General features: G+C 38.0%; 58 protein-coding genes and 1 pseudogene (1 of these 59 cut by a window edge). 54 read left to right on the top strand and 5 right to left on the bottom strand.

What is annotated here, in order from left to right; all coding sequences use genetic code 11:
- The 5 genes from OCV60_RS05475 to OCV60_RS05455 form a co-directional block, all read left to right on the top strand.
- Positions 1 to 3302: the 3' portion of a DUF3849 domain-containing protein gene (locus OCV60_RS05475; protein ID WP_055052941.1), read on the top strand. Its footprint begins 1564 nt before the window's first position; only the last 3302 of its 4866 coding nucleotides appear in the window; its start codon lies off the left edge, out of view; the stop codon is at positions 3300 to 3302.
- Positions 3299 to 3550, top strand: coding sequence for a transposon-transfer assisting family protein (locus tag OCV60_RS05470; protein ID WP_055052940.1), 252 nt, complete (start codon positions 3299 to 3301; stop codon positions 3548 to 3550). The genes OCV60_RS05475 and OCV60_RS05470 overlap by 4 nt, the downstream gene beginning before the upstream one ends.
- Positions 3547 to 4467, top strand: coding sequence for a YodL domain-containing protein (locus OCV60_RS05465; protein ID WP_055052939.1), 921 nt, complete (start codon positions 3547 to 3549; stop codon positions 4465 to 4467). The genes OCV60_RS05470 and OCV60_RS05465 overlap by 4 nt, the downstream gene beginning before the upstream one ends.
- A gap of 118 nt (positions 4468 to 4585) precedes the next feature.
- On the top strand, positions 4586 to 6154 hold the full coding sequence (locus OCV60_RS05460; protein ID WP_055052938.1) for a hypothetical protein: 1569 nt from the start codon (positions 4586 to 4588) through the stop codon (positions 6152 to 6154).
- 21 nt (positions 6155 to 6175) lie between these two features.
- Positions 6176 to 6874, top strand: a complete 699-nt coding sequence (locus OCV60_RS05455) for an HNH endonuclease signature motif containing protein (protein ID WP_055052937.1) — start codon at positions 6176 to 6178, stop codon at positions 6872 to 6874.
- Between the two features lie 81 nt (positions 6875 to 6955).
- Here the strand turns inward: OCV60_RS05455 and OCV60_RS05450 are convergent, their stop codons facing one another.
- Together OCV60_RS05450 and OCV60_RS05445 are read right to left on the bottom strand one after the other, a co-directional pair.
- Positions 6956 to 8605, bottom strand: coding sequence for a relaxase/mobilization nuclease domain-containing protein (locus OCV60_RS05450; RefSeq protein WP_055052936.1), 1650 nt, complete (start codon positions 8603 to 8605; stop codon positions 6956 to 6958).
- On the bottom strand, positions 8592 to 8969 hold the full coding sequence (locus OCV60_RS05445) for a plasmid mobilization protein (RefSeq protein ID WP_055052935.1): 378 nt from the start codon (positions 8967 to 8969) through the stop codon (positions 8592 to 8594). Before OCV60_RS05445 ends, OCV60_RS05450 begins: the two co-directional genes overlap by 14 nt.
- Positions 8970 to 9344: 375 nt before the next feature.
- Between OCV60_RS05445 and OCV60_RS05440 the strand changes: the two genes are divergently transcribed.
- The 8 genes from OCV60_RS05440 (at position 9345) to OCV60_RS05405 (ending at position 17300) form a co-directional block, all read left to right on the top strand.
- Positions 9345 to 9605 (top strand): DUF6870 family protein, encoded by a 261-nt coding sequence (locus OCV60_RS05440; RefSeq protein WP_055052934.1) that lies wholly within the window; start codon positions 9345 to 9347, stop codon positions 9603 to 9605.
- 171 nt (positions 9606 to 9776) lie between these two features.
- Positions 9777 to 11432, top strand: coding sequence for a recombinase family protein (locus OCV60_RS05435; RefSeq protein WP_055052933.1), 1656 nt, complete (start codon positions 9777 to 9779; stop codon positions 11430 to 11432).
- A complete protein-coding gene (locus tag OCV60_RS05430) occupies positions 11420 to 12922 on the top strand; it encodes a recombinase family protein (RefSeq protein ID WP_055052932.1) in 1503 nt (500 codons plus the stop codon). Before OCV60_RS05435 ends, OCV60_RS05430 begins: the two co-directional genes overlap by 13 nt.
- Before the next feature lie 2 nt (positions 12923 to 12924).
- Entirely contained in the window at positions 12925 to 14604 is a 1680-nt protein-coding gene (locus OCV60_RS05425) for a recombinase family protein (RefSeq protein WP_167338124.1), read from the top strand.
- On the top strand, positions 14597 to 16201 hold the full coding sequence (locus OCV60_RS05420; protein WP_055052930.1) for a recombinase family protein: 1605 nt from the start codon (positions 14597 to 14599) through the stop codon (positions 16199 to 16201). The genes OCV60_RS05425 and OCV60_RS05420 overlap by 8 nt, the downstream gene beginning before the upstream one ends.
- Entirely contained in the window at positions 16198 to 16533 is a 336-nt protein-coding gene (locus OCV60_RS05415) for a DUF6050 family protein (protein ID WP_055052929.1), read from the top strand. Before OCV60_RS05420 ends, OCV60_RS05415 begins: the two co-directional genes overlap by 4 nt.
- Positions 16530 to 16964, top strand: coding sequence for a helix-turn-helix domain-containing protein (locus OCV60_RS05410; protein WP_055052928.1), 435 nt, complete (start codon positions 16530 to 16532; stop codon positions 16962 to 16964). Before OCV60_RS05415 ends, OCV60_RS05410 begins: the two co-directional genes overlap by 4 nt.
- Positions 16965 to 17030: 66 nt before the next feature.
- Positions 17031 to 17300, top strand: a complete 270-nt coding sequence (locus tag OCV60_RS05405; RefSeq protein WP_174514592.1) for a hypothetical protein — start codon at positions 17031 to 17033, stop codon at positions 17298 to 17300.
- Positions 17301 to 17427: 127 nt separating this feature from the next.
- On the opposite strand, the gene OCV60_RS13025 is transcribed toward OCV60_RS05405, so the two are convergent.
- On the bottom strand, positions 17428 to 17604 hold the full coding sequence (locus OCV60_RS13025) for a helix-turn-helix domain-containing protein (RefSeq protein ID WP_242832806.1): 177 nt from the start codon (positions 17602 to 17604) through the stop codon (positions 17428 to 17430).
- Positions 17605 to 17832: 228 nt separating this feature from the next.
- Here OCV60_RS13025 and OCV60_RS05395 point away from each other — a divergent pair, with 228 nt between their 5' ends.
- Positions 17833 to 18318: a hypothetical protein gene (locus OCV60_RS05395; protein WP_055052926.1), complete on the top strand. Its 486-nt coding sequence runs from the start codon at positions 17833 to 17835 to the stop codon at positions 18316 to 18318.
- Positions 18319 to 18410: 92 nt separating this feature from the next.
- Positions 18411 to 18788, top strand: coding sequence for an SMU1112c/YaeR family gloxylase I-like metalloprotein (gene gloA2, locus OCV60_RS05390; RefSeq protein WP_055052925.1), 378 nt, complete (start codon positions 18411 to 18413; stop codon positions 18786 to 18788).
- Positions 18789 to 18862: 74 nt separating this feature from the next.
- Here gloA2 and OCV60_RS05385 read toward each other — a convergent pair whose 3' ends face one another.
- Positions 18863 to 19483, bottom strand: coding sequence for a helix-turn-helix domain-containing protein (locus OCV60_RS05385; RefSeq protein ID WP_055052924.1), 621 nt, complete (start codon positions 19481 to 19483; stop codon positions 18863 to 18865).
- Positions 19484 to 19741: 258 nt separating this feature from the next.
- Here OCV60_RS05385 and OCV60_RS05380 point away from each other — a divergent pair, with 258 nt between their 5' ends.
- From OCV60_RS05380 to OCV60_RS05370, 3 genes are all read left to right on the top strand, one after another.
- Entirely contained in the window at positions 19742 to 20686 is a 945-nt protein-coding gene (locus OCV60_RS05380) for a ParM/StbA family protein (RefSeq protein ID WP_055052923.1), read from the top strand.
- A gap of 3 nt (positions 20687 to 20689) precedes the next feature.
- Complete coding sequence (locus tag OCV60_RS05375; RefSeq protein ID WP_055052922.1) at positions 20690 to 21043, top strand: hypothetical protein; 354 nt, start codon at positions 20690 to 20692, stop codon at positions 21041 to 21043.
- A gap of 139 nt (positions 21044 to 21182) precedes the next feature.
- Positions 21183 to 23015 (top strand): PIN domain-containing protein, encoded by a 1833-nt coding sequence (locus OCV60_RS05370; protein WP_055052921.1) that lies wholly within the window; start codon positions 21183 to 21185, stop codon positions 23013 to 23015.
- A gap of 149 nt (positions 23016 to 23164) precedes the next feature.
- Here OCV60_RS05370 and OCV60_RS13020 read toward each other — a convergent pair whose 3' ends face one another.
- Positions 23165 to 23347, bottom strand: a complete 183-nt coding sequence (locus OCV60_RS13020; RefSeq protein ID WP_207744246.1) for a helix-turn-helix domain-containing protein — start codon at positions 23345 to 23347, stop codon at positions 23165 to 23167.
- A gap of 313 nt (positions 23348 to 23660) precedes the next feature.
- Here OCV60_RS13020 and OCV60_RS05360 point away from each other — a divergent pair, with 313 nt between their 5' ends.
- The 36 genes and pseudogenes from OCV60_RS05360 to OCV60_RS05190 form a co-directional block, all read left to right on the top strand.
- The gene (locus OCV60_RS05360; protein ID WP_167338123.1) at positions 23661 to 23969 is read left to right on the top strand and encodes a helix-turn-helix domain-containing protein; all 309 of its coding nucleotides are present in this window, start codon (positions 23661 to 23663) and stop codon (positions 23967 to 23969) included.
- Positions 23970 to 24974 (top strand): AAA family ATPase, encoded by a 1005-nt coding sequence (locus OCV60_RS05355; RefSeq protein ID WP_055052919.1) that lies wholly within the window; start codon positions 23970 to 23972, stop codon positions 24972 to 24974.
- Positions 24961 to 26844: a recombinase family protein gene (locus OCV60_RS05350; protein ID WP_167338122.1), complete on the top strand. Its 1884-nt coding sequence runs from the start codon at positions 24961 to 24963 to the stop codon at positions 26842 to 26844. The genes OCV60_RS05355 and OCV60_RS05350 overlap by 14 nt, the downstream gene beginning before the upstream one ends.
- Positions 26841 to 27563: a hypothetical protein gene (locus OCV60_RS05345; protein ID WP_055052917.1), complete on the top strand. Its 723-nt coding sequence runs from the start codon at positions 26841 to 26843 to the stop codon at positions 27561 to 27563. The genes OCV60_RS05350 and OCV60_RS05345 overlap by 4 nt, the downstream gene beginning before the upstream one ends.
- Before the next feature lie 38 nt (positions 27564 to 27601).
- On the top strand, positions 27602 to 27976 hold the full coding sequence (locus OCV60_RS05340; RefSeq protein WP_055052916.1) for a hypothetical protein: 375 nt from the start codon (positions 27602 to 27604) through the stop codon (positions 27974 to 27976).
- 133 nt (positions 27977 to 28109) lie between these two features.
- Positions 28110 to 28301, top strand: a pseudogene (locus tag OCV60_RS05335) (sugar transferase); the annotation flags it as partial.
- Between the two features lie 31 nt (positions 28302 to 28332).
- Positions 28333 to 28617 (top strand): EpsG family protein, encoded by a 285-nt coding sequence (locus OCV60_RS13140; protein ID WP_416810452.1) that lies wholly within the window; start codon positions 28333 to 28335, stop codon positions 28615 to 28617.
- A gap of 11 nt (positions 28618 to 28628) precedes the next feature.
- Positions 28629 to 28943 carry a hypothetical protein gene (locus OCV60_RS05330; RefSeq protein ID WP_262529658.1) on the top strand — a complete coding sequence of 105 codons (315 nt, stop codon included), beginning with the start codon at positions 28629 to 28631 and terminating at the stop codon, positions 28941 to 28943.
- A 321-nt stretch (positions 28944 to 29264) separates the two neighbouring features.
- Positions 29265 to 29597, top strand: coding sequence for a hypothetical protein (locus OCV60_RS05325; RefSeq protein WP_021944889.1), 333 nt, complete (start codon positions 29265 to 29267; stop codon positions 29595 to 29597).
- A 6-nt stretch (positions 29598 to 29603) separates the two neighbouring features.
- The gene (locus tag OCV60_RS05320; protein ID WP_021944890.1) at positions 29604 to 29957 is read left to right on the top strand and encodes a hypothetical protein; all 354 of its coding nucleotides are present in this window, start codon (positions 29604 to 29606) and stop codon (positions 29955 to 29957) included.
- 457 nt (positions 29958 to 30414) lie between these two features.
- Complete coding sequence (locus tag OCV60_RS05315; protein WP_262529656.1) at positions 30415 to 30567, top strand: hypothetical protein; 153 nt, start codon at positions 30415 to 30417, stop codon at positions 30565 to 30567.
- Positions 30568 to 30871: 304 nt separating this feature from the next.
- A complete protein-coding gene (locus OCV60_RS05310; protein WP_021944892.1) occupies positions 30872 to 32290 on the top strand; it encodes an ATP-binding protein in 1419 nt (472 codons plus the stop codon).
- Between the two features lie 87 nt (positions 32291 to 32377).
- A complete protein-coding gene (locus OCV60_RS05305; RefSeq protein WP_262529655.1) occupies positions 32378 to 34681 on the top strand; it encodes an NUDIX hydrolase in 2304 nt (767 codons plus the stop codon).
- A 65-nt stretch (positions 34682 to 34746) separates the two neighbouring features.
- Positions 34747 to 35724 (top strand): dTDP-glucose 4,6-dehydratase, encoded by a 978-nt coding sequence (gene rfbB / locus OCV60_RS05300; protein ID WP_262529652.1) that lies wholly within the window; start codon positions 34747 to 34749, stop codon positions 35722 to 35724.
- A complete protein-coding gene (locus tag OCV60_RS05295) occupies positions 35721 to 35927 on the top strand; it encodes a hypothetical protein (protein ID WP_021944895.1) in 207 nt (68 codons plus the stop codon). Before rfbB ends, OCV60_RS05295 begins: the two co-directional genes overlap by 4 nt.
- A 156-nt stretch (positions 35928 to 36083) precedes the next feature.
- Entirely contained in the window at positions 36084 to 36962 is an 879-nt protein-coding gene (locus OCV60_RS05290; RefSeq protein WP_021944896.1) for a hypothetical protein, read from the top strand.
- 160 nt (positions 36963 to 37122) lie between these two features.
- Positions 37123 to 39174, top strand: a complete 2052-nt coding sequence (locus OCV60_RS05285; protein ID WP_021944897.1) for an ATP-binding protein — start codon at positions 37123 to 37125, stop codon at positions 39172 to 39174.
- Between the two features lie 750 nt (positions 39175 to 39924).
- Entirely contained in the window at positions 39925 to 40245 is a 321-nt protein-coding gene (locus tag OCV60_RS05280) for a helix-turn-helix domain-containing protein (protein WP_262529651.1), read from the top strand.
- 168 nt (positions 40246 to 40413) lie between these two features.
- A complete protein-coding gene (fic, locus tag OCV60_RS05275) occupies positions 40414 to 41019 on the top strand; it encodes a protein adenylyltransferase Fic (RefSeq protein WP_262529649.1) in 606 nt (201 codons plus the stop codon).
- Positions 41020 to 41044: 25 nt separating this feature from the next.
- Positions 41045 to 43126 carry a hypothetical protein gene (locus tag OCV60_RS05270; RefSeq protein WP_262529647.1) on the top strand — a complete coding sequence of 694 codons (2082 nt, stop codon included), beginning with the start codon at positions 41045 to 41047 and terminating at the stop codon, positions 43124 to 43126.
- 101 nt (positions 43127 to 43227) lie between these two features.
- Complete coding sequence (locus tag OCV60_RS05265; protein ID WP_262529645.1) at positions 43228 to 44655, top strand: MATE family efflux transporter; 1428 nt, start codon at positions 43228 to 43230, stop codon at positions 44653 to 44655.
- A 130-nt stretch (positions 44656 to 44785) separates the two neighbouring features.
- The gene (locus OCV60_RS05260) at positions 44786 to 45604 is read left to right on the top strand and encodes a hypothetical protein (RefSeq protein WP_021944771.1); all 819 of its coding nucleotides are present in this window, start codon (positions 44786 to 44788) and stop codon (positions 45602 to 45604) included.
- 156 nt (positions 45605 to 45760) lie between these two features.
- Positions 45761 to 46021, top strand: coding sequence for a hypothetical protein (locus OCV60_RS05255; protein ID WP_021944770.1), 261 nt, complete (start codon positions 45761 to 45763; stop codon positions 46019 to 46021).
- Positions 46022 to 46167: 146 nt separating this feature from the next.
- The gene (locus tag OCV60_RS05250; RefSeq protein ID WP_021944769.1) at positions 46168 to 46605 is read left to right on the top strand and encodes an RrF2 family transcriptional regulator; all 438 of its coding nucleotides are present in this window, start codon (positions 46168 to 46170) and stop codon (positions 46603 to 46605) included.
- A gap of 66 nt (positions 46606 to 46671) precedes the next feature.
- Entirely contained in the window at positions 46672 to 46863 is a 192-nt protein-coding gene (locus OCV60_RS05245; protein ID WP_262529642.1) for a hypothetical protein, read from the top strand.
- Positions 46864 to 47071: 208 nt separating this feature from the next.
- Positions 47072 to 48100, top strand: coding sequence for a stage III sporulation protein AA (gene spoIIIAA / locus OCV60_RS05240; RefSeq protein WP_416810451.1), 1029 nt, complete (start codon positions 47072 to 47074; stop codon positions 48098 to 48100).
- A gap of 18 nt (positions 48101 to 48118) precedes the next feature.
- A complete protein-coding gene (locus tag OCV60_RS05235; protein ID WP_021944767.1) occupies positions 48119 to 48646 on the top strand; it encodes a stage III sporulation protein AB in 528 nt (175 codons plus the stop codon).
- Between the two features lie 15 nt (positions 48647 to 48661).
- Positions 48662 to 48862 carry a stage III sporulation protein AC gene (gene spoIIIAC, locus OCV60_RS05230; RefSeq protein WP_008401466.1) on the top strand — a complete coding sequence of 67 codons (201 nt, stop codon included), beginning with the start codon at positions 48662 to 48664 and terminating at the stop codon, positions 48860 to 48862.
- A gap of 12 nt (positions 48863 to 48874) precedes the next feature.
- Positions 48875 to 49261, top strand: a complete 387-nt coding sequence (locus OCV60_RS05225; RefSeq protein ID WP_021944766.1) for a SpoIIIAC/SpoIIIAD family protein — start codon at positions 48875 to 48877, stop codon at positions 49259 to 49261.
- Between the two features lie 4 nt (positions 49262 to 49265).
- Complete coding sequence (locus OCV60_RS05220; RefSeq protein WP_262529640.1) at positions 49266 to 50411, top strand: stage III sporulation protein AE; 1146 nt, start codon at positions 49266 to 49268, stop codon at positions 50409 to 50411.
- Positions 50412 to 50513: 102 nt separating this feature from the next.
- Positions 50514 to 50999 (top strand): stage III sporulation protein AF, encoded by a 486-nt coding sequence (locus OCV60_RS05215; RefSeq protein WP_021944764.1) that lies wholly within the window; start codon positions 50514 to 50516, stop codon positions 50997 to 50999.
- Between the two features lie 45 nt (positions 51000 to 51044).
- Entirely contained in the window at positions 51045 to 51698 is a 654-nt protein-coding gene (locus OCV60_RS05210) for a stage III sporulation protein AG (protein ID WP_021944763.1), read from the top strand.
- Positions 51699 to 51714: 16 nt separating this feature from the next.
- The gene (locus tag OCV60_RS05205) at positions 51715 to 52452 is read left to right on the top strand and encodes a SpoIIIAH-like family protein (protein ID WP_021944762.1); all 738 of its coding nucleotides are present in this window, start codon (positions 51715 to 51717) and stop codon (positions 52450 to 52452) included.
- A 710-nt stretch (positions 52453 to 53162) separates the two neighbouring features.
- Positions 53163 to 55220 (top strand): Ig-like domain-containing protein, encoded by a 2058-nt coding sequence (locus OCV60_RS05200; RefSeq protein WP_021944761.1) that lies wholly within the window; start codon positions 53163 to 53165, stop codon positions 55218 to 55220.
- A gap of 46 nt (positions 55221 to 55266) precedes the next feature.
- Positions 55267 to 57342 (top strand): Ig-like domain-containing protein, encoded by a 2076-nt coding sequence (locus OCV60_RS05195; protein WP_262529638.1) that lies wholly within the window; start codon positions 55267 to 55269, stop codon positions 57340 to 57342.
- A gap of 20 nt (positions 57343 to 57362) precedes the next feature.
- Positions 57363 to 57671, top strand: a 309-nt coding sequence (locus OCV60_RS05190) for an Ig-like domain-containing protein (RefSeq protein WP_262529636.1), incomplete at its 3' end; no start/stop codon positions are given.

Genomic DNA, 57671 nt, shown 5'->3' with positions numbered 1-57671 from the left:
ATAAGATGGATGACCGGGACGAAGTTTTGGGACTGGTAAACCGTATGCTGACAGCGAATCGGGGTGACCGAAGTGAAGTTATGAGAAGTCTTGTGCATGAGACAGAGGCACAGATGGATAACTTTCCAGATGGAAGGATCGGTTTTACAGAAATGCACGAAGCAGGAATCCGACTGGAACACATGTATCCTCTTGAAAAAAACAGGGCAGTAGAATTGTATCGTGAAGGTGCAGAAGTTTTTATATTACATGGAAATCCAGACAATCCAGAGCAGGCAGGACAGATTCTTGCAGAAACAGAAAATGCGATCCTGGGGCATGACGGTATCTTTGGTATTACGGAAACGGAATGGGAAGTACATAAAGAAAGAGAAGCAGCGATAGCCAGACAGGAAAAACTGGAACAGGATAGTGCAGAAAAGATTGATGAAACCTTACTTCTTCATGGAGAAAGCGGTCGTTTTGCAATCTATCAGATGGATACGGGTGGAGAGCATACTTATCAGTTTATGGGGGTTGAATCGGCTCAAAAATTAGGCTATAGCATTGATGGAAAAGACTACAGGATGGTGTATGCGGCTCCATGGACACCAACGGTCACATTAGATGATATTTTTGAGAGATTTAATATCAACCGCCCAAACGATTTTCATGGACATTCCTTATCGGTAAGCGATGTCATAGTTATAAACCGGACGGCGGAAACAAAGGCTTATTATGTGGATTCTTTCGGCTTTGAGGAACTTCCGGACTTTGTACAGCAGAGAATGGAGATACTGGAAAATAATCATACCAGAGCCTATCCCCCAGTCTATAAAGGAACACTTGCTCAGGCAATGGAAGAACGGGATGTAGATGCCTATCTGGATTCCAGAAAGTTAAATATTGATTGTAAGAAAGCAATCGAGGAAGCAATCGCATTAAATTTTGATGGACTGCATTTAAAGGAAGATGCCGCAACACAGGTGCTGGAACAGTTTGGAGAAGAACGTATGACGTTTGTTATGGCAAATACGCTCCGGGAACTTTCTTATGATGGCAGATTTTCCAGACAGAACAAAGACTGGGCAGAGCATATCGAAATCCCGGAAAATATCAATCAGGGAAAGAATCTGAATCAGGATTATGTGATAGAAAGCCACCCGGCGGTGTTAGATGGATTTATTGATATGGCAAGGGCAGAGATCCGTATGCAGAAGATTGAACAGGCATTGGATGAAGAGGAAGTCACCATTACAGAAGATACCAGAGGATTTGAAGCAGATGGACATGCAGGAACCTGGCATACGGTAGATGAAAGAGAGTATGCAGGGGAGAAGTTTTTCTTCATGGAACATGATGAGTATGGCTCAGATGTGGCAGGGATTATCGTATCGGAACATGGTCAGCTTGTAGCCGAAGATCTTTGGAATGGGTATGATGCCGGAGCATTGGAAGCCATTTCAGAGTATCTGCAGGAGAAAGGAATTTCTGTGGAAGAACTTATGCCGGAACTGGAACCGGATGAACTGGCATATAAGATTGACGATAGGTATTTTGCAATCCAGAGAACAGAGGAAGGCTATGATTATACCTTTTATGCTTTGGATTACGATGAGATCGACGGTGGTGCTTATGACAATCCTGATATTTCTATGCGGCAGGCAATGGAAGATATTCTGGAAGATGAAGATATGTCCCTGGAAAATGCAGTTCTCGTTGATTATGAGGATTTGATGGCAGAAGTGGAAGAAGCAGGCGAACGACAGATGCAGCTGGCACAGTTATTAAAGAATTGTCCACCAAGTATTTTCGAGGATTATGACCGGGAAAGAGCAGTGGATACCTGTGAGGGAATTGCAATGCAGTTTACTAAGAGCAAAGGGTATCTGACTGTACAGGCTACAGAAGAAGGTTATTTTTATATTTTTTATGATTCTGACCTGCATGAAATCCATTCCAATGATTATGACGATTCCAAAGTATCTGTTCAGAAAGCTACTTATGAAATCCTGAAAAGTGAAAGAATGGATGATATGGAGTGCGTCAAAGTAGACTATAAAGAATTTGAGGCAATGACCATCCAACATTCAAAGGATTTACTACAGGCAGGTGAGCTTCGTGCGACTTCTGAGATTGGAAGAGATGAGGTTGCATTAAATGGTCTTAGCAGGGCAGAAGTGGAACGGGGTGTCTTGTATCATGCACAGGGGATTCTGGAAGAAATGGGACTGGAAAATGAAGTAGAGCTGCTTGCTGCAAGGGTGCATGGTTCCAGAAGCAGAGAGGAACTTTACAGAAATGATTCTGACCTTGATGTAGTGCTTTCTTATCGTGGCAATATCCGGGAGGATAGTTTCTTTAATGAATTAAATGCTCATGGTATAGCAATGGCAGGTATTAAGGTGGACATCAATCCTATCGCAGAAGAAAGAATCACTCTGGCAGAGTATATGAGGGAGTCCGAAGCCTATCTTGATCAGCAGGAGATCAAAAAGCTGGCAGTGGATTTAGATAATTTCAGCTATGAATATGATCCTTACGAATATAAAGATACCGTTGAGAACAGGGAAGAACAGGTAGAGAAAATCACAGAGGACATTTTGAATCAGAAAACAGGGTGTTTAAAGGACTGGCTGGTTGAAGTATCGGAAGAATCTGATATAGACAGTGATGTGCTAACTGCCCGGTTATTACTTTCCCGCCTGGAAAATGCAGAAACCCTTTCTATCTTTACCAGACAACCAGAACAGGAGCAACCAGAAGCTACGATTACTTTTTATGTAGCAGAGTGTATGGAGTTTCCGGTCATGGGAGAATACCATAATAATCTTACTCTGGAAGAAGCGATTAAGATTTATGAAAGTATTCCGGCAGATCGACTACATGGAGGCAAAGGGATTGGTTTTGACCTGCAGGACGGGGATAAAGATTATTCTGGAGAGTACGAACTGATGTGTTGGGACAGAGTAGACAGGGAACTGATAGATATGATTCCTCATTATAAGGAAAGTCCATTGGTACAGAAAGCAATCAATGATATGGAAAAGTATCTGAATGAGAAACATGGAAAAGTGCAGGAAGCGGAACAGACTGTGAAAGTGAAACAGGAAGTTCCAGAAGCACCAGTCAAGAAAGAATCCGTATCAGTAGAACCGAACCAGACGCAAAAGAAAGAGCCTGTAAAGGGCGAAAAAGGAGAACTGAAAAAATCTGTGCTGCAGTCGTTGAAAGAGTTTCAGGCAAGGGCAAAAGCACAGGAACAAAAAAATAAAGAAGCAGAAAAATCCAAAGCACATAAGAAGGGGGATGTAGAATTATGATGGATCTGGTAATGAACTTTGATACAGACGAATGTTTAGTGACCGCAATGTTTGATAAAGGCAACCGAAATGATACGATGGAAGCCATCGACAATATTATTCCATTTCTGAAAGGGGATGCGGATATGATTGGGCTTGTCTGCAATACCATAAGAAAGCTGTTCTGCATGAGCGATGAAGGCTATGAGATTTTTCTTATGGACTTGGAAGATTATAAAGCGGAATTGGAAGAGGAGGACGAGGAATGAGTACAAGTCAGTGTGCAGTATATCAGGTAAAAGAAACACCAGAGTATCGTGATGTTCGTTTCCGTTCTTATGAAAAGCTGAGAAGCGAAGGAAAGAGCGTCAGCATTGAGAACTATCAGCAGGTGTACATTGGAAGAATCCAGCCGGGGGAAACTCCGGCGGATATAAAAATACGCCTGCAGAAACAGCGACCCAAGAACTTCAAAGGTCATTCCATCGGATGCAGCGATGTTCTGGTAATTACGGATGAGGGAAAAACCACAGCTTACTATATTAATAAAGACGGATTCATTATCGTTCCAGAATTCCTCACAATCAAAAGTTCCTCTGATACCAGACTTTCCATTGATACAACCGGATATGAAATCGAAGGAAAGAAAGGGACATGGCTTGCTCAGGATTATATTTTGATGAATGAGAAGAAATGGTTCCTGATGGAGCATGAAGAGTATGGGACAAGAGCCGCTTATGTGATTCTCAGTGAAGATGGTGCAGTAGTTATGAATGATTGCTACAATGGCTTTGACGAAGAAGCAAGACGGAACATTCAGAACTTTATGCAGCAACAGGCAGCAAAAGAACAGGAACAGCAAAGACAACAGCAGGTGCAATCACAAAAGCAGCCGAATCAGACACAGCAGTCACCAGAGCAGCAGAAAAAGAAACCAGAGCTGGCAAACTGGCAGAAGGTCATGGACAACGGAGAATATCTTCGTAGTGCAGAGATGGCAGAAGAAGCCAACTACAACATGATTGATGGACTGATGAACAATACTCCAAAGAAAAAAGATAAAAATAAACCAAGAGAATCTGTACTTGCCAGACTCCGGCTCAATCAGAAGAAAGTTGCAAAACAAGGGAAGAAACAGACGCAGCAGAAAGCGATGACGGAGGATATGGAGAGAAAGAAGAAATAATTTTACTAAAACCCGTCAATATGGCGGGTTTTTTTGGAGATAGCTTTATAAAGTGAAAAAGGTATGATAAGCTTTAAGTATTAGGCACAAGTACAAGAAAAGTATATGGGGGTATTAAATGAGCGAATTTAAAATATTTTTTTCGTGGCAATCAGATTTATCAAGTAATAAGACAACAAGATTCATTGATGAGTGTTTAACTGAAGTTGAAAGTATTTTACAAAATATTGTATCCATAAAACCAGATCGAGCAACGGAAGGATTAACAGGAAGTCCAGATATTACGGAATCTATATTTTCTAAGATTGATGATGCTGATCTTTTTATTGCAGATTTGAGTATTGTAAATAAGTTTATAGTTCAGGATGGGGATGAAAATACAGAAGAAAATCGTAAATTTACACCAAACCCTAATGTATTATTAGAAACAGGATATGCGGCAAGAGCATTGAGTTGGGATAGAGTAATATGTTTATTCAATCAGCAATATGGAAATCCTAATGATTTTCCATTTGATATTGACCATAGAAGAATGACACCTTATCAATTTAAACAGTCTACAAGAGAAGATGAAAAAAAGAGAATTGTTAAAATTATTGCAGATACAGTTTTACAATTAATTGTAGCAGGAGGAGTAAAACGAAGAGGAAAAGCATATTTTGAGGTTGGGGGATATGATTTTACAAGACATATTGTGTCTAAGACAGTGTCTCCTTACAAACTAAGAGAAAGTAAATACTATCAAGAAAGCACAAAGAAAATTCTTGAAGAGTGTCAATTGTTATATGATGAAATAAAGAAAATAGAATTACCTTTAGAGGAAGATTTGAATGAAAAAACGGAAAAACTGGTAGATATGGAACATTCGTTGAAAAATATAAATTTGGGAGAAATTCCAACAAAGAAAAAGATTGTAGATGAGGAGAAAACATTTATAAAGGAATCTGTTCAAAAGTACTTATCAGAAAATACTGGAGATGATTTTTTTTATTTAGGGAATTTACAGGTTAAAGATTCTTGGGCTAATAAGCATACAGAGTATATAGGTAGTGATGATGAAAAAAGAAAACTGAAATTAATTGAAAATTTGAATTCTAATTTGTTAAAGTTGGATTTGTTGAATATATATGTAGAGACATTTGATAATATTATAATTGTACCATTGGCAATTCATAATGCATCAAACGAATTGGATAAGAATGTAACAGTGAATATACGAATAAAAGATAATGTAACAGAAACCGTCTTTCCGGGGAAAAATCTTTTTAATCCAGAATATCAATCGGAGAATGATGAAATAGGATTGGAAGGTTTTGTATATGATAGAGGTTATATAGAAAGTTTGTTAAAAATGGATGAAGACAGTTATATTTGTTATGATTCAGAAGCTTTTTACAGAGAATTTGATCCAAGTAGAATAAAAACACCGATATTTACTGGTACAGGTTTTGAAACGCCCAGATCGGATGCAATAGATTATGAGGCTGAAATTCAAACGTATGTTAAAATGCCAATTGACAAAAGCCAATATCAATGTACAGTTAAGTCCATTCGTCCAAATGAAATTATGTGGTTAGGACAAGTTCTGATGCTTAAAGCTACAGAAGAAAAAGTGATTTTGCAATATACTATTATTTCTGAAAATACAAATGGAGATCTGACTGGAGAAATAGAAGTAAATAATTAAAGAAAAATGGGGAAAGAGTAAATGAGCAGTAGACAAATACCAGCAAGAGTCGTAAAAGAATTATATGCCAAATCAGGAAATTGTTGTGCCTTTTCAGGTTGTAATGAACAGCTTTTTGAAAATGCTAATGTTGGACAAATCTGTCATATTCAAGGAGTTAATTCAGGTAGTGCAAGATATAATCCTGATTTACCAGAAGAAGTAGTAAATGGTATTGACAATTTAATTTTACTCTGTTCTAATCACCATAAATTAATAGATGAGAGAGAGGATTTATTTCCTGTTGAAAAATTATTGGAAATGAAAAAAGCACATGAAAATTTTGTCTCTCAAGCAATTTTTCAGAGTAATCGAAAAAGGTTTTTTGATAATCTACAAAGAATATTTCAAGAAAATAATTTTGATAGGATTATTTTAGAACAGGGATATGAAGCACCATTTGAAGATTCAGTTTTTGTAAACACAGACAATGGTTGTGAACAGCTTCGTAATCTGCTAAATACAAACTATGCTTTAGGATTATCAGGAGAGGAAAGAAGAGAAATATATATATTTGCTGAATCATTGGACTATGTTATGCAGGAAATTGCTATGAATTCTTATTCCAATGGAAACAGAATTGCCATTCCTAATTATAAAGAGGATGATTTTCGTATAATCAGAGAAAGACTGAAAAATTTGCATCGTGAATATGTAAAATATAGATTTGGAAATATATAATGTGACGAATGGGCAAGTCATTAGAGAGTGAACTTGCCCATTTATTATGAAACATTAAGAATTTATTCGGTTATTTTATTCTTATAAATCCTGCTCTTTCTCAATTTCCTGTCCACGTTCAGGCTTCTTTCCAAGAATCATATCAATATTGGCATCCACAGTCCGCAGTTCCCGTTCCTGGTCACGGTGGTTGTAAAAATCGGCTCGTTGTACTTCACGCAGTTCTGTGAGCCGGTCTTTTTCCTGATAGAGTGATTTCATGGAAGGAAGTTTCTGACCATTGGATTTTTCTTTCAGAACACGCAAAGCGGTTTCGTAAAGAGAGAGTTCAGCTTTATGCTCCTCATAAAATTTATTACGGTTGTGGCTTTTGCGGTATTGGGCATAGAGGTCTTTGTAGGCAAGGTACTGTCCGGTAAAATGTATTTGCTCATTTACATCTTTAAGCTGTTGTTCTGTATCCTTTAAAGATTTTCTGGCGGCACTGGTCTGATCGGATGCCTGGTCAAGTGCCGTATGGAAATCTTCAAGAGAGTTATATCCATGTTCTTGTATATAGGCAACAGTCTGAGCCATCTGTTTCAGATTGGAGAGTTTGACTTTTTGAGCATAGGCTTCACTCTGCTGTGCTTTGATACAGGTCTGTAAATCTATCACAAGTCGGAGATCTGATTTTATGAAAATGAACGGTACAGGAATATCGGAAGCATCAGGAGAAAGTGCTGTCTGCAAATTTTTCACAGTGTTTGGAACTTGTGGTTCTTCAGTTTTCATTTTCCTATCAGAGAGTGATTTTGCATTTTCCTTAAATGTCTGTAATAGAAAATCCTCTTCATATCGTGTTCCGAGATTTCGTCCAGTGATATATTTTTTTTTGCCTGGATGAAGATAGCTGTATCGGTTTCTGCTGATCTTGAAGATGATATGATATTTTTTATCGAGGATTTGTGCAAACTCTTCTGGTGACTTGGCGGTGCTTGCAGCATCATCAATAGCATCTCGGAGAAACTGTTTCTCTGTTTGATAGCGAGTCTCTTTTGGTGTGATACCATCTTCAAGCATTTTCTGGTTGAGCTTATCAAGTTTTTCCTGTCCACGACGCTGTGCCCAGTATTCTTTTTCTGTAATTTTTCTTTCAGCAGGAGAGAGCAGATCAACTTGATGCAGACCTTCTTTCTGGCACATATCCATGACATCTTGCTTTAAGTGAGCAAGGTAGGCGGTGCTTAGGTGGTGTTTATATCCGGCTTTTGATTCGCAGTCAAATTCCATATAGGGTTCTTGGGGCACGTCATATTTACGAAGGCTGTTGATCACAATATGTACATGGATATTACCACTTTCGTTGTGACCATCTGTATGTGTGCAGACTAAAGCCTGATGACCGGGAAAGTTCTTCTTTGCAAAAGTTAGTCCAAGCTGTTGTGCCCGTTCACCAGTCAGTCCACATTCCTCTTTGTCTTTTGGGTCAAAGCTGATAATGTAATGATGAGACTTTATCTCATTGAAATTTTTATTTTTATGGTAATAGCTGTTTAGTTCCTGACATTCAGATGCAAAGGTAAACGGATCACAGTTCAGACCATCCAGGTAATATTCATCTCGTAATATCATATGTCCCTTATCATCGAGGATTGGCTTTTGGGTGTATTCATTATGCTGAAAGATGAGATACCGTTCGGATTCTCCATAGTCAGCATTTTTGCTTGCGATATGTTTAATCACTGCCACGGAAATCACCTGCCATTCTCATCACTTCATATTTCATTTCATAAATATCCCGGAGAGATTTTTTTATTTCTGCTCTCATTTCTGAGGAGATAATTCCACCTTGATTAAAATATCGGGCAATCTGATTGAGGTTGCTTCCTATCTTACCCAATTCACCAATCAGTCTTTTTATTTCTGGAACATCTGCAGTGATTTCATATTTGATAATAACATTCTGGCTGTTCAAGGCATTTCGGATAAAATCAGAAACAGTCATGTTTGTTGCAGTGGCTCTTTCCAGAAGAATCTCATATTCCGTTTCATTCATACGCAGGTGAACATCTTTAGTTTTGGTAAGTGCTTCATCTTTTTTTGGTCTTGTCATTCAATGCTCCTTTCTGCATAAAGGTTCCGCATAGGAAAGAGAAAATTTTACAGCTTGCTGTGAAAACAAGTGATGAAGAATCATCACGCTGTGACCATGACAATGGGAACCAATACGCATATCTTTGATTGCGGTCGAGGGTATGGGGAAACGAAATCCCCATCAAGTTGCAAGTGGCCAGTAACCCCGGAAGGGGTTATTGTGCTACATTGCGAAACTTGCTCTAAGAGAGAATCCTTTCCCATAATCATGCGTGGGAGACATCAAAAAGACAGGTAAAAATGTAAAAAAATAAAAAAAGTGAAAATTCATCTGACATTTTGCCATCTGCCAGCTGTGATTAGTAGAAAAAGAGAGATCACAGGAGGTAGCCAGATGAAAAATATAGAAATGCCTACACTGGAAGAATTGCAGGAAATGGCAGCAGTGGACATCCGTACCGTAGATAAAAGTACGTTAGCAGAGCTGGATGATGTGGAGATTCATGAAGAATTACCGCAGGCAGAAAGGATTGCAGATTATATCAAGCAGATTAAAAATCCGTATTGCTATAAATCACATGGGGTAGTTGTGAAGATCAGCTTTGCAGGAAAATGCTCTCTGGAAGAAAGCCTGAGCAGATGTATCTCCATGTAAAAGGAAAATCGTCCAGAAAAAAATAATCGAAAAAAGAAAGAAAAAGGTATGGTAGTAATCCAGAAGTTATGTTAATATGGATGTGGGTCAAAATTTAAAAGCATTCAAGGAGCCGTGAATTTCTTGGTTTACACCGCCACAGAGCGAGTAAAGTAGGAGGTTGATGGCTTTATGTATTTCAATCAAAAGTCTATTTTAGCAGCGGATTATCTCCGGTTATCCAGAGAGGATGGAGACAAACTGGAGAGTGACAGTATCCGCAATCAAAGAAGTCTCATTAACGATTTTGTAAAACAGCACAAAGAGATCCAGCTGGTCGAGGAATATATCGACGATGGATACAGTGGAACGAACTTTGACCGTCCGGCATTCCAAAGGATGCTTGAGGATGTGAAAAGGAAGAAGATCAACTGTATCATCGTAAAAGATTTATCCAGATTAGGAAGAAACTACATTGAAACAGGAAGGTATCTGGAAAAGATCTTTCCATTTATGGGTGTACGGTTCATCGCAATCACAGACCATTATGACAGTGCTACAGGATCGGATGATGCAGATCAGATCATTGTTCCGTTTAAGAATCTTATCAATGATGCTTATTGCAGGGACATCTCAATTAAAATCCGAAGTCAGTTAGATGTGAAAAGAAAAAACGGGCAGTTTATTGGCAACTTTGCAGCCTATGGATACTTAAAAGATCCAGAAGATAAGAACCATCTTATTGTTGATGAATATGCGGCAGATATTGTACGGCTTATTTTTAATCTGAAAATAGATGGGTACAGTTCACAAAGAATAGCAGCCCAGTTAAATGAAATGGGAGTTTTGCCGCCATTGGAATATAAGAGAAGCCGGGGGATGAATTATAACAGCGGATTCCGTTCCGGTTCTGATCCTAAATGGGCAGTCACTTCCATCAACCGTATTTTGCAGAATGAACTTTACATAGGCACAATGGTTCAGGGCAAAAACCGAAAGATTAATTATAAGGTGAAGAAAAGTTCTCCTATTGCAAGAGAAAACTGGATACGAGTAGAAAATACACATGAAGCAATCATTCCAGAAGAGAGTTTTCAATATGTACAAAGTCTGTTGGAAATAGATACCCGGATCGCTCCGAAAAGAAAATCTGTTTATTTGTTTTCTGGATTTGTACGTTGTGGGGACTGTGGTGAGAACATGGTCAAGCGAAGCACAACGAAGAAAGGAAAAAAATACTGTTATTATCATTGCTCCACTTATAAGAACAAAGAGGGATGCAGTTCCCATCTGATCAGTGAAAAAATGATTTATGATGTAGTTCTGGATTCTGTAAAAAAGCAGATCGCATTATTGACCGAAGTAGAAGAAATCATCAAGAAAAATGGAATGGATACTTACAAGAAAGTGGAGAGCCGGTCTTTAGAACAGCAGTTAATGGCACTTTATGAGGAAGTGGAAAGATATAAAGACTTAAAGGCGAGATTGTATCAGGATATGGTAGACGGTATTGTCAGCAGAGAAGAGTACCATGAATATAATCAGAGATTCACAGAGAAGATGCAGAAAGCAGAAAAGGCGAAACAGGAAGCGGAAGAGAAGAAAGAAAAGTTATCTGCGGAAGAAAAACGGATGCATCCATGGATAGAGGATTTCAAAAAATATAAAAATATCCAAAGCCTTGACCGGAAAGCAGTTGTTACATTGATAGAGCAGATCATTGTATACAGCAAGGAGCAGATTGAAATTCAGTTCAAGTATAGTGACGAGATGCAGGAAATGATAGAAGCAGTGCAGATTATACGTGAGCGGCAGGAACGGAAAGGAGAATTTGTATGCGGTGCGTAAGTTATACCAGAACGACTTCCTGTAAAGAGGACGGAAAGATTCCGGCGGATATTATAAAACAGCAGGACCAGCATATACAGGAATACTTGAAAAAACAGGGATGGACATTATCTGCAAAGTATTGCGACAGAAAAAAAGATACAGAAGAGAACACAGTTTTTGAAGAACTGACAAAAGATGGGATCAACCGCAAATTTGATATGGTAGTTGTAGACAGCATTGACAGATGCGGAAGGACAATATCCTGTGCAGATGATGTCTTAGTAAAAACATTTGTCCCGGCAGGAATACATTTTGCAGTTGTACAGGACGAATTTATCAGCATTGGAAAAACGAAAGAAGAATTATATGAATATATAAAGAAAGCTAGGTATGCGGCAGTTCAGTTAAAAGGCATGAGAGAGTATGCAGTCAGAGAACAGCTGGAGGGACTTTATACCGTGCATGATGAAAAGTATGGATACATTCTTTCTGATGACCGCAGGGAATTGCTTATTGATGAAGAAGCGGCAGTTGTTGTGCGGGAGATCTTTCAGATGGTATTAGATGGTATGCCGATTGCAAATATAGTGAAAATTTTAAATGACAGTGGAATAGAATCTCCGATGGTGCATAATGCACGAGTCGGTCATAAGGTATGGCCGACATATGACAATAAATGGTTATTCTGCTCTGTAAAGAGAATCCTTAGATGCACAGCGTATGCTGGTTACTGGCAAAAGACGATCAACAAAAAAATTTGTACACTTCCTATAGCTCCTATTTTGGAAGAAGGCATGTTTGAAAAAGTGCAGGAGATTCTCGATAAGAGAAAGAAGCCAAGAAAAACAAGACCAGGTAAAAATGGATTATTTGTAAAAAAGATATTTGATGCCGAGACAGGAAGAAAAATATCACAGAGAAATTTTAAAACGGGGGAAACGGTTTTTCTTTTCGCAAGTGGGACGAATCAGCTTCCAAGAGATAAAAGTACCTACATTTCTTTTGAAACCGTGATTGCTGAAGTAAGAAAAGCCATACAAAGAGAAATGGAACTGGCAGAACAGATAAAAAAGAAACTGTCAGCCAGAGAAGCAGAATCAGAAAAATATGAATGGTTGAAGCAGTATTCACAAAGAGCGTGGACAATCTTTGAAGAGATGGAGCAAGTGGAAAAAGAGCGTATTCCATTATATCAGAACTACCAGACAGGAAAAATCAATGAAGAAGAATATCTGGTGGGAAAAGAAGAAATACGGGATCAGCTTAGTATGTATGATGGAGATTTCAGTGAACTTATGAAAGAGGTATCCGTTATAGAAAAGGCATATAGCAATAAAAATGAATGGTTAGAGACTTTTAAGAAAGAGAATCTTCCGAAAGAACTACAGCCAGAGCATATCAATAAATGGATTGAGAAAGTATTGATAAGAGATTTTAAAGAAGTGCAGGTATGTTTATCCAAGCAGGAATGGAAAAAATACTTTCCTGCAGAATGGATGGAGGAATAGGGATGGCAAGAAAGAGCAGAAAAAACAGAAACGTAGAATCTAATATACAAACGGTTGTCAAAAAAGAAAACTTACTGGATACGGCTGCGTATATTCGCCTGTCTGTTGAAAACGGAGGAAATGAAACGGATGAAACATTAGTTGTGCAGCAGATGCTTGTAGAAAGATTTATAGAAGAGCATCCGGATCTGAGACTGGAAGAGGTATACATTGATAATGGATTTACAGGCACCAATTTTGAACGTCCCGGATTTATGAGATTAATGGAAGATGTTCGTTCTGGAAAGGTGCAATGTATCGTTGTAAAAGATTTATCCAGATTCGGCAGAGACTATCTGGAAACAGGATATTATCTGGAGACTATATTGCCAAAGTTAAATGTACGCTTTATTGCGATTACGGATGATTACGATAGCTCCAGAAAAGAGGACAGGGAGAATATAAGTGTTCCCATCAAAAACATGGTAAATGCCTTGTATGCAAAGGATATGTCTAAAAAAATCCTGGCGGCAAAGGAAGCACAAAAGCGGAACGGAAATATCACGTTATCTAAGGTTGCATTTGGTTATGTCCGTTCTGAGGATAAAACAAGACAGGTCGTAGATGAAACGGTTGCTCCTGTTGTGCGTATGATATTCCAATGGACATTGCTGGGAGTCAGTAAAAGAGAAATTGCTGACAGGCTGAACTTGTTGGGAGTTGCGACACCTGGACAGAAAGAAAATAGAAAGATAGCAAGAGTGCCACTTGAGGAGACAAAGTGGAATGGAGGAACTGTCAGAAAAATATTAGAAAATCCAACCTATACAGGAGATATTGTCACAGGGAAATTGAAACAGTCTTTGTACAAAGGAGTGAAACAGTATCATACAGTACCAGAAGAGTGGGATGTGCAGAAAGATATGCACACTCCGCTGGTTGCGAGGGATGATTATGAGGAATTACAGGAAAGCAGAGAAGAGATTCATAAGATAACGAAGAAACGCCAGTCCAGATGTATGAAGGACAGAGAAAAATATCAGGATAGTTTTCCGGGAATGGTCCGGTGTGGCGAGTGTGGAAACGTTATGTATTTCAGACGATATACACATAATTATACAACCAATGAAAAAATGGGAAGCGATTACTATTGTGGGAATGAACAGTGTTCCAGAAATTTGATAGAAGGAAACTTACTCAAGATCCTTGTGATGGATCAGATCCAGATTTTGATCAAGAGTATGTGTGACAGAAAATTGCTTTTGCAGAAAATGAAAAGTGCAACAAAAGAAAACAATATTTTTTATAAAGCAGCGGCAAAGGTAAGGACATTGGAGCGTAAGATCGCACAGACGGAAGAACGCAATACAAGACTATATGAAGATTATGTAGCAGGTATTGTAGATAAAGATGATTTTGATATGATGAGGGAACGCTATATAGGGGAACTCCAAAATCTCCGGGAAGAGCTTCAGGTACAAGAACAGAATCAAAGGATCTTGGAAAAGAAAGCAAACCGATATATGGATATGGTAAATCATATGGAAAAATATCTGGATAAAAGAGAATATAATGAGGCACTTGTACAAGAACTGGTGGAATATATAGAAGTATATGCAAATGGGAGTATCCATGTGTGCTTCAAATGTAAGGATGAATTCCAGCAGATAGCAGAAGAAATGGAAGGTGTTCAGATTGGCTAATGGATTGTATTTAAGACTCTCTATAGCAGATGGAGATTTAGGAAAAGAAAATAAAGATGAAAGCAACAGCATTGATAACCAGAGATCGCTTCTTGTCAGTTTTATCACTGACAGAGAGGACATGAGTGATGAATACATAGAATATGTGGATGATGGGTATTCCGGAACAAATTTTGACCGTCCGGCATTTAAGAAAATGATAGAAGATGCGAAGGCAGGAAAAATAGATACCGTCATTGTAAAAGACTTTTCACGATTTGGTAGAGATTATATTGGAGTTGGAGATTATCTGGAGCAAGTGTTCCCGCTCCTGGGAATCCGCTTTATTTCATTAAACAATAATTATGACAGTAAAGAGTACATAGGAAAAACGATGGGATTAGATATGGCAATCAATAATCTTGTCAACAATCTTTACAGCAAGGATATATCCAAAAAGTTAAAGAGTGCCTTGAAAGTGAAATGGAAGAACGGAAAATGGACAGGCTCGAAACCTCCATTTGGTTATTTAAAAGATGAAGAGCATGGATGTTGGAAAATAGATCCGGTAGCAGGTAAATATGTCCGTATGATATTTGATAAAGCGATGGAAGGCTGTAATACTTCTCAGATCTGCTATTACATGAACGAGCAAAAGATACCGACACCTGGAAAATATAATCAGATGAACGGATTGCTGCGGCAGGGGAATTATAAAATGCCAGATAAGGAAGTTGTTTGGGATACCGGAATGATCCGTACGATTCTTGGAAGATTTGAGTACACAGGTGCTTTAGTTATGGGAAGGCGGCATACCGTAGCGGTTGGAAGTAAAGTAACAAGAAAGACAGCAGAACAAGATGTCGTTATCCGGAAGAATATCAATCCGGCAATCATTACGGAAGAAGAGTATGAAGTGGCAAGTGCATCTATTATGTTTATGACAAAGCCAGAATATCGTGGTGCGAAAGACTTCCTTCTGAAAGGAAAAGTGCGGTGTGGAAATTGCCACAGGTCATTAGCTTATACAGATGGTGGTATTCATCCAAAAATATATTGTCCCCATAAAGTTCAGGCAGGAAGATATTCCCATTGTCCGGAAGATGCGTATCCGGTCTCTGTGATAGAGGGGCATATCTGGTATTCTTTAAAAAGGATACTAAGGATATTGGATTCAGTGCAAAGAGAATCCGAAGAAAAATATACGGATAATAGTTTTACAGGGAAAAGACAACAAAGAGTGTTGGAATCGGAACTGGAAAAATTAAAAAATGAACGTATCCATCAGTATGAAGCTTATGCAGAAGGCGTACTTAGCAGAGAAAAATATATAACAGTGAAGAAACAGCTGACAGAAAAAATCGAAAAGATACAATCCGAACAAAAAGCACTTGCCAGTGTGATCATTGAAGAAGAACGATACAGAAGCCGGATAAGAACAGCAGTCCAACAGTTGGAGGTACAGATAGAAAGAGGAAAGCTGACCAAAGAGATTATAGATACGATGATTGATACCGTGTATGTGTATGATAAAAAACGGATTGAAGTAATTTTAAGATTTGATGATGTTTTACAAAAGGTGATCTCAGAATATATGGAAGGGGCGAAGGGTGCATGACATTTAAAAATTTTATGTATAAAGGGGTATTGATGATAACTGTGCTGGCATTGATCGGATGGCTTGGAAAGTATCTGTATCTGGTAGATGGAGAAATGGATTGGTTCCGGCTGATGCTGGTATATGGTGTTCCGGTAGGAATCCCATATATGTTTTTCATCATTCCGTGGCATTGGGATTTATCTGGAACGATAGGAATGGTAGCCTTGTGTGCGATAATCGGAGCTGTATTTGGTTTTATTATTGCGATTGGAATTGCAATCAGGGCAGTATGGTATGTAATCGCATTTCCAATAAGCTGTTTGCTGCGAAAGGAGAAAAACAGGATATGAGTACAGGCGAAAATATTAAAAGAATCCGGAAGTTTAGAGGAATGACACAGAAAGAACTTGGAATTGCGATTGGAATCGGAGAAGAAAGTGCAAGTCCAAGAATGGCACAATATGAAACTGACAATAGAACACCGAGAAAAGAAATGCTGCATAAAATGGCAGTAGTCCTTGATGTAGATCCGAGAAACATTTCCATTCCGACAGGCTATAGGGAAGAAGATATGATATATAGGCTTCTTGTGCTGGAAGATTACTTTCCAGAAATGAAACTGGAGAGGAACGGAAGGACAGGCGAGGTCGTGATCAATCTGCAGAATAAGAAAATCAATGAATTCCTTTATCAGTGGGGAACTATTAGAGGAAAGAAAAAGCAGGGAATGATTTCCGAAGATGAATATATGCAGTGGAAATATTGCAGAAATCATGCGTAATATTATATATTATATATCATATATGTGAATTCACAGATAAAGGATGAAACAGCACTGGGAAAACTTATGCATGATTTTGCCTGTACAAATGCGAAAGATATGTATTATGAAATTCTGGCTGACCGTGTGCATTATTTTAAAGAAGATGAGAAAAGGGTGGCGGTAATGTGTAAAGCGATGGAAGATATGAGAAATGAAGCGGCAAAAATAAAAGCAGTCCATATAGCCCGTTTAATGCTGGATGGTGGCAAACTCAGTTATGAAGATATTGCAGCATACACAGAGCTAACCATAGAGGAAGTCGAAAAGATAGCTTCAGAGAAGAAAAGTGCATAATTGTAAGGCAGTTTAATACCGATACAGTTTAGAAAATAGAAACCGCAGGAATTTTCACCTGCGGTTTTTCTCTGCCCTGCTATATACAGAAATACCGCCATAGAAATATTGCTATACTATGACGGTATTACAAATCTTTTTCATCTTTGAAAGCGAACACATCATTGGGTGTACAGTTAAGAATATTGCACAGTTTTTCAACGGTAAGGATTGTAATGTTCTGATTTTTCCGAAGCTGATCGAGGGTGTGTTTGTCAATTCCTTTGTTAATCAGGGCATATTGGGAAATGTGGCGTTGTTTCATGGTTTCCCATAATGGACTATAGTCAATCAAGGTATCCCCGCCTTTCTTTGCTTTTTGGCATAAAATACCATTAATTTCAATTATAATTGTCGAATAAAATAAAAAATATGGTGGACATCTTCACCATAAGAGATATAATTTGATCGAGGGATATGTAAAATAAAGGAAAATAAAGTCGGATAATGTAAGAATTGATTGATGGGTGTATGTGGGAGGAGAGTTATATAAGTGAATATTGAAAAGTTTTACTATGATGAACAGACAGAAATGTATGAGCAGATGAAGAAGGAACAGGATGAGCATGAACAGTCACTTTCGGTAGAGGAAAGGGAAAAAGAACATCAAAAATTATTCCAGGAAGCAAGAACAATTATGGAAAAAGCAGAGCGTAAAAAGAAAGAAGAATATCAGATTATCAATCCTGTAAAATATCAGAGGTTTATATATCTGTCAGAACGGGCAATACAGTTTTCAAAAATCTCAGGATGTAATATTAAGATTCAGACATTTCCAGACATGTCTGCACTTATTAAAATGCAGACGGGATATATCTGGTTGCTGAGTGATGGTGAATCAGCACTGGAAGATAAGGAAACAATGAAGAATCTGTTAAATGAAGCGGACTGGGTAGGTATTGGCAGCAGAAAACATGGAGAAAAAGATGTTGTTGAATTGGAGTTTTGGTTTGAACTGGCAGAAAAGTTAAAAAAGTAAATGGATATGAAATGACTATTCCACATATATCGTTACTGTGATAAAATGTGAGAAAAATATATATCAACATATGAAAAACGGAGGAGAGAGTTATGTTCGATACCATTCATCATATTGCAATCATTGGAAGTGATTATGAAAAATCAAAACATTTTTATGTGGATCTGCTTGGATTTAAGGTGATCAGAGAAAATTATCGAAAAGAACGTGATGATTACAAGATTGATCTGGCGTGTGGGTCGCAGGAAATAGAACTTTTTATCATAAAAAATGCTCCAGCTCGTGTAAATTATCCAGAAGCATTGGGATTACGCCATCTGGCATTTAAAGTTGAGAGTGTAGATGATACAGTAAAAGAATTGAATGGAAAAGGAATTGAAACAGAGCCGGTACGCCTAGATGATTATACTGGAAAGAAAATGACATTTTTCCATGATCCAGATGGACTTCCATTGGAAATTCATGAGTAGAAAATAGCATAGGATAGAAAGAGACAGATGCAGGTAAATAAATATTTCCACATCTGTCTTTTTTGTGCAAAGATTTATTTATCGGAATGTCGCAGACAGCTTTTTATAAAGGCAGCAGCTTTTATCATTTGTTCTTTTTCTTCATCAGAGCAGTCAGAGGATAATTCAAACCAGGTCTGATCAGCAGAAGAAAGAGAAAGTGCAGGTTTACCGGAATCTGCAGATAAAGCAGGACTGTCAGTATGGATACTGCTATTGTCATCTAATAATCTGTTCTGGATTTCTGATAGAGCTTTTTCACGATATTGAGCATCCATGTCCTGGATACTTTCAACAGAAGCATGGTAATTGCCTAATATGTGATTGATGTATCCATTTTTAAAATGAAGAAAAAGAGCATCTTCAGATAGATCCGCTAAATCCTTTGAGGTTGCAATTTCTAAATCTGCCTGTCCCTCCATTTTAAACAGAATAGAAAACAGATCGGATACAGACTGAATGTCAAAATCCATAAAGAGATGCACACTGATACCTAACGCATCAGCAATTTTTGAAAGCTGTTCATATTTCGGATTACGTTCATTGGCTTCGTACTTGCGGAGTGTACTGAAACTGATTTCAGCGTCCTGTGCAAGTTGTTCCTGTGTCATGTTACGAGCCAGACGAAAATACTTGATTATTTCTCCTGTATTCATAGGCAAAGTCCTCCAATAGCAAAAGTATATCACATTTTTAAATGAAAGTGCCACAAAAGTTTTGAAAAATATATTGACAGATACAAATGTGACATATATAATGATAACAGATACAAAAGTAACATATAACTTACACAATAGACACAAAAGTACAAGTAAACTTATACATAACTGTCATAAGAAATATGAAAAAAGTAAAACGGTTTGAAGTTAAGTAACAGTTAAGTATAAGATGATCAGGAAAGGATGGAATAGGATATGGCAGAAATTATTATGGGAATCGATCATGGAAATGGAAATATGAAAGGGGTACATGTAAACTTTCCATGTGGTCTGGTAAGATATACTTCTGAACCAGGACGATTTATGAATGAGGATATTCTGGAATACAACGGTGTGTATTATACGTTATCAGAAACAAGGATGCCATTCAAAGCAGATAAGACAGTGGATGAAGATTACTTTATATTGACCTTATTTTCACTGGCTTTGGAAGCAAAGGAAAGAGGAATCACTTTATCCGGCAAAGATATTGTACTGGGAGTTGGATTGCCGCCTGCAGACTTTGGACAGCAGGCTCCGGGATTCAAAAAATATTTTACGGAACATTCAAAACATGGGATTTCTTTTCGATTCAATGGAAAGCCGGTAAATTGTTACCTGAAAGATGTTTTGGTAAGTCCGCAGAATTTTGCGGCAGTCATGTGCTATAAAGCAAGCCTGTTTCGTCAGTACCGGACGGTCAACTGCATTGATATTGGAGACGGAACTGTAGATTTACTGGTAATCAGAAAAGGACAGCCGGATTTGTCAGTTCGTGTCAGTGACAGATCTGGAATGGCGATTCTCCGTTCAGAAATTTCTAATTCCATCCAGCAGAATTACGGTATTCATCTGGAATCCTCAGATGTAGAGCAGGTATTAATGCAGGAAGCAACAATTCTGGATGAAGAGGTGGTAAGAGAGATTCAGAAAATGGCAGGAGACTGGATGCAAAGGATTATCAATAAACTCCATGCGTATGTACCAGATTTCCGAACTAATCCGGCAGTATTTCTTGGTGGAGGCAGCTTGCTTCTGAAACAGCAGATTGAAAAATCTTCTGATTTTAAATATATAGAGTTTATCGAGGACATCCGGGCAAATGCGGTAGGATATGAGAAAATGACAGCATTACACATCCAGAAAAGACAGGGGGTGTAATGTGTGGGAGAGATACGGGTTGTACTGATATTTAATGAAGATAATGAACGGCAGAGAGAAATCGGAAGGTATCTGAAATCACAGAAAAGGTGCAAAACAGCACTGATTACAGAACTGGTTTATGCGTGGCTGCATAAAGAAAATACACCTGTTTCTTCCTATAATAATGCAAATGTCAGTGTAGAGGAATTAAAGCAGCAGTTGTTGCAGGATACGGATTTTATACAGCAGATAAAAAAGAGTGTAGTTATTGAAGAAGATGCCGGGAAAGTGATAGAAGAAGAACAGAGCGATGGACTGGATATGGATGAAGGGATGCTGATGGCGGGGCTGTCGATGTTTGAGAATAATTTATAGGATAGTTTTTTAATATGGCAGTATTGTATATAAAAAATATACAGTGCTGCTTTTTTGTGTTAATATAACTGAAAAGAAAGTTTTTTGTTTTTTATAATCGGCGTAGAAATGAAAAAACGAATATCATGGGGGAAGGATTATGATTAAATATCCATTATATGTTACATTAGATACGAATATTTTTGATGCTAATAAGTTAGACTTCAGTAAAGAGAGTACATTAGGCTTGCTTGTTAATTATGTTGAAGCTGGTAAGATAAAAATTGTATTGAGCAATATTGTTATCAAAGAAGTTGAAAAGCATGTTATAAAATCAAGTGATAGTATATGCTCAGCATTTCGGGAACTACGAAAAAAAGCGTTAAGTATCGCTTCAGAAGGGCTTTTGGAACAAGTTGGAATAAAACCTGACGCATTGTTTCTAAATAAGATAGAGTATCAAGAAAAGTGTTTAGGTGTTTGGAATAAATTTTTGGAAAGTTTAAAGCCTGAAATTATGGATTTGTCATTAGTAGATTTAAAAGAGATAGTTGATGATTACTTTGAGATTAAGCCCCCATTTGAAAATAATGAGAAAAAAAGAAAAGAATTTCCGGATGCGTTTATTGCAAATCAGATTCGAGAAAGATTCGGAAAAGATAAAATAATTGCTATAATAAGCAATGATAAAGGATTCAAGAAAGCCTGCGGTCGTTCGGAAAATCATGTTTTTTTTACATCATTAGGCGAATTATATAACACAATGAATAGTCAAGAAAAAGAATATACGGCAGTTCTTCAAGAAATTAATTCTTTGATTGTAAACTATACTTTTGAAATTCGAGATGCTATAAAAAACGAGGAGTGCGTTGAAGTCCATGGTTTGTCATATGACAAGGATGGCATAGAAAGTGGATTTAATTATACTGATTTTGAGGTCACCTCTATTAAGAATATCAATTTTCATGTAAGAACTATTGATGAAATTACAGATGAAATAGCGTTGGCTACATTATTATGCACTGCGGATGTAGAGGTAGAATGTTCTTATGAGGATTATGATAATGCCGCATGGGATGCTGAAACAAGAACTTTTTATTTTTTACAAGCAAGAACAAATATTGAAAGACATCGGGCAAGATTTGGAATAAGAATTGAATTAAATCGTAAAGAAAATAATCTACGAATTATCCCATTTAAAGTAATTTTAAATGGAGATACATTATATGAACGTTTTGAAGTGAGAGAAGATGAGGAGCTTTATGATGCAATGGATATAATAAATCAGGATAGAGAAGATTTAGGATTATATTCGTTGGATAAGTATGCCGATTATTTAGAGGATGATTTAGTAGACTCATCATTTATGAATGAGATTATTGGGAAATTTGAAAGAATTAATGAATTATATCAAAAATATGATACTATAGCAGCAATGTATGATGAGTTATTGTCGGTCATTAAAGATACAGAATCAAAGGAGATTGTGAAGCAACTGACATCAAATTTAAAAGATATTACAGGATTTCCAGTCCCGGCTGATTTAAATGCTATAACTGCTCAAGAAAAGGATGAAATTATTTGCTGGGTGGATCAATCATATGAAAGATTGTATAAACTTAGTGAACAAAAAGGTCTGCCAGATAATTTTAAATATGGAGATACAATAGAAATACAAAATGGTTTAGAAAAGTATCAGTTTAATATTGGGGAGTTTTCAGGTATAGCGACGGCTGGAGATCAAGAAGATATTGAGTTGTCAATAAAAGATAACGATGGAGAAATACTAGGAAAAGGACGTGTAAGTCTTACGATAGGATATATTGATTTTGATGAAGATGGATGTGCTAGTAACGGAATAAATGACAGTATAGAATACTGTTATGAAGATATTGCAAAAGCATTAGAAAATATCGCAGAACTTATCGAACAAGATATTAAAAATGAAGAGAATATTGCAAAAGAAATTGAAAAAGTAATAACCACAGAATAATAGAAAATTGAAAAAGAGAACAAAGGGCGTAGAGGATATGAAAATTCCATCTACGCTCTTTGTGTTTTGGACTATTTTTCGTCAAGACCGCAACACCGCAAGACCGCAATGTTGCAAAATAAAACTGCCGGATGCATCGGTTCCGACAGTTATTTATCATGTATATCATCATCTGTAAAAGTTAAAATGTCATTTGGGGTACAAGATAAGATCCGGCAAAGTTTTTCGATGGTTGATGCGGTAATATTCTGGTTATTCCGGAGTTGCTGCATAGTTCGGTAGTCGATGCCATTGTTGACGAGATAATATTGAGATATATTTCGTTTTTCCATTGTAATCCATAACGGACTATAATCAATCACATTGTCCCCGCCCTTCTAATTTATTTCCTGATTGTTTAATTATAAGTAGGGGAAAATGCAAAAATATAGTGAATAAATTCACTAGATAATATATAATTGGAAACATAAAAAGAGAAAGCAGTATTTATGGATTAAAAATATTATAAAGCATTGTTAAGTGGAAATTAGTCTGGTTCTCGAAAGAGGAACCACAGTTCCCCAAACGAGAACTATAAATTGATAGAATATACTAAAATACTGTAAAATCAAAAATTTTCATAGTGCATAGAAAGGTAAGATGCACATGATGGAATCATTAGGAAATAGATTAAAGCAATTAAGACAAAACAATCGCTTGCGGCAGGATCAGGTAGCAAGCTTGGTTGGAGTAAATAAAAATACAATGTGTTCCTATGAAAATGATGTCAGACAGCCTTCTTATGAAATTTTGGTCAGATTAGCTACAATTTATAGAGTGAGTACCGACTATCTGCTGGGGTGTGAAAGTAAAAGAACGGTTGACGTATCTGGTCTTACACCAAAAGAAATACAAACAATTACAGAACTGGTTGCAGACATGACGGAGAAAAATAAAAAGCTGGAAGGGTTATAGATGGCTCAAAATGCAAAGGAACAAAATGATTATAGAATTACATATTATAATGCAGTGTCATCAAAAGAAGTTGATTGGTTATGGTATCCGTATATTCCCTATGGAAAGATAACGATATTGCAAGGAGATCCAGGAGAAGGCAAATCGACCATGATGATGCAGCTTGCGGCACTTATTACAACTGGAAAAGCTATGCCAGATGGAAGCGGAGATAAAATACCGGGAAACGTAATTTATCAGGCGGCAGAAGATGGAATTGAAGATACAATCAAGCCACGATTGGAAGCGGCAGGTGCAGATTGTAGTAGAATTGCATTTTTGGAACAGCCGGATGAAGAACCAATATTACTAAATGACACAAGATTGGCACAAGCGATTGAAGGTACACAGGCGAAATTGTTGGTTATTGATCCACTTCAAGCCTACTTGAGAATGGATAGTGAAATGCAACGTACAAATTCGGTGCGTTCTGTTCTTACAAATCTTGCAAAAGTTGCAGAACGGACTGGATGTGCAGTTGTGCTGATTGGACACATGAATAAAAGCAATCGGACAAAAGGCATATATCGAGGACTTGGAAGTATAGACATAGCTGCAGTAGCAAGGAGTATTTTATTAGTAGGAAGGGATAGAAATATTCCGCATTATCGTGTAATGCTTCAGATAAAAAATAATCTGGCACCAGAAGGAAAGGCATATGTATTTGAACTACATCCGAATTCTGGATTTCGGTGGATAGGGCAGGAGGAATATAAGGTAGAAGATCTTTTGTCTCATAAATCAAAAACAGATAGTAAACTGGACAAAGCAAAGGATTATCTGCAATTACTGTTAAGTGGAACAGATATGGCATGTGCAGATATATTTGATAAAATGCGTGCAAGTGGTATTGGTAAACGTACTGTGGAGCAAGCAAAAAAAGATATGGGGATTATATCCTATAAATCGGGAGATAAATGGTATTGGCAGTTAAATGGGAGTGATGCATCAGGTGAGCGGATATGAAAAAGAAATAAAGAAACAGGAAGAACAAAAGAATAAGATTCGTGAAAGATATAAGGGTGTTGACCGAAATGAATTGGAATTCATTCCGGCAAAACCAAGAGAAAAGTTGTTTGAGGATACAGCAGAGAAAAGGGTTTGTGCCTATTGCCGTGTTTCTACTGATGATGTTAATCAGACTTCTTCTTATGAGTTGCAGAAGAATCATTATGAAGATATGATTAAAGAACATCAAGGATGGGAGCTAGTAGGAATTTATGCTGATGAAGGAATATCCGGTACATCTTTACAGCATAGAGACGAGTTCAATCGGATGATAGAAGATTGTAAAGCTGGAAAAATAGATCTGATTGTTACCAAAAGTGTCTCCAGATTTGCCAGAAATATAGTGGATTGTATTGCAAAGGTTCGTGAACTTGGAAATATGCGACCAAAAGTGGGTGTGTTTTTTGAAACAGAACATATTTACACATTGGATAATACCAGTGAAATGATGCTGGCAGTATTATCCGCAGCTGCACAGGAAGAGTCTCATACGAAGAGTGAGATTATGAATATTTCCATAGAGCAGCGTTTTTCAAGAGGGATATTTCTTACACCCAAATTATTGGGATATGATGTAGACGAAGATGGTAATCTGGTAATTAATAAAGAAGAAGCAGAAACAGTGCGTTTATGCTACTATTTGTTTCTTAACGGTTTTCCAACTGCGGAAATTGCAGAAATACTGATGCAATTAAAACGGAAAACGAAACTTGGAAATACCAAATGGTCAAGTGGTACTGTAGGAAGTTTATTGAGAAATGAGAGATATTGTGGAGATGTACTTTCCAGAAAGACATTTACGCCTAATTATCTTGATCATAAATCAAAAAAGAATCGTCATGATCGGAACCAGTACCGACAAACAGATCACCATGAGGCTATTGTTGACAGGGATATTTATAATGCGGCACAGAAGATGTTGACAGTGACAAAGTATGTGAAAAAAGGCTTTCCATTTCCTAATCTCAAGGTAGTAGATGGTGGAGCGCTAAAAGGTTTTGTGTCGGTTAATCGGTCTTGGACAGGATTTACAGTAGAAGATTATAAAAAAGCAAGTCAGAGCGTGTATTCTGATCAGAATAGTATACAAGATATTGAAGAATCAAAAGAAGAAAAGAAAGACGGAGGATTTGATTTATCTGGATACGAGATTGTTCGGGCACAGTTCTTTTCTACAAGGTTGAATCCAGCCATGACAATTTCAGAAGGACGTATTACCTTTAACACTGCCTGTTTAAAGAAATTTGAAGATGTGGAATATGTAGAAATTCTTTTTAATTCAATAGAAAGATGTATCGCTGTAAGACCCTGCGATAAAGATAACATCAATGCCGTAAAATGGGGAACGATACGAAATGGTAAATGGGTAGTCCTGCCTAAAAGCTGCCGGGGATTCTCAGAACCACTATTTGAATTAATGGACTGGAATAATGAGTGTAAATATCGTTTTAGAGGTCAATATTCAAAGGAAGATAACGAACAGATCTTATTGTTTGACTTGGAAGAACCAGAAGTGATTAAACATGAGATAATTCAAGAGGATTTACCTGATACAGATACGACTGAAACGGAAGAGAATACCGTAGATACATCTAAAAATAAAACAAAGAAGATTGTCAGAACACTTTTCCCGAAGCAGTGGCAGAATCATTTTGGCGATAGTTCAGAAGATGTTCTTCTTTTACATAGAGTTAAGTATTATGGAAATTGGGATGTGCTGCGTCCAGCTAAAATAGTAGAAGGTTTGGAACCTATATCAGAAAATTTATTGGATAAGCTGAATGAAGAAGCACAGAACATGATAGAAAAGATGAGGTGTGCAGTATGAGTGAAATGATGATAAATCAGACTATTGAGAACACAGAAAATATAGATCAGAAAGCACTGGAACTGGCACAAGATTTTAGTTATGATGGTTACCAGGTTGTAAGAAGGGAACTTTTTGCACATTTACGGGAGCCAGCCGTTGTAATCCGGAGAGATAGTGTGACATTTAATACTGCCTGCATTGCCGGTTTAGAGGATGCAGTTTACATACAGATTCTTGTTAACCAGGATAATAAGCGAATGGTAGTGCGGAAATGCGAAGAAAACGACAAAGATGCTTTGAGATGGTGTATTGAAAAACCTGATAAGAGAAAAAGTAGAAAAATGTCAAATAAATTATTTTCAGCAATGATGTATGACATGATGGGGTGGAATACAGACTGCCGATATAAGATTTTGGGGCATAAAATAACACATGAAGATGAAACTATGTATATTTTTGATCTGTTGGAAACAGAGATATTCATGGATACAAAAAGAAAGAAAAAAGCGAATCCGGATTCGTTGGAGAAAAATGAAGAATTAGTTACTGCAGAAACAGATCAGACACCGGAGCAGAATCAGGAAGAGATAGCAGCAAAAGTGGCGAGAAAGTTGAACAGAATACCATTTTATCCTAAAGATTGGAAGGATTCTTTTGGCTTATCAGTAGAAGAACATAAAAAGGCACTGGAAACTAATTTAACAGACGGCTATATAGAATTTTCAGCAACAAGGTGATAGGAGAAAGTGCGCTCATTTGGAAGGGAGGAGTGCAGATGCCGAAAATCACAGTAAATATCACAGGGGTATCTCTGTGCCAAAAAAAAGGAATAATACGAATATTTCGATCAACGATAAAAGAATTGGGTGATCCGAGGTATATTCGCTTCTTATTTAATCCGGAGAAAAGAACTTTAGCAGTTCAGTCTGTCAGCCGAAAAGAAGCGGAGTGTTTTCGTGTGCCTAAATATAATCCTAAAGACTGGGATTTTAAAATTTGCAGTATTCAAATGCTGAGGATAATCTGGAGAGTTTGTGAGTGGAATGAAAATGACACGTATCGAATAGCAGGAACGCATTATCCAGAATATAATCTGGTGGAGTTTAATTTGAATCAGGCTAGGATAGTGCAATTTGGAGAAATAGAGTAGACATAGAATCGAAGAATTTGGGACTTCTGAGAAATCAGGGGTTCTTTTTTTGTGCTTATTTTGAGGGTAAGTTGATAATACTGTGCTTTATGAGATATTTTTGAAAAAAGTTGTTCCTGAGTTGACATAAGGAGGTGATATGAGTCTGATCGGAACCAGACCGCCAACAGAGGACGAATGGGAGAAGTATTCCGCCCATCATAGAGGACGTATGGCGATCAAACCGGGTATCACAGGACTCTGGCAAGTCAGCGGAAGAAGTAATATCACGGATTTCGATGAGGTTGTAAGATTAGACCGTAAGTATATCGATGAATGGAGTCTTGTAAAAGCATCTTTTTAAAGGTGATGAGAGTATGTATTGTTTGGCGAAAAATGAGAGTTTTTTACTATACATGGTTTTGATAGCGTCGACATTTAACTTGCTGATTTTTCGCATGAATATTCTGAACAGATTTTCGCTATACTTTACACCTTTTGTTTTGATTCTTTGCCCTTATGCAATCAGTTCAATGAAGTTGAAATCCAATAAGCCAATTGTTAGAGCTTGCATATATTTTATGTTTGGCTTTTACTTTGTTTGGCTGACGATAACCAAAGCAGCAGAATTCTATGGAGTGGTACCATATCGGTTTATATGAGAGTGAGAAAAATGAATGCAAATAAAGTCCTTATTGTAAAAATGGGCATTGCTGAAGTTGTATGGCGCGTATATTCTAAGATAGTAACAAGATTCTTTGCAAAGCGGTATTCAGAATGCTTGAATTTGCGTACAGAAAAAGTATCGGAATTTAGAGAAAAATCTATTAGGCATTCTAAAGTTTATACAGAAGAAACAATTTCTGAGTGTAAAAAGGAATATGATATTTTTATAAGTGGAAGCGATCAGATCTGGAAACCAGGTGTGGTTGATGATGGATATGTATTCAATTTTTTAAATGCTAGAGATGAGTGGATTTTTATATAAAAAGTATCATCGATTTAGTGCGGATAGTTAAGCTATTAGGTGTCTTTACGAAGAATGTCGGGATATTCGATACGTTTCATCTTGAGGTAATAAGAAATTTCAAGAAAATGGCTTTTTCTGAAATTGTTCTAGCAAAATCATCATGGAAATTTCAAGTTTAGTATTTCATATTTTAAATTTGTTTTGCTTTTTTCAATGTAAGTCGGGGCATTTTATGCCCACAAGAAGCGGGAATCCACATGGTATTACCGTTGGAATTTGGTTGATACATATGAAAAATGCAAGTGGTTGTATTTATAGATAATGGAATCAGGAGGGAAGATGGCAGATAAAAAATTATTAGTGACTAGACATGTATTAGATCAGATGGATTTGATAAATATTGAATTAGAAGAACAACAGAAGTTTCCGTTATTGGATGTGGTGAGATCTAGTGGTATGACTTCGACATTTTTTAACTATTATATGGATGACGGCTGCCAGTTATTGAATGATACATTTCCATATATGATTATAGAAGGGCAGTTAGAGTGGAATGTGCCATATAATCGGGTTACATTAGAAGATTTTTTGGTAACTCATCCAGCGTGTTTGCAAGAAGGAATTGAGTACGAAACGGGACTGCCTGCTGCAAGTGGACATGGACGAGTATGAGGTACAGTGGCAGTTAATATTGCTATTAGTATACTCAGAAATAAAAGTCCGGAATTGGGAGTACCATTAGATATAGGGCAAGTGTTGATAGATGCTTTGTGTGCAGTAGCTCCGTATTATGAAGAGAAAAAGATTTCGGTGATTCAACAGTTGGATGCGATTATCAGTACAGGCGAATGTAGTGTTTTGGCGATACAGGAATTATTGGATTTTGACGAATATCATGCGAGAAAGCTGCTGCTGGCAATTGGATTCATGATGGATGAGAAAACTGGAAGATATGTTATAGGGGTTCAGAAAAGAGCGGAAACAAGAGCTATGTTAGAGAAACTAAGTTTGGAAGAACTGGAATGGCTGTAAAAAGTACTGTATTAGAAATGTAGCAGATGAATTTACAGTAGAAGAATTACGGAACTGGATAGATTTTAAAATTTGTGGGGATATGTTGAAGTATTTGTTTGGTGAAGATGTAAAGTAAAATATGTTTCAGTTAACCATGAAGATATTAATAGTCTTCAGGCGTTTTCATGTGGTAATAAAAAGATAGATCAGAATGGTTTACCGCTGACCGATATGGGATATATAAATAGTCGGATTGAAAGATAAGTCCTTTGCCGAGAGGTGAGGGACTTTTCTGGTTTTAGAAAATACTTGCACGACAAGAACATTTGTTCTATAATGTTTATGGGTGCTATCCTTAGGTTAAGGTGGATGAAAGTCTATTGTAACCTATTGAGATGGTAGGCGGCTGGCCCTCTTGCACAAAGGAGGGACTGTTACAAAAGCCCTCCGTATGGGAAAGGAGGGTGGTGTGATTATGATGATGGAGTACATAAGTTTGGTAGGATTTATTCTTACTATTTTTATAGCCGGAATTGCAGTTGGAAAACTTGTTGAGAAGATCGAAAGATTTCTATGCAGGAAAGAAGATGAAGAACATAATAACACAAACAAAAACGACCGCCGTTAGTTTTCGTAGGACTTGGCGATCGTTTATTGCTAAATAACTAAGAGGCTAGCCGTCTATCGGTAGCACCTTTTATAGTTTGATGATATCATAAACAGAAGTTGATTTCAAGTGTTAACGGAAAGGCTGATAACAGACCTATTCACTCATGACATTTGAGCTTTGAAAAAATTAGTTAATAATTATTTTTTTGAATTTTTGAATATATAAAAAACGTTGCTATATAATATATCATATGTTATATTTTATTCAAATTGATTTTATTAAAAGCGATTTGAATAAAAGCACATCAGAGGGAGATCGTTAAATGTTTATTGGAAGAGAAAGAGAATTGGCATCTTTGAAAGAATTTTATGACAAAGATGGAATTGGCATGACAGTTATATATGGTCGTAGACGTATTGGAAAGTCTACACTTATTGCAGAATTCATCAAAGATAAGAAAACTATATTTTATACTGCGACCAAGGTTGGCAAAAATAGGAACCTGGAATTATTTTCAAAACAGGTTTTGGATTTATTTATGCCTGGTGTGGAAGATGTTAGTTTTAATACGATCGAGGCGGTATTTGATTTTATTGATAAAAATATGGGCAATGATAAGTTGATTCTTGTAATAGATGAATTGCCGTATTGGGCAGAAAAAGACGATGCACTTTTATCTGTATTGCAGAAATATATAGATACTGTTTGGAAAAATAAAAATTTAAAAATTATTTTATGTGGTTCAGCACTCAGTTTTATGGAAAAGAAGGTACTTAGCGAAAAGAGTCCTTTGTTTGGAAGAAGAGATTCGCAAATTAAATTAGAGGTATTTGACTATTTAGATGCAGCTAAATTTGTTCCGAATTATTCAAATGAGGATAAAGCAATTTGTTATGGTATTACCGGTGGTGTTGCAAAGTATTTGTCAATGATTGATTCAAGAAAGAGTATTGATGAAAATATCGTAAGATTATTTTTTAAGAAGGATGGATATCTGTATGATGAAACAAGAAATATGTTGATGCAGGAATTTTCAGATATAACAATAGTAAATAATATTGTTGAACAAATTGCTTCTGGTAATAATACACTAAATACGATTGCAGCAAAAATTGGTGAGAAAGAACCAACAGTATTGTATTCGTTAGATAAGTTGATCAGTGTTGGATTAGTTGAAAAGAAAAAATGTATTACAGAGGAGAAGAATAAGAAAAAAACGCAGTATGTTTTGAAAGATTACATGTTTAAGTTCTGGTATGAGTTTATTCCAAAAGCAACCAGTGTCATTGAAATAGGACAAGGCGAGATATATTATCAAAAAGCAGTAAAACCAATTTTACATTCTTTTATGGGGACAGTGTTTGAAGATATGTGCAGATATTATACCTTGAAGAATGGAATTATAGGAGAATATGGTTGCTTTATCACTTCTGTAGGAACATGGTGGGGAGTAGAGAATATTAAGGATAAGCAGGGCAATATGAGAACACAATCTGTAGACATAGATGTTGTTGCTTTGTCAGAGGTAGACAAAAAAGCGCTTGTTGGAGAATGTAAGTTCAAAAATGAAAAGATTGATAAATCTATATATGAAACCTTGGTTAGTAGAGGAAAACTTTTACCTGCTAAGTATAAGGTTTCGAAATATATATTATTTTCATTAGCGGGATATACAGATTGGTTTGAATCATTATCAGATGAAGAGGTTGTATTACTCACTTTGGATTCGATTTATAAATAGAGTTTTTATATGGTGAATTATAGGGCAAATGCAACATCTTTTTGAGCCACTTATTGTAGAATGAACGAGAGAGTAGGATACATTATTATGAAAGATAAAAGAAAACCACAGATAAGAAAAAATGTATATTTATTTGAATTGGATTCTGTTCGAAAAACAGATGAGGAGATTGAGATTGCACAGAATGCCTTATTAGACGAGATTGTTTTAAACGGAAATGTGGTTGTTATGACATACAACCAGTTGGTTGATTCGCGCGGCTTTTTCAGCCTGCTTTGTAATGATAAATATGAAGAGAAGTTGATCCGGTTATTTGAAATGGGTGCCATCCGTATTTCCCGGTTTGGAGATATCCGTACCGTTTCCCAGTATTTGTTGAATTCGATTGATGCGGATAAGGAATTTATATATTCAGCAATTCCGATTAAATATAGCCAGAAACGTCTGCTTGCCTTGATGAAACGTTGTTTGACATACTCCGATCTTTCAGAATTGAATGAATATACAAAAGATAATTTGGATGACCGGGAAAAAGATAAGCTGGAAGATTTATTTGTGGAAGTAATAAATGGGGAGGAACAGCCTGTTGATTATCTGTCCGAGAAGGATCGTAATTATCAATTAGGAACATACCAGAATATTTTAAAGAATCTGAGAGGTTTACTGTCAACGGTATTGCGAATCAGTATGCTGCCTGATATTTATTTGGATCCAAGAAATGAATCGGAATATAAAGAGTTGAAATTTGTAAATTTCATGGCTGCTGTTTTAGCTTTTAAAGATCTTCCGGATGATAAACTGATAAATGTAGATGCGGAAGCCTTTCGGCGTTCACTTGGAATATTGGAGAAATTGGAAGCCTGGCAAAAAAATAATAATAATCGTTCAGTATATATTCGTGAAATTAAAAAAGCATGGCAGACTGTACCTGAAAGTAGTGCAGATGAACTTTCATATCAGTATGCAGAGGTTATAGTTGATCTTTGTTATAATTATGCATGTGAGAATAGTATTTGCAATATTTCCAAGCATTATAATGTGGATGAACTTTGGCGGGAATCAGGGGACAAGTCAAGCTTCTGTGTGGATTTCTTTGGCAGATTTGCTAAAACTTGGAGGAATGGAGCAGGAGCGAAGGATCGTTTCTTAACGGATGAGACAAATAAGTTTGAGTCGTTTGCTGACAAGGATGATCAATTATATAAGCAGTTAGACCGTGTAGTCCGTCTTGTAGAATATATCGATTATTCACAGGCTGGGCGTGCAGATGAAACGAATGACCAGGTTGTTTATCGTTATGAATATAAGGATGAGGAGCAACGCAGGCAGAATAAGAGAAATATAATAGGAAAAATTGCACATGGGTTTGGAATGGCTGCGCTTTGCATTATTGTGGCATGTGGCATTGAGCTTGGATTCAATAAATTACAAAGTATGATGGAAGGGATTATTTCCTTTAATACAGCACTGCTCAGTGTGATTGAGACAATTGTCTGGTTGTTTGTAACAGAGATGCTTTCAACGATAATTTCTTTGAAATTTCCTAGGCTCTTACCATTATCAGATGCTCTGGCAAAGATCAGAGAGTCAGTTGTAGATGGATGGCGGATCTGCCAGCGTAAATTTACAGCCTATTCTTGTTCAGACAAGGTGCAGACAGAACAGACAGAACCATATAATGTAGGGAAAACGATTCCCTATATTTGTCCGGCAGAATTAAAGAAATATCGGGCATTACGCAAATCAGAACCAGAACCTAAAAAGTGTTTTGCTGAATCTTCCATTTATCCTATTGCGAATGTGGAAGATAGTGATCTGACCGCACAATTGATCCGGCAGGAAGAATTATTTCACCGGAAGTATGGATTGGTATATCAGAGCAAATACAATACTATGATCGTAGATCCAATTGAGGGCGAAAATGGCATTTTCCCATATGAGCGTGTACTACCAACAGGTAAAAATGGTGTTGTGATCATTGCGAGATATAAAGGAACATTTGTGTTGTTAAAGCAGTATCGGCATGCGATTCGACGTATGCAATATGCTTTCCCAAGGGGATTTGCAGAGGTGGATGACAAGACTCCTGCTGACAATGCGATCCGTGAGTTACAGGAGGAAATCCATGCTGTCATCACGAAATCACCGGTATTTCTTGGACGGATTGTTGCTGACAGCGGATTGACCGGCGGATGTGCATATGTGTACAGTGTCGATATAGATTCAGTGGAATTGGTCGAGGATCATGAAGGCATAGTAGCCATTGAACAGCTTAGTGACCGTGAGTTGACGTCCTGGATAAATAAAGGGAAGATTGATGATGGTTTCACGCTTGGAGCTTATGCATTGTATAAATGTGTGGCTTCAGAAGCGGAGAACAAAGATATTTGATTTCAAAGTTCTACTGAGAGTAACTGAAAGTCATACATAAAATATATACATGATGGGATAGACATATGAGAATCAAAACAATAATAGTGACCGGTGGAGCCGGATTCATAGGCAGTAATTTTATATTTTACATGAAGAGAAAATATCCGGACTACAGGATTATTTGTTTGGATAAGCTTACCTATGCGGGGAATCTTGCAACATTACAACCGCTTATGGAGGAAGCGAATTTCCGTTTTTATAAGGCAGATATATGTGACCGGAATGCTGTTTATAAGGTGTTTGAAGAGGAACATCCGGATGTGGTTGTAAATTTTGCTGCGGAGTCACATGTGGATCGTTCTATTGAGTCGCCGGAAATTTTTCTTGATACCAATATAAAAGGAACAGCGGTTTTGATGGATGCGTGTATCAAGTATCAGGTGGGGCGGTTTCATCAGATCAGCACGGACGAAGTATACGGAGATTTGCCGCTTGACAGACCGGATCTGTTATTTACGGAAGAAACGCCATTATGTACCAGTTCGCCATATAGCAGTTCAAAGGTCGCAGCGGATCTGCTTGCTATGTCTTATTACAGAACCTATGGACTTCCGGTGACGATCAGCAGATGTTCCAATAACTACGGACCATATCAGTTTACGGAGAAGTTGATTCCACTAATGATAACACGGGCATTGGCAGATCAGCCGCTTCCGGTATACGGACAAGGTATAAATGTCCGGGATTGGATATATGTAGAGGATCATTGCAAAGCGGTCGACCGGATTATTCATGCCGGAACTCCGGGAGAAATTTATAATGTTGGTGGACATAATGAGCTGCGAAATATTGATATTGTCCGTTTGATCTGCAAAGAATTGAATAAACCGGAGAGCCTGATCACTTATGTGGCGGATCGGAAAGGACATGATCTGCGGTATGCAATTGATGCGTCAAAGATATATAAGGAGCTTGGCTGGTTGCCGGAGACGAAGTTTGAAGATGGCATCAAGAAAACGATTCAGTGGTATGTCAGCCATCCGGAGTGGTGGAGGATGTGAGTGTTATCGTGCATTTAGAGTATATGGAAATAATTTCAGGATGTTATGGGGATATACTAATGAATTATGAAGATGAAAAGGAATTTGTGTATGAAAATGGTAAGGACAAAAAGTGGAAGAAAAATAAAAGTAGTTGTACAAGAAGAAAAAATAAATTGACAGCAGCAGATAATGAAATGGAAATTTGGAGATTTTTATATTGATGAATGTTGACTTTGTATATGAATGAGGGTAATATCAAAATATAGTATCGAATAAAGAGGGGGATTTCTTTTATGTAGGTCTTAATAAATATTGTTCTAATTTATAATCCATAAAATAAAAAAATCGTTATATAAAATAGATGATGTTGGAGTAGAATGCGAAAAGAAAATAAAGTAAATAATAGAGTATTTAAAAATATAGTTTTTGCAATAATAATTGTCACATTGATTATTATTTTACCATTTATATTTGAAAGAATTATTTTAAATGAAAGTTCTTGGCCGTTTAATTTGCATATTTATCTTTCAAGAGAAACATGGTTCGGATTTATAGGCTCATATCTTGGAGCAATTGGAACGATAGTGCTGGGAGGTATTGCTTTTTACCAAAATAAAAGATATAAAGAATTATCTGATCAATCTGAAAAAAGATTTTTAAATTTACAGGAAGAGATGAAAGAATTAACAACTAAAAGTGTTTCATTGATTGATTTGAATTCAAAAATAGAAGCAGCGAAATACCATCCGATATTAACAAATATGGATTGTATTTATTATAATTTTAATAATGAAGAATTTGAAAAAATATTTGATATACAAAATGATGTTTTTCAAATTAGTACTTGTGATACAGATCCATATGTGCATTTACTTTCAAATAAAGAAATTTTTAATCAGTATTATACATTTTTGCATATATTTAAAAACGATGGAGAGAAGAATATTAGGAATTTTAATTGTAGGGATATAAAAACAAATGGTGAGCTAAATATAAATGAGGGATGGATATGTCGGGCTTGTGACATTAAACCAGGAGCTACTCTTATATGCGTGTATGCAACTAAATATGATTTGGTAAAAAAAATAATTAATAAGGAGATTGATTCTATATCGTTTACATATAGAATGGAAAATGTATTAGGTGAGTGTTTTAAAATGTCAGTTGACTTTCAATTTCTAACAGAAGGTAATAAAATTTATAATTTATGTGATGTATCATCTATATTAAAAATAAACAGTAAAAGTTTTGAATAAATATATTTTATATAACGTAAAGTAGACTTGCTATGAAAGACAAACTTTTGAAGAAGATAAATAAACACTGAATTTTCCAATTATGAATGTTTGGATAAAACTAATTGTTTAGTTGAGAAAAATATAATTATGATAAGTTTAGATAGGGGGATATATAACTATGAATACTCAAATAGGATTTGCTACAATAAAAGGAAAACCAATAGATATAAAGGGAAATGTATCGATGATAAGAGCCATAAAAACGTTGGCTAAATTTGGGTTGATTACATTTTCAAGAGTAATACAATTTAAAAGTTCGGGATATCCTGTATGTTTTTTTAAACCTACGGAAGTAATGAAAAGTATGTATAATTTGGGAAATGAAATTCTAGTAGTATGTTGTACGGATGGAATGAAAGATTTTAAAAGTAGAACAAAAGATTTCATAGACTATATGTTGGTAACGAATACAGAATTTAAAAATAGATTAGATAAAGTAACTTGTTTTCTTATAGATGGGGATATAGATATAGTAAATATTATAAAAAGGGATAGAGTTGAAAATCCAGATGCCAGACTTATTGTTCCTTTTTATATAGAAGAACTAAATAATTCTTTTGATGAAAATACATTGAGCAATAGAATGAGAGAATTTTTATATGAGAAAGATTTATTTGGTATAGCGAGTCCTTTAAAAAATGACATGTTATTTTTTGGAAAAGATAGAACTAATATTATATCTGAATTGTATGCGCGATATAAACAGGGAGAGGCTGGGGGCTTGTTTGGATTGAGAAGAATAGGAAAAACATCAATCCTTAATTTGTTGAAACTTCGTGTAGATGATTCTGGTGGTATTGCAGTTTATTTTGATTGTTCTGGATTACATCATCACAGATGGAATGAATTATTGAAATATATTATTATAGATATTGTTGATCAGTATGCTGGTTATAATACTGAAGATGAAAGAGAAAGTGAATATAGCAAAATTAATTTTGACTTAGGAGAAGACAGATACAATGAAAAGAATGCTGTGCAAAGTTTTCATAATGATATAAGTAGAATATATAATATATTTGGGAAAAACCGGATTCTCGTTATATTAGATGAGATTGAGAGTATAAGTTTCTCGACTTCGCCTGCAAAGTGGTGGAGAGAGGAAAATGATTCGTTATATTTTTGGCAGACTATACGAGCATTGTTGCAAATGCATAGTGAATATTTAGCATTTACCATTGCTGGAGTTAATCCAATGTGCGTTGAAACCCCATTGATAAATGGGTATGATAATCCTATATTTGGAATGATAAACCCAATATATACTACTCTTTTTGAATATGATGATATAAAAAATATGATATCAAGTATAGGAGGAAGATTGGGTATATCTTTTGAAGACACCGTGTATGGTAAATTGATGGAGGATTATGGCGGACATCCATTTTTAACTCGACAAGTTTGTAGCAAAATAAATAATGATTTAAATGCCAGACATGTAAGGCGCCCAACAGTAGTTACAAGGAATAGTTATTCATTAAAATGTGATGAATATAAACAAGGAATGACAAGTGTGATTGAACAGATTCTTGGAGTAATAGAGAATTATTATCCAGGAGAATTTGAGTTGCTGAAAAGACTTGCATTAGATGGACGAGAATCATTTAGAAAAGAAATAGCATTAGGAAATATAGGAATACAGCATTTAATTGGATATTGTATAATAGAAAAAGAAAATGGCGAATATTTTATACGAATAAAATCTATTGAAGATTATATAAAAAGTAAATTTGTGTATGATGCAACATTGACAGAACAAAAAGATAAGAGGGCAAGGATTAATATTAGAAGGGATAATATAGAAGAAGGATTACGAGAATTAATACAGTTTTCGCTAAAATCCAAGTATGGGAAAAAAGCAAAAGACCAATTGATAGCAATGGTTGATAAAACAACGCAGGATTCAACTCAGAAAACAAAAATGATTAATGCGGTTAGTTTAAAAGATGCGATCCAAGAATTATATTTTTCACAGATAAAAATTATTATGGAAAAAGATTGGAAATATTATGAGAAATTATTTCCTGATAAAACCAAATTTGAAGCATATATGGATGTTTTGAATAAATCAAGATCGGCTGGGGCACATACAAGAACTATATCTGCAGATGATGAAGTAATATATAATATTGCGTTTGATTTTTTTGAGGAAGCAATAAAGGAAGATTAGAATTATGTATGCGATAAATTGTAGAATAGCATAAATGGAAAATGATTACTGTATGATGTAAAGATATTACAAAATTAAATTATATGTTCGGTATTGAAACAATTAAAGCATATATGATTCGTGACAGACAATGGTGAAAATGGTTTAAGTTGTAAGAACAAAATAGATGCATTTAGAAAAAGTGCTGAAAAACGACTATTCAAAAAACTTGTTAGGTTATTCATAATGATGCAATATATTTATTTTGAGAAACTGAGGTTAAGCCAGAATTTGATAAGCTTTCGATGAGTAAAATATTTTGATGATACTTTTACATTTACTCAATTAGAAGCAAAATTGAAAGTACTTGGAAAGGAAGGATATGATTAGTTAATTAATGAATTTTAGAAAAGTGCTTATGTGGTATATATTTTTCAAAAGAATATTATGCCAGTGTAGCATTATTAAATGATATGGGTGGTGCGACTTGGGCGTTGAAATATTAATGAACAGAGCTAATATTTCCAGGATTTTTATTTGAGCAATTAGATGATAATAGAACATTAAAATATAAGGGATTATTCAGAATAGTCATAATCTCATAAACACAAATAAACATAAATATGTATGAAAAATGAAAAAAGTAATATGCTATTAGATTTCAAAGAAATTTGTTATTGAAGGAATTTTTTAGTTAAAAATATTACCTATAAGTAATTTTATGCTAAAAAAGATTACTGAATGAAATACGGAGGAATATGAGTCATGGGAATGGCAGAGAAGATAGCAAAGGCAAAACCAACCAGTTGGGTAGTGGATGGTTTGTCAAAAACGGATTTAAAATCGACTGTTGAACTGGCCAGAATTTTTGCAACAATTGAGAGAAAACGACTTGATAAGGGAATGACGCAGAAAGAGTTTGCAACTTTTATGGGCGTCACTCAGGGAATGGTATCAAAGTGGGAGAGCAGAGATTATAATTTTACGATTTGGTCTTTGAATGAGATATGTGAAAAAGTGGAACTTGATTTGTGTGTTGAACTTGAAGACAGATATTCGGCAAATGATTATACATTGATCAAGACAAATTAGAAATATTTCATTCTTTATAATTTAAATGTTGAATAGAAGAATATACGAATTATGCTATAATAAATATAGCAGAATGTTTCTGGTGCATATGCAAACAGAATATAATTGTTATATGTTGCAGCAGCAAAATTATAATACATTTTATAATATAACAGGAAAGGATATCTGATGGCTTTAGAAAATAAACTTAATATTACGGATTCTACAGAACTGGCTAGAATGGAAGAAAAGATTAGCAAGAAAAAAGCCGTAGAATTATTTGAAAATGGATATCTGGATGCTTATGAAGCTGGATCTTTTCAGATGCTGGCGGCAATTCATAGATATTTATTTGATGAAATCTATGATTTTGCAGGCAAAATAAGAAACGTAAATATTGCAAAAGGTAATTTCAGATATGCTCCGGTTATGTATTTGCAGGCAGCAATAGAAAATGTTGAGAAGATGCCACAGTCAACATTTGATGAGATTATAGAAAAATATGTAGAGATGAATGTTGTGCATCCATTTCGAGAAGGAAATGGACGAAGCACACGAATATGGCTGAATTTAATTTTGAAGAGAGAGCTGAAAAAGGTAATTGACTGGAGTACAGTTGATAAAGAAGATTATTTGCTCGCTATGGAGAGAAGCTCAATTAAAGATATTGAGATAAAGTATATCTTAAAACAGGCTTTGACAGATAGGATTGATGATAGAGAAGTGTATATGAAGGGTATAGATCATAGTTATTATTATGAAGGTTATACGATATATAAGGCAGAAGATTTATAAAAAGTAGAAAAAACAAAGGACAACCATGCAACCAAACACCAAAACATTCAACAACCTATATCAGGCCGCATTAAAATTAGCTGCCCAGTTCCGCACCCACACATGGCTGGATAATAATCGGTTAATAGATGAATGCGAAGTAGCTATAAAAAGTCTGGCGCCATTCATCGACGACGGGAAAACAAATAATATAGACAAGCGGGAAGAGGCCAGAGAAAAGGCGTATGAAGGAATCTGGTTCCGGAGTATTGATTTTCGCCAGGTGATTGTGCAGTTACAGCTTGAGGAAGCAATAAATCATATGGATCTGCAGCTTGAGATGGAAATTCTTGGACATATGCTGGCATATCTGCCCAATGGAACCTATTTCAAGATGGATGATCTGCCGCAGGTCATGGAGGCTGCCGGACATCTTTATAAGGCATCGAAAAAGGCAAATAAGCAATATGCGCCAAAGGTATCAGAAGAGACAAAAGTTTTGATCGGATCAATAAAGAATCTGATAAATGAAGGATTTTCATTTCATATTGTAAATGGGGAACCGGAGTTTGATGGGGATTCTGAGCAGAGGCTGGTTGCGAAATTGGAAAGACGGGTAAAAGAGCTTGGCGGAATGTATGTGATCCGGCAGTTATTTGATCGGGAGATATCTGCCCGGTATCATGAGAGGCTCGGAAGATATCTGATCTATCGGAATAAAAGATCGCTTGGCGAAAGAAAAACGATCAGAACAAGAACCCCATATCAGTATTTGCTGCAGTTGTCTTTAAAATATCTTAAATCAGAATTCATATTTACAGACGCATATAGAGAGCATAGATATCAGGAGTTGATCCAACTGGCACAGGATTATCTGGAAGTCCTGCAGCTTCAGGGATATATGGTATGGGAGGATGTCTATGCAGAGATAGAGGATTTCCCATATAAGCTGGCAAAAAATCTTTGCTTTGAAAAGTTATGTATACCAAGACAATATCATCCGGAGTATGTCAGACTTCTTTTAAAGAATATGCTGGAACCGTGCTATGGCGCAGGCAGAGAGAAGGTAAGAGTCTATTCATTTTGCAATTATCTGGAATTTGCCATGTATGTGATGGAAGAGGCAAAGGGACCGAGGATATTTAAAAGGGAGGAACTGGCAGACCGGCTTGGCATCAGTTCATACAAATTAGACCAGATCCTGCAGGATGTTGCAATGGATGCGGAACTTGTAAATGTTGATTTTTCTTATTATCTGGATGCGACAACTAGTTGGAAGAAGCCGTTTGTCCGATTGGATACTGATACATATTTCTGTCTGGATGGCAGAATGGAAGGGTATGCGTTTTATGAAGTGATGTTTCAGATCATATATGCGAAACGAGGCTCGGTGTTCAGCAAACATCAAGGCAAACTTCTGGAGCAAATGGTTTATCGGATGTTTCGTGAGAAGCATTTTCCATATATCACAGGGGAGTATAGACAGGATGGAGATCTGCCGGAACGGGATTGCGATATGATCTTGGAAGGAAACGAGCGGGTGATGTTTGTGGAACTCAAGAAATGTCCGCTTCCGGGCAGTTATGAGCAGGCAAATGATGTGGATGTTCTTAGCGCACTTGGTGCGGGGATGCTGTATGCACAGGAACAGATCCTATGGCATAAGCTCCGTTTAAAAGAGAAAGGCGTACTTGCCCTATACGACAAAGAGGGAAATCATATACAGGATTATACACCGGGGAAGAAACCGGTTATTGCAATGAGTATCTGTATGCCGGAGTACGATTTCCTGACGGACCGGATGATGACTGAGACATTTTTAGAGAGCATATTGCGTGTTACTTATCATGCAATTGACCCGTCGCAGGAAAAGAAGCTGGACAAATTGAATAAACGGACGGAAAATATCCGGATGGTTACAGCAAGGCTGTTTGATGGTATGAAATATACAACCAGAGATGTATTTTATAATTCTCTGTTTCGGAGTCTGCAGCAGGTATGGACGATGCTTCGGGTGTGTGATTCACTGGATGCATTTTTAGATATGAGTGAGACCCAGCTGCTGATGATCACAGGCGCAGGGGATGTCTATGTGGATATATTAAATGCGCTGAAGCTTAAGGGGTAATATAGTCCTTATCATAATGATTGATACTTGCCTTTCCTTCAATGATAGAGTACAGTAAGAGGAAGTGACTTATAAAGACTTATGAAAAGGACAACAAACAAATGAAAAATAAAAAATCTTTTCTGTATGTGATGTTAACGATTGCATTTCCCATCGCATTACAGAATTTATTAACTACAACAGCCAGTATGGTCGATACGATCATGATTGGAAGGCTGGGAGAGTCGTGCGTGGCAGCAGTTGGTATCTGTTCGCAGATCAGCTCGCTGTTCTTCAGCTGCTACTGGGGATTTGCCAGCGCATCGATCCTGTTTTTCTCCCAGTACTGGGGAGCAGATGATGAAAAGGGAATTAATCGTACATTCGGTATCACTTTCATCTGTATGGCAATCGTAGGATTTGCATTTGCATCCCTTTGTATTATCAGACCGGAATTTTTACTGGGTGTATATACAGATAAAGAAGTATTTATCCAGATCGGAAAGCCATATATGCGGATTGTCGGATGGGCATATCCGCTTCAGGTATTTGCTGTACTTATCAGCTTCCTGCTCCGTTCCACAGAGCGGGTGAAAGCACCACTAATCTGTTCCATCGTAGGACTGGTAGTGAACTTCTGCTTGAACTTCGTGTTGATATATGGTAAATTCGGCGCACCGAAAATGGGGGCTGCCGGTGCGGCAGTCGGAACACTTGCATCTGCGATCATCAATTTAATATTGCTGCTTATCTACCTGCTGCGTTCGGAATGTAAGGTGCGGATTCGTCTGAGTCAGATGTTCTTATTCCATGGCGGATTTATCAGGGTATATCTGGCAAATGCATTTCCAATCCTCTGTAACGAATTGTTTTATGGAGTTGGACAAATGCTGATCAATATCGTGATCGGACACCAGAATGAATCTGCGATCGCCGCCATGGCAGCTTTCCGTGTATGCGAGGGCTTTGTTTATGCATTTTTTGGCGGCTTATCAAATGCAACCAGCGTTGTGATCGGACAGTCTGTCGGTGCCGGTGACCATAAGGGGGCATATCGGTTTATGAAGCGGTCGGCATTGTTCTGCCCGGCAGTTACTTTCGGAATCGTGTTGATCTGTGCGTTATTACATGAACCATTGTTTGGCTTATTTGGACTGGGTGATCAGGCACTTCGGTATGGCATGTATATGTTATACATTTACTTGTTCTTCGGTGCGGTTCGAACCTGTAACTATATTATGAATGAGGGATACCGGGCAGCAGGCGAGACGAGAGTCGGAACCTATGTGGAGATTGGCGGTTTATTCTTAGTCAGCGTTCCGGCAACGTGGATCGCAGGTATGGTCTTACATCTGCCTTTCCTCGCGGTATTTTCATTTGTATATACGGATGAACTGGTGCGCCTGGCAATCGAGCTTGCCTATACCAGATCAGGCAAATGGGTGAAGCCGGTTACAGAAGCCGGAAGAAAGACTTTGCCGGAGTTCAAAGATTGGTTAAAGAACCGTAACAATCGTAAACGAAATGCAACATCTATAAAGAATAATTAAGCTGACAAAATCAGATAACGGACATATACTTTGTATATTCGAAAAACAGCCGAAGAAAAGCATTGTGATGAGATTCACAATAAGAATTCCAGAAACGTATTTACAGATGAATGCAGGAGGATTGTAAGGTATGAGAAAGAATAGAACCAGGTCGGGAAAGATTATGACGGTAGCACTTGCGGCAACATTTGCAGTTAGTTTGCTGGCAGGATGCAATGGCGCAGACTCAGAGTCAACAGAAAAGAACAAAGGAACAACCGAGGTATCAACCGAAGCAACGACAGAGAAGACGGAAGCACAGGCAACAGAGGCAGCCAGTACAGAAGCCGGGATGGAAGCGCAGACAACAGAGGCAGCCAGCACAGAAGCTAAGACTGAGACACAGACCACTGAAGCGGCTTCTTCCGAAGAAGATGCCGGTGCTACAGAGGTAGGTACTTCTACAGCAGAATTACAGGAAGAAGCTGTATCCGCTCTGCCTGGTACATATCCGATAGACATGATCTTTAGCAGTGGAGCCGGTGGATGGAGTACAACATTAACATTATCACAGGATGGATCATTTACAGGAGCATTTTCTGATTCCGAAATGGGAGAACGAGATGAGAATGAATACCCAAATGGAACCGTATATGTTTGTAATTTCAGCGGACAGTTCAAAGATATCAAGAAGGTAAACGATTATACATATTCGATGACTCTGGATAGCGTGAAAGTAGCAGAAGATGAGGAAAAAATCGAAGATGGTATCCGTTATAAAGCGGGTGAACCATCCGGCATGGACAGTGGAACGGAGATCTATTTCTACACTCCGGATGCACCTGTCTCAGAATTGCCGGAAGCATTCCTTTCCTGGTGGCAGGAAAGTGCTGATGGATCAGCAACACTTGACTGTTATGCAATCTATAATAAATCCGCGGATTCCGGATTTTTTGAGTACGCAAAGTAAGTACTGCAAATGAAGAGATCATTAAGAAGATGAAAGAGAAAATATAATACAATGAAAAAGGCTTTGCCTGAAACAGCAGGCTCTTTGGGGATATAAAGAGAGCAGCTGTTTTGGACAAAGTCTTTTTTATGGTTCAGGATAAACGAGGTGAAGTAAATGGGAAGCAATACATATAAGGATCTTCAGAACTCACATCCGTGTTTTGGAGGACAGAAAAATAATGCCGGGCGGATTCATATGCCGGTGAGTCCGGGATGCAACATCGGATGCCGTTTTTGTGAGCGGACGATCAATGATGTGGAGGAGCGACCGGGCGTAACATCAAAGGTGATCATACAGAAGCAGGCTGTTGTGGTGGACATGGTGGTCATAGTGGCTGTGGATGTGGAACACCGGATGGATTGCCATAAAAAATAAATTTGTACTTGATAAAACCTATAGAAATAGTATACTATAATGCAAAATGATAATTTATCATGTTTGCAGAAAAAGTAGATGAGATTCAGATGATGTACAGATGTATGGAATCATTTGAATCAGATAACAACGACAGGGAGGTCAAGATGAAGATATCAACAAAAGGAAGATATGCGATAAAACTGATGTTGGATCTGGCCACCTATTATAATGGTGAGCCGGTTAAGATAAAGGATATTGCAAGAAGACAGCATATTTCAGACAAATATCTGGAGCAGATCGTTGCAATATTAAATAAGGCATCACTGGTAAAAAGTATCCGTGGAGCGCGTGGAGGATACATGTTATATGCTTCACCGGAGAATTATACGGTGAGGCAGATATTAGAAACGGTAGAAGGAAGTCTGGCACCTGCTGACTGTGTAGGCGCTAACGCAGCCTATTGCGAAAACAGAAGTATGTGTGTCAGTGTACTGATCTGGGAGAAACTTGACCAGGCAATACAGGATGTATTAGAGGGCATCACATTAGCCGATCTCGTCGATTGGCAAAACAACCTGATGGTAGATCAGTACGTCATTTAATAATTATAAAATAACGAACCTAAAGAGAGGTAGCAAACATGGCAAACGTTCAATATTCCAGTGTGCGTGAGAGCAGGCTCGGCAGGGTCAACAGATCAACAGTATGGCAGCAGCAATGACCGCGAAGTGGCATTGACAAAGGATTGCCAGTTTATACTGACCTCCTTCCCGATGAATGAACGGCTGGTATTTAACCGGACATATGCGGGATATCGGGGAAGCCTGACTTTTACCGAAGATTTATACGATAATCTGTAAAAGCAGATACCACATTTCACTCTGAAAAATTCAGAAAGAAATGTGGTATTTTTTTGTTCTAATTTTCATTTGTCATGCATACATTATAACTATCAGAAGTGTGTAACAGCCTACTTTAGGTATCAGATCATATCAGAAAAGCAGATGCTTTTCGAGTATTGGCAGATGATGGAACTGACAGGTGAAAATGGTTACAGATGACATATGCATGAGGTGGATCAGTTTGGAAAAAAGCAGAGAGAATGAAATATTGAAGATATTATCCGTAGCGTTAAGGAGAATATTTTCGAGTGAGATATATGATTATAACAAGCTTCAGGAGATAAGGCTTAGGATGAATGAACCCTTGATCGTGATCTATGATAATCGGGAATATTTTGTGACGGAGAAGGGAAAGCGAACCACAGAATGTAAGAAAGCATATATGGTAGCACCTGCCGATATAAGGGAAACGCTGGAATATATCAGTAACTATTCACTCTATGCATATGAGGATGAGATCCGGCAGGGATTTATAACGATTCAAGGGGGACATCGTGTAGGGCTTGCAGGAAAAGTCATTCTGGAATCTGGAATGATCAAGAGTGTCAGACATATATCATTTATCAATATCCGTTTGTCACATCAGGTTAAGGGATGCTGTAAGAAGGTTCTTCCGTACATAATAAATGGAAATGAGACATTTCATACACTGATCATTTCCCCACCGCGATGTGGCAAAACCACACTTCTTAGAGATATGATCCGGATGTTGTCGGATGGATTTCCAGGATTCAAAGGAAATACTATCGGTGTCGTAGATGAACGATCTGAGATCGGAGCCTGTTATAAAGGCGTACCACAAAATGATATCGGCATACGGACGGATATTCTTGACTGTTGTCCAAAATCATATGGAATGCTGATGCTGATCCGTTCGATGTCACCGCAGATCATAGCGGTGGATGAGATTGGCAGCCGGGAAGATATCGATGCGATCTACAGCGTGATCAACTGCGGCTGTAAGCTGATCGCAACCGTACATGGCAATTCCATTGATGATATCAGAAATCGTCCGGGACTTCGGAAGCTGGTCGATGAGAGGATATTTGAACGATATATCGTGCTGAGCAATCGCAAACGGACAGGAGAGATCCGGACGATATTTGACGATCGGGGAAGTGTTCTCTTTATGGCAGAGGATGAACGCCTGACATCGGCATATGAAAATGAAGCGGCTGTAGCAGAACTGTCATAAGTGCAGGGAGGCGTACATATGTTATATATAAAGATTCTTGGAATGCTTCTGGTGGTCGCAGCTTCCTATGGGATAGGAAAGACGATAGGAGTTTATCAAAACCGGCGAGTGGAAGATATCTACGAGCTTCTGATATTTGTCCGGATGGCAAATGGGCATCTGGCATACAGTGCATCGGAGATCACTGAGATCATTCGGGAAGGATCGGATAAAGCAGGGGGAAGGATCGGAGACTGGCTTGCCGGGCTGGCTTTGCAGTTCCGGACGGAAGAATATGCTTCTTCTTTTGAGCAGATCTGGACAGGTAGTATCGGAAGTCTGATGGAACACAGCTATCTGACGGACGCACAGATCGGTGCGGTAAAAGAGCTTGGAAAGTGGCTGTGTTATATGGATGTCGATATGCAGATCAGGAATCTGAAGCTGTGGGAACAGAACATGCAGGCAGAGTATGAGGAACAAAAGGACAGGGCACGCAGGATAAATAAGGTATCCAGATCACTTGGATTACTCGGAGGGATCTTTTTGATAATACTGATAGGGTAAGGGTGGCAGGAGCTTATGACGATACAGTTATTATTGAAGATAGGTGCGGTAGGAATCCTTGTAGCACTGTTGAATCAGATATTAAAGCATTCGGGGAAGGACGAGCTGGCATTCCTGCTGAATCTGGCAGGACTGATTCTTGTACTTTCTTGGATCATTCCATATATCGTAGAATTCTTTAATGACATTATGAAGCTTGTAAATATCGGTGGATAGGGGAGAAAAGGCATGAGTCTTGTTACGGTATGTATGGCATCGGTTCTGGTCGTTTTAGTAGCGATAAAACTAAAGAAAATGAATGCAGAATACAGCACGCTCTTAAGTATTGGAGCGTGTTTATTTATTGTCAGCTTTATCATAGGAAGACTTGGAAATGTACTGGATTCCATCGACCGCATCACCGGATACATCAATATCAATATGGAGTATATATCGATCCTGCTTAAGATGCTTGGCATTTCCTATATCTGTGAATTTGCGACAAATATCTGTAAGGACGCAGGCTATGGTGCGATCGCTTCGCATATTGAGCTTGCCGGACGGGTGACAATGGTGGTGATGAGTCTGCCGATCCTGTTCCATGTGATCGATATGGTTGTTCGTCTGATGGGGTAGAACTATGAGAGGACAAAAAGCGAAAATGATTATAGCAGGCGTAATGGCGTTCACGATCCTATTATCTGTGGTGTGTTTTGGCGGGCAGACCAGCAGGGCAGCTACCTCAGATGTCGATGAGACGGATCTGGGACTTGACGAAAACGCTTTTGACGAGATGGACATGCTGACAGAAGAACAGGCAGGACTCTCTTTTCGGGAGGTCGTATCCTATATACGAAACGGAGACCTTCAGGGACTGCTTGACTATAGTCTGAAAACCATACAGCAGACACTTACAGGAGAGATAAAAAGCAATAATCGCCTGCTCCTTCAGCTTCTTGCCGTTGTCATTCTGGGTTCGGTGTTCACGAATCTGTCCGGAAAGTTTGGAAAGATGGTAGGTGGAAACGGCTTCTTTGTCACCTATCTGATGGTGGTATCCATCCTGCTCGGAATGTTTGCGATCGTTTCCAATATAGCGGTGTCGGCAGTCTCGGATCTTACGGATCTGATGATCACTTTTATACCTGCTTATACGTTGGCTGTCTCCTATACAAATGGTGCAGGCACGGCAGAATTTACCTATCAGATCACGATGCTGATCATTTTTCTGTGTGAGAAGGTGATTATTCAGATCGTATTTCCGCTTGCCAAATGCAGTGGGGTGGTCGGACTGGTGAATAAGTTAAATGCCGAGGATCATTTTTCAAGGACAGTTACATTGTTGAGGAATATTGCAGGATGGATCCTGAAAACCATGTTTGCAGTTGTAACCGGAATGAATGTGATAAAGGGTGTGATCGTTCCATCTGTGGACAAGCTGGAACGAAATGCCGTCTTAAAAGCGTTCGGGATGCTGCCGGGGGGAAATACGGTTAAGAACGTCTCGGATATCCTGCTCGGTTCGGGTATGGTTTTGAAAAATGCTATCGGAATTGCGGGCGCGGTCGTCGTATTGCTGGCAGTGCTTCTGCCGGTTACCAAAATCGCGGTGATCTATCTGACTCTCCGTATCGTATCCGCATTTGTGCAGCCCTTGGGAGATAAACGGTTTTCCGACGGCATTAACATTATGGCACAGACCATCGGTTTGATGCTGCGTGGCATCTGGTGTGCTTCCTTTTTATTTATCATCTCCCTCACACTTATGACGTTGCTTGCGAGGTAGGGGATGGTTATGCATGTGTCTGGATGGAACATTGGTAAGTCAAGTTGTCCATTCAGGCACATGTATAGCCGTTTGGTGGCAATTATTGGAAAGGAGCGCTATATGTTGTTAGCTTGGATCAAAAATATCGTCCTTTTTATATTATTCTCCTCGCTGGTATTTTTCTTGCTTCCGGATGAGAAATACAGAAAATATATGCAGACGGCGGTTGGTTTTGTACTGGCGATCATTGTTCTGACACCTGTATTAAGTGCGGGAGGCTTGAACGACATTCTAAGCTTTGATTATTACTATGAATCTGTTGCAGGCGCACCGGGAAATGGCGATGTTGCATATTATACAGATGTCATGGAGACTATGATCGAAGATCATTTGCGTGATACATTTCAATTGGATAGTAAGGTAACGATTACCTTTGATGAGAGTTATACGGTCACAGCGGTTAAGGTTGATGTTGTTTCTACAACATCAGGCAGCACAACAGATACAACCATGGATGCGGCAAATCTCCGTCAGGAGATCGCAAAAGAATATAAGATCAGTGAGGACAGGATAGAAATATTTGTAAATGGATATCAGACAAAATAACATGTACTAAAAGCGGACATGTTACATATAATGGAGTGAGAGAGCATGGAAGGAATATGGAATAACATCAAACAGAAGCTGCAGGAATTGAAAAAAGACAAAAATGCGGCACTTCGAAAGTGCATGGGAATTTTGCTTGCAGGTATTTGTCTGCTGGTCATTCTCTGGCCGTCTGATAAGGAAAACAGATTTTCCGGACTTGATGCTTTAACCGGAACGAAGCAGGATAAAACGTCTGGTGGAGTGACTGGAAAACAACAGAACGGGGAGGCTGATACGGACAATGGACAGGAAACTTCCGGTGAAATATTATCGGCGAACAGCGGCTATGAAGACTATATAGTATTTCAGGAGGAGAAGTTGCGGGGGATATTGTCTCAGGTGAAGGGCGTCGGAACGGTAAGTGTCATGATCACATTAAAAGATGGCGGTGAAAAAATTATAGAAAAAGATGTGACGAAGTCTGAAAGCGAATCCGACGGCAGCAGCCAGAAAAACAGAAGTGAGGCTTCTGTTATGACAAACGCAGACAGCGGCGAATATCCCTATGTGAGCAAAATACTGGAGCCGGAGATTGAGGGAGTTCTGGTCAGTTGTACGGGGGCTTCCGATCCGACGATTACGATAAAAATAACCGAAGCCGTGCAGGCATTATTTGATGTTCCGGCGCATAAGATAGTTGTATTAGAACAAGAATAAAGCATGGAGGATATGAATGAAGAAAAAAATCTTTAAGAAAAACCGTCTGGTGATATTTGCCCTGTCGGTTATGATCGGAGTTGCAGGCTATCTGAATTTCAATGCAGGAAAAAGAGACGACCTGTTGCGGCAAAAGGCAAAGGAGACAAATGCGGATGCTGAAGTTATCAGCTATGATAGTGAGAAAGCTGACGTTTCCGATACTTCAGAAAAAGAGCTTACAGATCAGGCAAATAAAGAAACGATGGGAGCTGCGGATAATACAGAAGCAGGCGGAGAAGCTGCATCGGAGAATATCGATCCTACATATCTGGAACAGGCGGCTTTAGAGGAAAATGTGGAGTTAAACAGTGATGAAGAAGACATAGGGGAAGCAGTCCTTACCAGTGCACAGGCAATGAGAACGAATCTCGCAACTGCAAAGCTGAACAGGGAGCAGAACCGGGCAAAAAGTAAAGAAGCATTGCTTGCAATCATCAATGATGAAACCATGGACAGCGCAGCAAAAGATGAAGCAGTAAGCAGCTACGTTAAACTTACTGATACGATTGAAAAAGAGACGGATGCGGAAACCGTCTTGACAGCAAAAGGCTATACCGACTGCATCGTAACCGTAAATGATGATACCGTCGATGTTACACTTCCTGTTGCAAACCTGTCCGACACCGAACGGGCACAGGTGGAAGACATCGTAACCAGAAAAACCGGCTACGATGTATCCCAGCTTGTAATAACAGTTGCCGAAGATAAGTAGGAATACACCTGCTAGAATTATGACATAAATATGATGCCCTCTATAAATGACTTGCTGCGCTTTCGACTCAAAGCACATGTCTTATTCGTAAATACTCCTGTGCCAACTCGCCTTCGGCTCAAACAGGCACCCGTATTTACTGACAATGTGCTTTTTCAGTCGAAATGCTCGCAAATGTCATATTATAAAGGGCATCATATTTTTATGTTATAAAGCCCAGCAGGTGTAATTATGATTGACTTCGTAATGTAATTACAAGTTGTGATATGTCACAACGGAAAATAAATAAGTGAGATTAAATTTAAAGATTTGGAGCTTATATATTTTATATAGAAATTAACAGGCACTACAACAAACACCGGAGCCACATTGTAAGATGACATCCGCGAGCATTTCGACAAGAGAAGTAAATTGCCTGTAAATACGGGTGCCTGTTTGAGCCGGAGGCGAGTTGGCACAGGAGTATTTACAAATAGGGCATTTACTTCGAATCGAAAGCACAGCAGGTCATTTACAATGTGGCTCCGGTGTTTGTTGCAGTGCCGTTCGTTTGGTGTAAAACTGCACAAAAACAACTGGATATTTTGTATAAATAGAATGCGTTACCTTGTTTTTATGTTGGGCGTCAGATATAATGAAACTATATGTCTATATAGCAGGAAAAGACGCAGAATAACATAAAAACAAGGTATTTTTACAGGGAGGTATGAATGAAAAACGGAAGAACAACAATGATAAAAAGGATTTTTGTCGTGACTCTGGCATTTGCGGTAGCTGTCTCGATCCTGACAGTGCCGGTACAGGAATCGTATGCAGCCGGTGGCAAGGTAAAAACGGTGGCAGTCACAAACCTGCCGGCAAAACAACTGACACTAAAAAAAGGAAAGACATTTACCTTAAAATCAAAGGTAACAGTAACCGGAAAGGCTTCAAAGAAGGTTACATATAAGACAAGCAATAAAAAGATTGCGACGGTAAATGCAAAAGGTAAGATCACAGCGAAGAAAAAAGGAACCGCTAAGATCTATGTGATCTCAAAGGCAGATAAGAAGAAAAAATGCACGGTCACAGTGACAGTCGGTACACCGGTTACCAAGGTAAAGCTGAACAAGACCAAGTCCACGATGACAATTGGCAAAAAGCAGACCTTAAAGGCAACGGTTACACCGAAGAAAGCCAGCAGCAAGGCAGTCGTATGGAAGTCATCCAATAAGAAGGTTGCAACTGTAACCAGCAAAGGTGTCGTAAAGGCAAAGAAGGAAGGAACCGTTACGATCACAGCAACAGCAAAGGATGGTTCCGGTAAGAAAGCCACCTGTAAGATTACAGTGAAGAAAGCAGCTTCGATCATACCAATCCCGACACCGGAAGAACCACTGATCGTTAAGAGCCTGAATATAGCACAGCCGGATCTGTTAACCATTACATTAACAAAGCAGGCAGCACTCACGGCTTCGGACTTTCAGGTATGGGCAAAGAAATATGAAAGTGCAGACTATCTGAAACAGTATACGATCGGACAGATAACAACAACGGATTCGCTTACTTATAAGATTAAGCTTACAGGAGATTCGGTGTTACAGAAAAACTCCTATATAAAAGTAGTAGTTCCAAAATTAAATCTGTCAAGAGAATGTATCTATCGGGATGAAACTTATACGATAGAAAAATCAGAAACATATGTATACAAACTTGGAGATTCTGTTGATAAGAGTCAGACACTTGGAAAGGGCTACTCCAATTGCTCTGTCAGCGGACTGCCGGCAGGGGTTAAATATCAGATCAAGACAGCTGCTGCCACACGTACACTTAAATTTAACGGTAACGTGACAAAGCAAGGGAAATATACAAGTAAATTAGTCTATGAAGATGAACTTGGTAACAAATTCAGTATGACTATCATCTGGCTGGTTTATGATGGAACGGAACTGCTTGTAAAGGATGCGGAAAAGGTTCTGACAACTGCATGGGGAACTACGCTTCCACAGCTTAAGGTATATGGCGGAAACGGTACTGATACGAGCGATTATACATATGAGATTTTACGAGAAGAAAGTGACAGTGCTGCATTAGCAGTTTCTTCACTCATCAACGGTGGAGCCGGGATACAGGTATCATCCCCAAAACTGTCAACCGGAACCTACAAGCTTCGTATCCGTGCGACAGATAAGACAGACACTTCTATGACAAGCACAGGAACTCTTACACTAAAAATTATAGAAGGCGGTTATTTACAGGGAAAAGTAAAAGATGCAAATGGCGATCCACTGACCAGTTTTCAATTCACTATGAAGAACCAAAATGAATATGCCGAGTATACGGATGAGGTAAGCGGCAGATGGAATGGTGTTAGTAAGGATGGAGTCATTTTAATGGATGATCTGGAAGCCGGTACTTATGATGTTACGGTATCCAGTTATAGTGGAACAGTAGGTACTACTGTTTATAATCTGAAGACTCAGAAAGCGGCATATGGAACAGATGATGTGCATCCGGTCTGGTCATTTGATGTCACACTCCCGGTATATAAGGTTACTATAGAGCTGGACCCGGATGTACCGGATGCAGTGAAAAATATAACCGGTTTTGGCAATTGGCAGGATGTTTCGGATGGAAGTTATTATGGATCGACCAAAACCGTTTATCTGGAAAATGGAACTCATCATTTAACCTGTCGAAAGAGTATAAGTGGTGAAATTTATAATTTTTATCTGGATGTGACGGTGAACGGAAGTAATACGACCGCATATGCATATGTCAAAGAATAAGGTTCGTATGAGAATAGATTAGGGAATCTACAGAAGGAGAGTATAGATGAAAGAAAGACGATATAATTTGTCTGTGAAAAGATTTCTGGCATGGGTGATAGCGATCGCAGTTGCAGTATCCATTCTTACTGTCCCACAGACAGAGAGCTATGCAGCCGGTGGTAAGATCAAAACCATAGCGGTTACGAATCTGCCGGCAAAGCAGTTAACCTTAAAAAAAGGAAAATCCTTTACCTTAAAGACAAAGGTAACAGCGACAGGAAAGATTTCCAAAAAGGTCGCATATAAATCGAGTAACAAGAAAGTTGCAACTGTAAATGCAAAGGGTAAGATCACGGCAAAGAAGAAGGGAACCGCTACGATCACCGTTTACTCCAAAGCAGATAAGAAAAAGACCTGTAAGATCAAGGTGACAGTTGGTACCCCGGTTACAAAGGTGAAGTTAAATAAGACAAAGGCAAACTTAAATGTCGGTAAATCACTGACCTTAAAGACAACCCTTTCACCAAAGAAACCAAGCAATAAAGGAATCATTTGGAAAAGTTCAAATACCAAGGTTGCAACCGTTACGAGCAAAGGTGTCGTAAAGGCAAAGAAAGCGGGAACCACTACGATCACAGCGACAGCAAAGGATGGTTCCGGTAAGAAAGCAGCCTGTAAGATCACTGTAAAGAAAGCAGCGGTGACTCCGGTTGTTCCGGAAGTACCGGTTGTGATCCGGAACGTGGGTATTGTGAATAAAGCAGTGATCCAGGTGACATTAAATAAGGCAAAAATATTACAGACATCGGATTTTGCAGTATCCAGTAAGGTATATGGATACGGGAACTTTGTAAGAAAATGTGTGATTGATCATCTGGAAACAACAAATAACATTACATATAAGCTTTATCTGGACAAACAGGATATTTTTTATAATGGAGATATTGTTCAGGTATCTGTTCCGACATTAAACAGTACAAAAGAACTGACATATCGGACAAAGCCGACAGAGATAACAATAAGATCGGAAGTACGACGTAAGAAAGGAACAGTGGTAGGGACCAGTTCCTTAGATACTTCAGGAGTTTATGATCCGGATGTACAGGGCTATGCTGTATATACAGTAAGCAATCTTCCAACCGGTCTTTCGTATAAGGTGGTAGATGACGCAGACCAATCCGGTTATCTGCAGTTTTATGGTACCTTGAAAGAGACAGGAATCTGGGAGACAAAGGTTGATGTCGTAGATGAATTTGGAAATAAGATTCATTATATCAAGGTATGGAAAGTATATGATGAAAGGGCAGTCATAGCACAGGATATTACAAAATATGGATGCCTGAGTTTTCCAGCTCCAAACAAACCAAATGGAACTTATACAGTAAAGTATGGAGCACAGATAAGTCCTATTGGTGGTAATGGCAGTTACAAATATGAAGTTGTGTCAAAAGCAGATTGTCTGGATTTGGTGATGTCAACAACCGGAGTACAGTATTGTTCGATTGATACAGATCAGGCTGGTGAATATACCATGAAGATAAAGATCTCTGACAGCAGGGATGCCAGTGTTTTCACATACTGTACAGTAACCTTTGTTATAAAGCCGGGAGTCCTGCTCAGTGTTACAGCTACCGATCTGGATGGAAATAAGATCAAATATACCGGTATAGATACTTATTTGTGCAGACTTAAATCCCAGTGGAAGGATAATTCATACAGTGAGATCAGCTATGCACGAGAGGTCGGGGAGATTGAAGATGGAATGGCAATATACAGCTATGTACCGGAAGGAGTCTATGATATCTCGATTGAGGATGAAAGAGGCGGAACAGGAGTCTATGCAAGTGATTACTATGTAAGTGCTGCAGCTACGAATGAAGTTACGTTTGCTCTTCCTGTATATCAGCAGACTGTCGTATCGGATAATACGGATTTTGCAGATCTTAGCGAAATGGGAGAGTGGCAGGATGAGAATGGAGTTGTACAGGGCAAAGGCGGATACCTCTATCTGGCGGTTGGTAATTATACACTGACCGGTACCGCGGAGAAAGATGGTGTGACTTATCAGGCAACTCTTAAGATATCAGTTACAAATACTACACGGGCCAATATGGTAACCGCCCATGTAGTGGCTCAATAAATAAAAGGGGAGACTATTTTATGAAAAAACATACGAAAATGTCAATGCTAAAACGTATCCTGGCAATTGTGATCGCAGCAGCAGTAGCGGTTTCCATACTTACGGTTCCGGATGTGGAAGTAAGTGCGGCAACCGGTAAAGTAAAATCTGTAGCGGTTACAAACCTGCCGGCAAAACAACTGACACTGAAAAAAGGAAAGACATTTACCTTAAAATCAAAGGTAACAGTAACCGGAAAGGCTTCAAAGAAGGTTACATATAAGACAAGCAATAAAAAGATTGCGACGGTAAATGCAAAAGGTAAGATCACAGCGAAGAAAAAAGGAACC

It is taken from the genome of Coprococcus ammoniilyticus, from assembly GCF_025567345.1.
In the GTDB taxonomy this organism is placed as follows: Bacteria; Bacillota; Clostridia; order Lachnospirales; family Lachnospiraceae; genus Coprococcus; species Coprococcus ammoniilyticus.
The sequence above is the reverse complement of the archived record's forward strand: the minus strand, read 5'-3'. Positions and strand labels throughout refer to the sequence as shown.

Coding starts and splice junctions, on each gene's coding strand:
- OCV60_RS05470 (WP_055052940.1), top strand. CDS start 3,299: ATGATGGATCTGGTAATGAACTTTGATACAGACGAATGTTTAGTGACC.
- OCV60_RS05465 (WP_055052939.1), top strand. CDS start 3,547: ATGAGTACAAGTCAGTGTGCAGTATATCAGGTAAAAGAAACACCAGAG.
- OCV60_RS05460 (WP_055052938.1), top strand. CDS start 4,586: ATGAGCGAATTTAAAATATTTTTTTCGTGGCAATCAGATTTATCAAGT.
- OCV60_RS05455 (WP_055052937.1), top strand. CDS start 6,176: ATGAGCAGTAGACAAATACCAGCAAGAGTCGTAAAAGAATTATATGCC.
- OCV60_RS05445 (WP_055052935.1), bottom strand. CDS start 8,969: ATGACAAGACCAAAAAAAGATGAAGCACTTACCAAAACTAAAGATGTT.
- OCV60_RS05440 (WP_055052934.1), top strand. CDS start 9,345: ATGAAAAATATAGAAATGCCTACACTGGAAGAATTGCAGGAAATGGCA.
- OCV60_RS05435 (WP_055052933.1), top strand. CDS start 9,777: ATGTATTTCAATCAAAAGTCTATTTTAGCAGCGGATTATCTCCGGTTA.
- OCV60_RS05430 (WP_055052932.1), top strand. CDS start 11,420: ATGCGGTGCGTAAGTTATACCAGAACGACTTCCTGTAAAGAGGACGGA.
- OCV60_RS05425 (WP_167338124.1), top strand. CDS start 12,925: ATGGCAAGAAAGAGCAGAAAAAACAGAAACGTAGAATCTAATATACAA.
- OCV60_RS05415 (WP_055052929.1), top strand. CDS start 16,198: ATGACATTTAAAAATTTTATGTATAAAGGGGTATTGATGATAACTGTG.
- OCV60_RS05410 (WP_055052928.1), top strand. CDS start 16,530: ATGAGTACAGGCGAAAATATTAAAAGAATCCGGAAGTTTAGAGGAATG.
- OCV60_RS05405 (WP_174514592.1), top strand. CDS start 17,031: ATGCATGATTTTGCCTGTACAAATGCGAAAGATATGTATTATGAAATT.
- OCV60_RS13025 (WP_242832806.1), bottom strand. CDS start 17,604: ATGAAACAACGCCACATTTCCCAATATGCCCTGATTAACAAAGGAATT.
- gloA2 (WP_055052925.1), top strand. CDS start 18,411: ATGTTCGATACCATTCATCATATTGCAATCATTGGAAGTGATTATGAA.
- OCV60_RS05385 (WP_055052924.1), bottom strand. CDS start 19,483: ATGAATACAGGAGAAATAATCAAGTATTTTCGTCTGGCTCGTAACATG.
- OCV60_RS05380 (WP_055052923.1), top strand. CDS start 19,742: ATGGCAGAAATTATTATGGGAATCGATCATGGAAATGGAAATATGAAA.
- OCV60_RS05370 (WP_055052921.1), top strand. CDS start 21,183: ATGATTAAATATCCATTATATGTTACATTAGATACGAATATTTTTGAT.
- OCV60_RS13020 (WP_207744246.1), bottom strand. CDS start 23,347: ATGGAAAAACGAAATATATCTCAATATTATCTCGTCAACAATGGCATC.
- OCV60_RS05360 (WP_167338123.1), top strand. CDS start 23,661: ATGATGGAATCATTAGGAAATAGATTAAAGCAATTAAGACAAAACAAT.
- OCV60_RS05355 (WP_055052919.1), top strand. CDS start 23,970: ATGGCTCAAAATGCAAAGGAACAAAATGATTATAGAATTACATATTAT.
- OCV60_RS05345 (WP_055052917.1), top strand. CDS start 26,841: ATGAGTGAAATGATGATAAATCAGACTATTGAGAACACAGAAAATATA.
- OCV60_RS05340 (WP_055052916.1), top strand. CDS start 27,602: ATGCCGAAAATCACAGTAAATATCACAGGGGTATCTCTGTGCCAAAAA.
- OCV60_RS13140 (WP_416810452.1), top strand. CDS start 28,333: ATGTATTGTTTGGCGAAAAATGAGAGTTTTTTACTATACATGGTTTTG.
- OCV60_RS05330 (WP_262529658.1), top strand. CDS start 28,629: ATGAATGCAAATAAAGTCCTTATTGTAAAAATGGGCATTGCTGAAGTT.
- OCV60_RS05325 (WP_021944889.1), top strand. CDS start 29,265: ATGGCAGATAAAAAATTATTAGTGACTAGACATGTATTAGATCAGATG.
- OCV60_RS05315 (WP_262529656.1), top strand. CDS start 30,415: ATGATGATGGAGTACATAAGTTTGGTAGGATTTATTCTTACTATTTTT.
- OCV60_RS05310 (WP_021944892.1), top strand. CDS start 30,872: ATGTTTATTGGAAGAGAAAGAGAATTGGCATCTTTGAAAGAATTTTAT.
- OCV60_RS05305 (WP_262529655.1), top strand. CDS start 32,378: ATGAAAGATAAAAGAAAACCACAGATAAGAAAAAATGTATATTTATTT.
- rfbB (WP_262529652.1), top strand. CDS start 34,747: ATGAGAATCAAAACAATAATAGTGACCGGTGGAGCCGGATTCATAGGC.
- OCV60_RS05290 (WP_021944896.1), top strand. CDS start 36,084: ATGCGAAAAGAAAATAAAGTAAATAATAGAGTATTTAAAAATATAGTT.
- OCV60_RS05285 (WP_021944897.1), top strand. CDS start 37,123: ATGAATACTCAAATAGGATTTGCTACAATAAAAGGAAAACCAATAGAT.
- OCV60_RS05280 (WP_262529651.1), top strand. CDS start 39,925: ATGGCAGAGAAGATAGCAAAGGCAAAACCAACCAGTTGGGTAGTGGAT.
- fic (WP_262529649.1), top strand. CDS start 40,414: ATGGCTTTAGAAAATAAACTTAATATTACGGATTCTACAGAACTGGCT.
- OCV60_RS05270 (WP_262529647.1), top strand. CDS start 41,045: ATGCAACCAAACACCAAAACATTCAACAACCTATATCAGGCCGCATTA.
- OCV60_RS05265 (WP_262529645.1), top strand. CDS start 43,228: ATGAAAAATAAAAAATCTTTTCTGTATGTGATGTTAACGATTGCATTT.
- OCV60_RS05260 (WP_021944771.1), top strand. CDS start 44,786: ATGAGAAAGAATAGAACCAGGTCGGGAAAGATTATGACGGTAGCACTT.
- OCV60_RS05255 (WP_021944770.1), top strand. CDS start 45,761: ATGGGAAGCAATACATATAAGGATCTTCAGAACTCACATCCGTGTTTT.
- OCV60_RS05250 (WP_021944769.1), top strand. CDS start 46,168: ATGAAGATATCAACAAAAGGAAGATATGCGATAAAACTGATGTTGGAT.
- spoIIIAA (WP_416810451.1), top strand. CDS start 47,072: ATGAGGTGGATCAGTTTGGAAAAAAGCAGAGAGAATGAAATATTGAAG.
- OCV60_RS05235 (WP_021944767.1), top strand. CDS start 48,119: ATGTTATATATAAAGATTCTTGGAATGCTTCTGGTGGTCGCAGCTTCC.
- spoIIIAC (WP_008401466.1), top strand. CDS start 48,662: ATGACGATACAGTTATTATTGAAGATAGGTGCGGTAGGAATCCTTGTA.
- OCV60_RS05225 (WP_021944766.1), top strand. CDS start 48,875: ATGAGTCTTGTTACGGTATGTATGGCATCGGTTCTGGTCGTTTTAGTA.
- OCV60_RS05220 (WP_262529640.1), top strand. CDS start 49,266: ATGAGAGGACAAAAAGCGAAAATGATTATAGCAGGCGTAATGGCGTTC.
- OCV60_RS05215 (WP_021944764.1), top strand. CDS start 50,514: ATGTTGTTAGCTTGGATCAAAAATATCGTCCTTTTTATATTATTCTCC.
- OCV60_RS05210 (WP_021944763.1), top strand. CDS start 51,045: ATGGAAGGAATATGGAATAACATCAAACAGAAGCTGCAGGAATTGAAA.
- OCV60_RS05205 (WP_021944762.1), top strand. CDS start 51,715: ATGAAGAAAAAAATCTTTAAGAAAAACCGTCTGGTGATATTTGCCCTG.
- OCV60_RS05200 (WP_021944761.1), top strand. CDS start 53,163: ATGAAAAACGGAAGAACAACAATGATAAAAAGGATTTTTGTCGTGACT.
- OCV60_RS05195 (WP_262529638.1), top strand. CDS start 55,267: ATGAAAGAAAGACGATATAATTTGTCTGTGAAAAGATTTCTGGCATGG.